The sequence below is a fragment of the Ruegeria sp. AN6 genome, assembly GCF_056540425.1.
In genome coordinates, this window is record NZ_JBQFWR010000002.1 from 1 (window position 1) to 55,954 (window position 55,954).

57 protein-coding genes (1 of these 57 cut by a window edge) are annotated in these 55,954 nt (G+C 57.4%); 35 read left to right on the top strand and 22 right to left on the bottom strand.

Annotated features, from left to right (window positions below; all coding sequences use genetic code 11):
• The first annotated feature begins 231 nt into the window (after window positions 1–231).
• Both ACR0MQ_RS04170 and ACR0MQ_RS04175 read left to right on the top strand, forming a co-directional pair.
• The gene (locus ACR0MQ_RS04170; protein WP_480606185.1) at window positions 232–2,523 is read left to right on the top strand and encodes a xanthine dehydrogenase family protein molybdopterin-binding subunit; all 2,292 of its coding nucleotides are present in this window, start codon (window positions 232–234) and stop codon (window positions 2,521–2,523) included.
• Window positions 2,501–3,577: a DUF2235 domain-containing protein gene (locus tag ACR0MQ_RS04175; protein ID WP_480606188.1), complete on the top strand. Its 1,077-nt coding sequence runs from the start codon at window positions 2,501–2,503 to the stop codon at window positions 3,575–3,577. The genes ACR0MQ_RS04170 and ACR0MQ_RS04175 overlap by 23 nt, the downstream gene beginning before the upstream one ends.
• A gap of 70 nt (window positions 3,578–3,647) precedes the next feature.
• Here the strand turns inward: ACR0MQ_RS04175 and ACR0MQ_RS04180 are convergent, their stop codons facing one another.
• Window positions 3,648–4,037: a MerR family transcriptional regulator gene (locus tag ACR0MQ_RS04180; protein ID WP_480606191.1), complete on the bottom strand. Its 390-nt coding sequence runs from the start codon at window positions 4,035–4,037 to the stop codon at window positions 3,648–3,650.
• An 89-nt stretch (window positions 4,038–4,126) separates the two neighbouring features.
• Here ACR0MQ_RS04180 and ACR0MQ_RS04185 point away from each other — a divergent pair, with 89 nt between their 5' ends.
• Complete coding sequence (locus tag ACR0MQ_RS04185; protein ID WP_480606194.1) at window positions 4,127–4,450, top strand: hypothetical protein; 324 nt, start codon at window positions 4,127–4,129, stop codon at window positions 4,448–4,450.
• Window positions 4,451–4,454: 4 nt separating this feature from the next.
• The gene (locus ACR0MQ_RS04190) at window positions 4,455–4,673 is read left to right on the top strand and encodes a GDCCVxC domain-containing (seleno)protein (protein WP_480606197.1); all 219 of its coding nucleotides are present in this window, start codon (window positions 4,455–4,457) and stop codon (window positions 4,671–4,673) included.
• A 200-nt stretch (window positions 4,674–4,873) separates the two neighbouring features.
• Here ACR0MQ_RS04190 and ACR0MQ_RS04195 read toward each other — a convergent pair whose 3' ends face one another.
• On the bottom strand, window positions 4,874–5,443 hold the full coding sequence (locus tag ACR0MQ_RS04195; RefSeq protein WP_170473401.1) for a GcrA family cell cycle regulator: 570 nt from the start codon (window positions 5,441–5,443) through the stop codon (window positions 4,874–4,876).
• Window positions 5,444–5,568: 125 nt separating this feature from the next.
• Between ACR0MQ_RS04195 and ACR0MQ_RS04200 the strand changes: the two genes are divergently transcribed.
• A complete protein-coding gene (locus tag ACR0MQ_RS04200) occupies window positions 5,569–6,372 on the top strand; it encodes an ABC transporter permease (protein WP_170473156.1) in 804 nt (267 codons plus the stop codon).
• Here ACR0MQ_RS04200 and ACR0MQ_RS04205 read toward each other — a convergent pair.
• Entirely contained in the window at window positions 6,354–7,244 is an 891-nt protein-coding gene (locus tag ACR0MQ_RS04205) for a DMT family transporter (protein ID WP_480606200.1), read from the bottom strand. The two genes, ACR0MQ_RS04200 and ACR0MQ_RS04205, sit on opposite strands and share 19 nt — an antisense overlap.
• Window positions 7,245–7,539: 295 nt before the next feature.
• Here ACR0MQ_RS04205 and ACR0MQ_RS04210 point away from each other — a divergent pair, with 295 nt between their 5' ends.
• The 3 genes from ACR0MQ_RS04210 to ACR0MQ_RS04220 are packed head-to-tail and all read left to right on the top strand — an operon-like array spanning window position 7,540 to window position 10,082.
• Window positions 7,540–8,727 carry an aspartate aminotransferase family protein gene (locus ACR0MQ_RS04210; protein WP_170772690.1) on the top strand — a complete coding sequence of 396 codons (1,188 nt, stop codon included), beginning with the start codon at window positions 7,540–7,542 and terminating at the stop codon, window positions 8,725–8,727.
• Window positions 8,728–8,754: 27 nt separating this feature from the next.
• Window positions 8,755–9,681, top strand: a complete 927-nt coding sequence (gene argF / locus ACR0MQ_RS04215) for an ornithine carbamoyltransferase (RefSeq protein ID WP_010441714.1) — start codon at window positions 8,755–8,757, stop codon at window positions 9,679–9,681.
• A 56-nt stretch (window positions 9,682–9,737) separates the two neighbouring features.
• A complete protein-coding gene (locus ACR0MQ_RS04220) occupies window positions 9,738–10,082 on the top strand; it encodes a tautomerase family protein (protein WP_170772686.1) in 345 nt (114 codons plus the stop codon).
• Between the two features lie 27 nt (window positions 10,083–10,109).
• On the opposite strand, the gene ACR0MQ_RS04225 is transcribed toward ACR0MQ_RS04220, so the two are convergent.
• Window positions 10,110–10,685 (bottom strand): ferric reductase-like transmembrane domain-containing protein, encoded by a 576-nt coding sequence (locus ACR0MQ_RS04225; protein ID WP_480606203.1) that lies wholly within the window; start codon window positions 10,683–10,685, stop codon window positions 10,110–10,112.
• Between the two features lie 27 nt (window positions 10,686–10,712).
• Window positions 10,713–11,201 carry a peptidase associated/transthyretin-like domain-containing protein gene (locus ACR0MQ_RS04230; RefSeq protein WP_170772681.1) on the bottom strand — a complete coding sequence of 163 codons (489 nt, stop codon included), beginning with the start codon at window positions 11,199–11,201 and terminating at the stop codon, window positions 10,713–10,715.
• A 276-nt stretch (window positions 11,202–11,477) separates the two neighbouring features.
• Between ACR0MQ_RS04230 and ACR0MQ_RS04235 the strand changes: the two genes are divergently transcribed.
• Both ACR0MQ_RS04235 and ACR0MQ_RS04240 read left to right on the top strand, forming a co-directional pair.
• The gene (locus tag ACR0MQ_RS04235) at window positions 11,478–12,443 is read left to right on the top strand and encodes a pirin family protein (RefSeq protein WP_170772679.1); all 966 of its coding nucleotides are present in this window, start codon (window positions 11,478–11,480) and stop codon (window positions 12,441–12,443) included.
• Window positions 12,444–12,507: 64 nt separating this feature from the next.
• A complete protein-coding gene (locus tag ACR0MQ_RS04240) occupies window positions 12,508–13,515 on the top strand; it encodes a 2-dehydropantoate 2-reductase (RefSeq protein WP_170772677.1) in 1,008 nt (335 codons plus the stop codon).
• On the opposite strand, the gene ACR0MQ_RS04245 is transcribed toward ACR0MQ_RS04240, so the two are convergent.
• From ACR0MQ_RS04245 to hrpB, 3 genes are all read right to left on the bottom strand, one after another.
• On the bottom strand, window positions 13,484–14,962 hold the full coding sequence (locus tag ACR0MQ_RS04245; protein WP_170473126.1) for an inorganic phosphate transporter: 1,479 nt from the start codon (window positions 14,960–14,962) through the stop codon (window positions 13,484–13,486). The genes ACR0MQ_RS04240 and ACR0MQ_RS04245 overlap by 32 nt on opposite strands.
• Window positions 14,963–15,051: 89 nt before the next feature.
• Window positions 15,052–15,510, bottom strand: coding sequence for an NUDIX hydrolase (locus ACR0MQ_RS04250; protein ID WP_170541471.1), 459 nt, complete (start codon window positions 15,508–15,510; stop codon window positions 15,052–15,054).
• 203 nt (window positions 15,511–15,713) lie between these two features.
• Window positions 15,714–18,152 carry an ATP-dependent helicase HrpB gene (gene hrpB / locus ACR0MQ_RS04255; protein WP_480606208.1) on the bottom strand — a complete coding sequence of 813 codons (2,439 nt, stop codon included), beginning with the start codon at window positions 18,150–18,152 and terminating at the stop codon, window positions 15,714–15,716.
• Window positions 18,153–18,272: 120 nt separating this feature from the next.
• Here hrpB and meaB point away from each other — a divergent pair, with 120 nt between their 5' ends.
• The 5 genes from meaB to ACR0MQ_RS04280 all read left to right on the top strand — a co-directional run bounded on the left by meaB (window position 18,273) and on the right by ACR0MQ_RS04280 (window position 22,265).
• The gene (gene meaB, locus ACR0MQ_RS04260) at window positions 18,273–19,250 is read left to right on the top strand and encodes a methylmalonyl Co-A mutase-associated GTPase MeaB (protein ID WP_170772670.1); all 978 of its coding nucleotides are present in this window, start codon (window positions 18,273–18,275) and stop codon (window positions 19,248–19,250) included.
• 170 nt (window positions 19,251–19,420) lie between these two features.
• A complete protein-coding gene (locus tag ACR0MQ_RS04265) occupies window positions 19,421–20,614 on the top strand; it encodes a Hint domain-containing protein (RefSeq protein ID WP_480606211.1) in 1,194 nt (397 codons plus the stop codon).
• Between the two features lie 119 nt (window positions 20,615–20,733).
• Window positions 20,734–21,021 carry a 50S ribosomal protein L28 gene (gene rpmB / locus ACR0MQ_RS04270; protein ID WP_008756960.1) on the top strand — a complete coding sequence of 96 codons (288 nt, stop codon included), beginning with the start codon at window positions 20,734–20,736 and terminating at the stop codon, window positions 21,019–21,021.
• Window positions 21,022–21,428: 407 nt separating this feature from the next.
• Window positions 21,429–21,779 (top strand): hypothetical protein, encoded by a 351-nt coding sequence (locus ACR0MQ_RS04275; protein ID WP_010441725.1) that lies wholly within the window; start codon window positions 21,429–21,431, stop codon window positions 21,777–21,779.
• A 45-nt stretch (window positions 21,780–21,824) separates the two neighbouring features.
• Window positions 21,825–22,265: a copper chaperone PCu(A)C gene (locus ACR0MQ_RS04280; protein ID WP_010441726.1), complete on the top strand. Its 441-nt coding sequence runs from the start codon at window positions 21,825–21,827 to the stop codon at window positions 22,263–22,265.
• 104 nt (window positions 22,266–22,369) lie between these two features.
• On the opposite strand, the gene ACR0MQ_RS04285 is transcribed toward ACR0MQ_RS04280, so the two are convergent.
• Window positions 22,370–22,978 carry an HdeD family acid-resistance protein gene (locus tag ACR0MQ_RS04285; RefSeq protein WP_050806461.1) on the bottom strand — a complete coding sequence of 203 codons (609 nt, stop codon included), beginning with the start codon at window positions 22,976–22,978 and terminating at the stop codon, window positions 22,370–22,372.
• Between the two features lie 61 nt (window positions 22,979–23,039).
• Window positions 23,040–23,744 carry an NAD-dependent deacylase gene (locus ACR0MQ_RS04290; RefSeq protein ID WP_480606215.1) on the bottom strand — a complete coding sequence of 235 codons (705 nt, stop codon included), beginning with the start codon at window positions 23,742–23,744 and terminating at the stop codon, window positions 23,040–23,042.
• Between the two features lie 28 nt (window positions 23,745–23,772).
• Between ACR0MQ_RS04290 and ACR0MQ_RS04295 the strand changes: the two genes are divergently transcribed.
• Entirely contained in the window at window positions 23,773–24,222 is a 450-nt protein-coding gene (locus tag ACR0MQ_RS04295) for a low molecular weight protein-tyrosine-phosphatase (RefSeq protein WP_029621970.1), read from the top strand.
• Window positions 24,223–24,559: 337 nt separating this feature from the next.
• On the opposite strand, the gene ACR0MQ_RS04300 is transcribed toward ACR0MQ_RS04295, so the two are convergent.
• The 4 genes from ACR0MQ_RS04300 to ACR0MQ_RS04315 are packed head-to-tail and all read right to left on the bottom strand — an operon-like array spanning window position 24,560 to window position 27,346.
• On the bottom strand, window positions 24,560–24,940 hold the full coding sequence (locus ACR0MQ_RS04300) for a carboxymuconolactone decarboxylase family protein (RefSeq protein WP_010441730.1): 381 nt from the start codon (window positions 24,938–24,940) through the stop codon (window positions 24,560–24,562).
• Window positions 24,927–25,358 (bottom strand): aldehyde dehydrogenase family protein, encoded by a 432-nt coding sequence (locus tag ACR0MQ_RS04305; RefSeq protein WP_170772653.1) that lies wholly within the window; start codon window positions 25,356–25,358, stop codon window positions 24,927–24,929. Before ACR0MQ_RS04305 ends, ACR0MQ_RS04300 begins: the two co-directional genes overlap by 14 nt.
• Window positions 25,359–25,364: 6 nt before the next feature.
• On the bottom strand, window positions 25,365–26,462 hold the full coding sequence (locus ACR0MQ_RS04310) for an aromatic ring-hydroxylating oxygenase subunit alpha (protein WP_170772651.1): 1,098 nt from the start codon (window positions 26,460–26,462) through the stop codon (window positions 25,365–25,367).
• Entirely contained in the window at window positions 26,459–27,346 is an 888-nt protein-coding gene (locus ACR0MQ_RS04315) for a MurR/RpiR family transcriptional regulator (RefSeq protein ID WP_010441733.1), read from the bottom strand. The genes ACR0MQ_RS04310 and ACR0MQ_RS04315 overlap by 4 nt, the downstream gene beginning before the upstream one ends.
• 66 nt (window positions 27,347–27,412) lie before the next feature.
• On the opposite strand from ACR0MQ_RS04315, the gene ACR0MQ_RS04320 reads away from it, so the two are divergent.
• From ACR0MQ_RS04320 to ACR0MQ_RS04335, 4 genes are read left to right on the top strand one after another with little or no spacing between them, the layout of a single operon-like run.
• Entirely contained in the window at window positions 27,413–29,857 is a 2,445-nt protein-coding gene (locus ACR0MQ_RS04320; RefSeq protein WP_480606218.1) for an FAD-dependent oxidoreductase, read from the top strand.
• Window positions 29,854–30,456, top strand: coding sequence for a dimethylsulfonioproprionate lyase family protein (locus ACR0MQ_RS04325; protein ID WP_480606220.1), 603 nt, complete (start codon window positions 29,854–29,856; stop codon window positions 30,454–30,456). Before ACR0MQ_RS04320 ends, ACR0MQ_RS04325 begins: the two co-directional genes overlap by 4 nt.
• A complete protein-coding gene (locus ACR0MQ_RS04330) occupies window positions 30,453–31,556 on the top strand; it encodes an enolase C-terminal domain-like protein (RefSeq protein ID WP_170772646.1) in 1,104 nt (367 codons plus the stop codon). The genes ACR0MQ_RS04325 and ACR0MQ_RS04330 overlap by 4 nt, the downstream gene beginning before the upstream one ends.
• Before the next feature lie 3 nt (window positions 31,557–31,559).
• Complete coding sequence (locus tag ACR0MQ_RS04335) at window positions 31,560–32,834, top strand: aminotransferase class III-fold pyridoxal phosphate-dependent enzyme (RefSeq protein ID WP_170772644.1); 1,275 nt, start codon at window positions 31,560–31,562, stop codon at window positions 32,832–32,834.
• On the opposite strand, the gene ACR0MQ_RS04340 is transcribed toward ACR0MQ_RS04335, so the two are convergent.
• The gene (locus tag ACR0MQ_RS04340) at window positions 32,835–33,776 is read right to left on the bottom strand and encodes a LysR family transcriptional regulator (RefSeq protein WP_170772641.1); all 942 of its coding nucleotides are present in this window, start codon (window positions 33,774–33,776) and stop codon (window positions 32,835–32,837) included. It lies immediately after the preceding gene.
• A gap of 66 nt (window positions 33,777–33,842) precedes the next feature.
• Window positions 33,843–34,151 (bottom strand): hypothetical protein, encoded by a 309-nt coding sequence (locus ACR0MQ_RS04345; protein ID WP_170473067.1) that lies wholly within the window; start codon window positions 34,149–34,151, stop codon window positions 33,843–33,845.
• A gap of 244 nt (window positions 34,152–34,395) precedes the next feature.
• Here ACR0MQ_RS04345 and ACR0MQ_RS04350 point away from each other — a divergent pair, with 244 nt between their 5' ends.
• Both ACR0MQ_RS04350 and lepA read left to right on the top strand, forming a co-directional pair.
• On the top strand, window positions 34,396–34,950 hold the full coding sequence (locus ACR0MQ_RS04350) for an RNA ligase family protein (protein WP_480606226.1): 555 nt from the start codon (window positions 34,396–34,398) through the stop codon (window positions 34,948–34,950).
• Window positions 34,951–35,037: 87 nt separating this feature from the next.
• A complete protein-coding gene (lepA, locus tag ACR0MQ_RS04355; RefSeq protein WP_170424201.1) occupies window positions 35,038–36,837 on the top strand; it encodes a translation elongation factor 4 in 1,800 nt (599 codons plus the stop codon).
• A gap of 57 nt (window positions 36,838–36,894) precedes the next feature.
• On the opposite strand, the gene ACR0MQ_RS04360 is transcribed toward lepA, so the two are convergent.
• Together ACR0MQ_RS04360 and ACR0MQ_RS04365 are read right to left on the bottom strand one after the other, a co-directional pair.
• Window positions 36,895–37,425 carry a hypothetical protein gene (locus ACR0MQ_RS04360; RefSeq protein WP_480606230.1) on the bottom strand — a complete coding sequence of 177 codons (531 nt, stop codon included), beginning with the start codon at window positions 37,423–37,425 and terminating at the stop codon, window positions 36,895–36,897.
• A 9-nt stretch (window positions 37,426–37,434) separates the two neighbouring features.
• On the bottom strand, window positions 37,435–37,770 hold the full coding sequence (locus ACR0MQ_RS04365) for a hypothetical protein (protein WP_480606233.1): 336 nt from the start codon (window positions 37,768–37,770) through the stop codon (window positions 37,435–37,437).
• A gap of 433 nt (window positions 37,771–38,203) precedes the next feature.
• Here ACR0MQ_RS04365 and ACR0MQ_RS04370 point away from each other — a divergent pair, with 433 nt between their 5' ends.
• The 7 genes from ACR0MQ_RS04370 to ACR0MQ_RS04400 all read left to right on the top strand — a co-directional run bounded on the left by ACR0MQ_RS04370 (window position 38,204) and on the right by ACR0MQ_RS04400 (window position 44,825).
• Window positions 38,204–38,524 (top strand): hypothetical protein, encoded by a 321-nt coding sequence (locus ACR0MQ_RS04370; protein ID WP_058277004.1) that lies wholly within the window; start codon window positions 38,204–38,206, stop codon window positions 38,522–38,524.
• A gap of 130 nt (window positions 38,525–38,654) precedes the next feature.
• A complete protein-coding gene (locus tag ACR0MQ_RS04375) occupies window positions 38,655–39,104 on the top strand; it encodes a hypothetical protein (RefSeq protein ID WP_170772633.1) in 450 nt (149 codons plus the stop codon).
• A 1,264-nt stretch (window positions 39,105–40,368) separates the two neighbouring features.
• Entirely contained in the window at window positions 40,369–40,875 is a 507-nt protein-coding gene (locus ACR0MQ_RS04380; protein WP_170772631.1) for a hypothetical protein, read from the top strand.
• Between the two features lie 212 nt (window positions 40,876–41,087).
• On the top strand, window positions 41,088–41,708 hold the full coding sequence (rpsD, locus tag ACR0MQ_RS04385; protein WP_010441748.1) for a 30S ribosomal protein S4: 621 nt from the start codon (window positions 41,088–41,090) through the stop codon (window positions 41,706–41,708).
• Between the two features lie 296 nt (window positions 41,709–42,004).
• The gene (gene hisC, locus ACR0MQ_RS04390; protein ID WP_170772629.1) at window positions 42,005–43,090 is read left to right on the top strand and encodes a histidinol-phosphate transaminase; all 1,086 of its coding nucleotides are present in this window, start codon (window positions 42,005–42,007) and stop codon (window positions 43,088–43,090) included.
• Complete coding sequence (locus ACR0MQ_RS04395) at window positions 43,087–44,007, top strand: prephenate/arogenate dehydrogenase family protein (RefSeq protein ID WP_170772627.1); 921 nt, start codon at window positions 43,087–43,089, stop codon at window positions 44,005–44,007. The genes hisC and ACR0MQ_RS04395 overlap by 4 nt, the downstream gene beginning before the upstream one ends.
• Complete coding sequence (locus ACR0MQ_RS04400; protein ID WP_170772625.1) at window positions 44,004–44,825, top strand: extensin family protein; 822 nt, start codon at window positions 44,004–44,006, stop codon at window positions 44,823–44,825. The genes ACR0MQ_RS04395 and ACR0MQ_RS04400 overlap by 4 nt, the downstream gene beginning before the upstream one ends.
• Here the strand turns inward: ACR0MQ_RS04400 and ACR0MQ_RS04405 are convergent.
• The gene (locus ACR0MQ_RS04405; RefSeq protein ID WP_170541397.1) at window positions 44,822–45,823 is read right to left on the bottom strand and encodes a DUF2125 domain-containing protein; all 1,002 of its coding nucleotides are present in this window, start codon (window positions 45,821–45,823) and stop codon (window positions 44,822–44,824) included. The genes ACR0MQ_RS04400 and ACR0MQ_RS04405 overlap by 4 nt on opposite strands.
• Before the next feature lie 67 nt (window positions 45,824–45,890).
• Here ACR0MQ_RS04405 and ACR0MQ_RS04410 point away from each other — a divergent pair, with 67 nt between their 5' ends.
• From ACR0MQ_RS04410 to ACR0MQ_RS04420, 3 genes are all read left to right on the top strand, one after another.
• Window positions 45,891–46,421, top strand: a complete 531-nt coding sequence (locus tag ACR0MQ_RS04410) for a gamma-glutamylcyclotransferase (RefSeq protein WP_170772623.1) — start codon at window positions 45,891–45,893, stop codon at window positions 46,419–46,421.
• A gap of 68 nt (window positions 46,422–46,489) precedes the next feature.
• Window positions 46,490–47,668, top strand: a complete 1,179-nt coding sequence (locus ACR0MQ_RS04415; RefSeq protein WP_170473032.1) for a biopolymer transporter ExbB — start codon at window positions 46,490–46,492, stop codon at window positions 47,666–47,668.
• 3 nt (window positions 47,669–47,671) lie between these two features.
• Window positions 47,672–49,351 (top strand): peptidoglycan -binding protein, encoded by a 1,680-nt coding sequence (locus tag ACR0MQ_RS04420; protein ID WP_170473030.1) that lies wholly within the window; start codon window positions 47,672–47,674, stop codon window positions 49,349–49,351.
• 14 nt (window positions 49,352–49,365) lie between these two features.
• On the opposite strand, the gene ACR0MQ_RS04425 is transcribed toward ACR0MQ_RS04420, so the two are convergent.
• The 3 genes from ACR0MQ_RS04425 to gloB form a co-directional block, all read right to left on the bottom strand.
• On the bottom strand, window positions 49,366–49,974 hold the full coding sequence (locus ACR0MQ_RS04425; RefSeq protein ID WP_170772621.1) for a DJ-1/PfpI family protein: 609 nt from the start codon (window positions 49,972–49,974) through the stop codon (window positions 49,366–49,368).
• 89 nt (window positions 49,975–50,063) lie between these two features.
• Window positions 50,064–52,388, bottom strand: a complete 2,325-nt coding sequence (clpA, locus tag ACR0MQ_RS04430) for an ATP-dependent Clp protease ATP-binding subunit ClpA (RefSeq protein WP_170772620.1) — start codon at window positions 52,386–52,388, stop codon at window positions 50,064–50,066.
• 170 nt (window positions 52,389–52,558) lie between these two features.
• Window positions 52,559–53,326 (bottom strand): hydroxyacylglutathione hydrolase, encoded by a 768-nt coding sequence (gene gloB / locus ACR0MQ_RS04435; protein ID WP_170772618.1) that lies wholly within the window; start codon window positions 53,324–53,326, stop codon window positions 52,559–52,561.
• Between the two features lie 61 nt (window positions 53,327–53,387).
• Here gloB and ACR0MQ_RS04440 point away from each other — a divergent pair, with 61 nt between their 5' ends.
• The 3 genes from ACR0MQ_RS04440 to atpA all read left to right on the top strand — a co-directional run.
• Window positions 53,388–54,122, top strand: a complete 735-nt coding sequence (locus ACR0MQ_RS04440; RefSeq protein WP_010441759.1) for a class I SAM-dependent methyltransferase — start codon at window positions 53,388–53,390, stop codon at window positions 54,120–54,122.
• A gap of 302 nt (window positions 54,123–54,424) precedes the next feature.
• On the top strand, window positions 54,425–54,985 hold the full coding sequence (locus tag ACR0MQ_RS04445; protein ID WP_480606245.1) for a F0F1 ATP synthase subunit delta: 561 nt from the start codon (window positions 54,425–54,427) through the stop codon (window positions 54,983–54,985).
• Window positions 54,986–55,954, top strand: the 5' portion of a protein-coding gene (gene atpA, locus ACR0MQ_RS04450) for a F0F1 ATP synthase subunit alpha (protein WP_010441761.1). The gene runs 570 nt beyond the window's last position; 969 of the gene's 1,539 nt are visible here — the first part of the coding sequence; the start codon lies at window positions 54,986–54,988; its stop codon lies beyond the right edge, outside the window.

The following is a 55,954-nucleotide window of genomic DNA, read 5'->3' on the forward strand; positions in this document are numbered from 1 at the left end:
GAATAGATTACTCATGTTATACCCCTGAAACTCAGGGGCTTGAATCATGCAGCCGAGATGACGGCAACCAAATTAATGGGTCCAGAACCTAGGCGTGCCCAAGTTGGGCGCGCAACGCGGTTTCCAGACATGAATGTCGCTTTCAGACCGCGCGCAGGGAAATTTTCAGCCTCTGGACAAGGAGCAGCTTCACGCTAGGGTCGCGCATTCAGGCAGCCAAAGGATCATCCCATGGAAAAATTCGGCAAAAGCCAGCCCGTCAAACGAACCGAAGATCAGCGGTTTCTGACCGGGCAGGGGCGGTACATGGATGATGCGGTGCCCGAGAATGCCCTGTTTGCTGCTTTCTTTCGAAGCTCTGTTGCGCATGCCACGATAACTGCGCTGGACCTTGAAGAGGCGCGTGCGGCTGATGGGGTGCGTCTGGTCATGGCACTCGAGGATCTGACCGATGCCGGGATCGATACAGTGATGAATGCCACCACGGTTGCCAACCGCGACGGCACTCAAGGCGCAGCGTCCGAACGGAACATGTTGGCCAAGGATCGCGTGCGTTTCGTCGGGGAACCCGTTGCGGTCGTCATTGCCGACTCATTGTTGCAGGCGCGCGATGCAGTCGAATTGATCTGGATGGAAACCGAAGACCTGCCGGTCAAGACGGATGTCGCTGCGGGTGGGGAACCTTTGCATCCACAAGCCCCCGACAACCGCGCCTTTGACTGGGGCTTGGGTGATGAGAAGGCGACCAATGCGGCCTTTCAGTCTGCAGCGCGCACCGTCGCGCTGAACGTGCATGACAACCGGGTCATCGTGAGCTCGATCGAACCGCGTGGCTGTCAGGCTGATTGGTCGGGTAGCCGTTTGCATTTCTCCTATGGCGGTCAGGGCGTCTGGGGGATGAAAGCGCAACTGGCACATAAGTTGAAACTGGATCCCGAGGCGATCCGCGTCACCACACCCGATGTCGGCGGCGGGTTCGGTATGAAGGCGATGCCTTATCCCGAATATTTCACCATTGCTGTAGCTGCTATGAAACTGGGCCAGCCCGTTCACTGGATGTCGGACCGGTCCGAAGCGATGTTGTCGGATCAACATGGCCGTGACCTGACCTCGCTGGCGGAACTCGCATTTGATGCGGATCACAAAATCACCGCTTACCGGGTCCACAGCAAGATCAACCTTGGTGCCTATAACAGCCACTTCGCGCAGGCCATCCAAACCCAATTGTTCAGCCGCGTTCTGATGGGCGTCTACGATGTGCAAACCACCTATTTGCGGGTCGAGGGCTTCTACACCAATACCACTCAGGTTGATGCCTACCGCGGCGCAGGTCGACCCGAGGCGATCTATGTGCTGGAACGCGCCATGGACCGTGCTGCGCGTGAGTTGGGCGTCGACCCGTGGGAACTGCGGCGCAAGAATTTCATCCGACCCGAAGCTTTCCCCTACAAGACCGCAACCGGTGAAACCTATGATGTGGGTGAGTTCGACATGGTCCTCAGCCGCGCCGCCGAGCAGACCACCGGCTTTGAGGCCCGCAAGGCGGCGGATGCCGAAAACGGCCTGATCCGGGGGCAGGGGCTTTGTTACTATATCGAAAGTATTTTGGGGGATCCTTCCGAGGGGGCAAAGGTCGAGTTTTGCGAGGATGGAACGGTGAACCTCTATGTCGGCACGCAGTCCAACGGGCAGGGGCATGAAACAGTCTATGCCCAGTTCCTGTCAGATCAGACGGGCATTCCGGCGCACCTGATCAATGTTGTGCAAGGCGACACGGACAGGCTTGCGCAAGGTGGCGGGACTGGCGGGTCACGCTCGGTCACGACCCAAAGCAACGCGACACTGGTGACGGTTGATACGATGATTGCCGCATTCACGCCCTATCTTGCGGATAAGATGGGGGTCGAGGAAAGCGATGTGACCTTCGACCATGAAACCTTCCGCGCGCCGGGGTCCAACCTGACCCCCACGCTGACCGAGGCGGCTGAGATGGCGCGCGCAGACGGGCGCACCGATCTGTTGCAACACGAGGCGCGCGCCAAGTTAGAGGCGCGCAGCTATCCCAACGGCGCACATGTTGCTGAAGTTGTTATTGATTCTTTCACTGGTGAAACATGGGTCGATCGCTACACGGTCGTGGATGATTTCGGTAACCTTATCAATCCGATGCTCGCCGAAGGGCAAGTGCATGGAGGAGTGGTGCAGGGCATCGGTCAGGCGCTGAATGAACATGTTGTGCATGATGCCGAGGGGCAACTGCTCACGGCATCGTTCATGGACTACGCCTTGCCCCGTGCGGCGGGGATACCCATGATAGAGTTTACCTCGGTGCCAATTCCATCAACCGCCAACCCTATGGGGATGAAAGGCTGTGGCGAGGCCGGCACCGTGGGCGCATTGGCCGCTGTGGCAAACGCGGTTCAGGATGCGCTCTGGGATCACGGGGTGCGGCAGGCGGATATGCCTTTCACACCTCATAAAGTATGGGAATTGCTGACGCATGGTTCTGTCGCGGCTGAGTAGAAAGGTACTGGGATGGCTCGGACGGCCCTTACGGTCCGAGCACTCCGCCGAATCGCGCCACCGCGAACCGATCAGCCACGTGATAATCCTCGACGGCACTATGTCGACGCTCGAACAGGGCCGGGAAACCCACGCGGGCCAGACCTTGCGCCTGTGCTGCGAGATGGGCAGCAAGGTTTCTGTCTTTTACGAGGCGGGCGTGCAGTGGGACAGCTGGAAATCCTCGCTGGACGTGATGATGGGGCGGGGTATCAACCGGCAGATCCGCCGGGCTTATGGTTATCTCGCATCCCGTTACAAACCGGGCGACCGTATCTATTTCATCGGCTATTCGCGCGGAGCCTACGGGGTGCGCAGCCTTGCGGGTGTGATCGACGCGATCGGTCTGCTCAAGGCCGAACACGCCACTGTTCGCAATATCAAGCAGGCCTATCGCCACTATGAATGCACCGCCAACGGCAAAGCGGCAGCTGAGTTCCGGCAGGCGTTCTGTCATGAGGATGTCGCCATCGAGATGGTTGGCGTCTGGGACACGGTCAAGGCGCTGGGCTTGCGCCTGCCGCTGCTCTGGCGCTGGGCCGAGGAACGCCACGCTTTCCACAGCCACCAGCTAGGCCCCGCGACCCGCCACGGCTATCATGCCATGGCCCTCGACGAGACGCGCGAAGTGTTTGAACCGGTGCTGTGGAAATGTACCCCCGACTTCAATGGCCATGTCGAACAGGTCTGGTTCCGCGGCACCCACGGCGATGTCGGCGGCCAGCTGAACGGGTTCGAAGAGGCCCGCCCCCTCAGCAACATTTCCCTCATCTGGATGCTGGACAAGGCCGAGCTGCACGGGCTGCCACTGCCCGAAGGCTGGCGCGACCGCTATCCGACCGACACCCATGCACCCTCGGTCGGCACATGGCGCGGCTGGGGAAAGATTTTCCTGCTGCGTAAGCATCGGAAGGTTGGGCGGGACCGATCAGAGAAGCTGCACGTCTCGGTCGCGCCGGATGAGCTGCCCCGTTGGGTGCCGATGCCGGATTTGCCATCGCATCCGGCGCAGTAAAAGGTTGATCATGTGCCAGCGGTTCCAAGATCACCGACACCTCAATGTCAGGCTCGAGCCCATAGTTCCACTAGATGGCCCGCAGTTTTGAGAGCATTGGGCACGAGACATTCCCGCTGTCGCAGTTGGCTGTAAGTTCGACCAACGCCGCTTCTAAGCACCTAAGTTCGGCTACTTTTGCTCGCACATTGAAGACATGGAGTTCGGCCATTTGCTTGACAGATTGGCAATCCTCAACGTCGCCTTCGGACAGGTTGAGTAGCGCTTTTGCGTCCGTGAGCGGAAAGCCCAAGTCGCGGCATTTCTTCAGGAAACGAAGCCTTCCAATATCCTGCGTGGAGTATAAGCGGTGATTATTTGATGCCCGGTCCGGCTTCGGCACGATCCCTTCTCGTTCGTAGTAGCGGATCGTTTCAATACCGACACCGCTTTGCCGGGATGCTTCCCCAATCGCAAACATGTGAGATTTCCTGCCTTGATCCTGTAGCGACTACAGAAGTTATACGAGAGGATGTCACTTCGACAACTCCAACTAATCAAGGGAACGAGATGCAGAAGTACCTAAGCCTCAGCTATCTGGGATCGCTTTCGGCACTTGGTGTCGCAACTTGCTGTGTATTGCCCATGACTATGATGTTGCTCGGGTTGGGCGGCAGTTGGTTGGCAATCTTCGGAAAGATAGCGGCAGCGAGCTATTATGTGTTGGCAATTTCGACGACACTCGTCGCGATATCGTGGCTGGTATCTTACCGGAGAGGTTCCTTGCAGCAGTTGAAATGGTGGCTTCTGGGAACAACTGTGATTACCTGCGTAGCCTGGATTGTCGTGTTCAGCGAGGCCCGGATCAACGATTACCTTATTATGCAGATGTGAGACTATGACAGAGCAAACTGTAGTGCTTGAAAGTACCCTGACTTGCCCGAAGTGCGGCCACAGCGAAACCGAACAAATGCCAACCGATGCTTGCCAATGGTTCTACGAGTGCAAGTCATGCAAAACAGTTTTGAAGCCGATGGAAGGCGATTGTTGTGTATACTGCTCCTATGCCACGGTTCCTTGCCCACCAATCCAAGTAGGTGACAGTTGTTGCGGATGAAATGAACGTCGGCTTTGTCTGCACAGCCGACACTCCGGTCGAAAACACCCTCGCAGCTTTCAGCGAGGGTGTTTTCTTTGTAAAAGCTCGTTACGTCTTGCGTCGTTCTCGACTATGCAACGCTTCCGATAAGAGGCGTGGCGAAGCGCCTGCGCCATTTTCACGTTCTATAGAAATGATTTAGGTTCTTGTGTTCGTAATTACCGCCGACGATCTCTGCGCGAACTCATCGGCTGGAACGCCACGCCCACATGCGCCTCGCAATAAGGCTTGCCCGCCTCAACCGGAAGGCCGCAGAACCAGAAATCTTCGGTCGCGGGGTCGCCGACGGGCCATTTGCAGGTTTTCTCGGTCAGCTCCATCAAGGTCAGCTTCTTGGCTTTCTTCTCAACCTCGTTGACCTTCGCCAGCGCCTCGGGGCTGATCTCGTTCGCTGAGGGCTGCGGTGGCAACGGCTGGCCGGCCGGAATGATTTGGCGGCGAGCAGGGATAGCGGGTTTCGCTTCCGGAGCAGGCGCCGGGCGGGCCGGTTCTGTTTTGGGTGCCGGTTTTGGCTTGGCCTCGGCCTTGGGCGCGGGCGCCGGTTTTTCCTTGGGCTCGGTCTTTGCCGGGCTGGCGCCGGTTGCACGGTTTGACAGACCCAGACGGTGAACCTTACCGATCACCGCGTTGCGGGTCACGCCGCCCAGTTCCTTGGCGATCTGGCTGGCCGACTGGCCATCGCCCCACATCTTTTTCAGCAGCTCTACACGCTCGTCAGTCCAGGACATCATTTGCCTTTCAAAAGCGGAAAGCGGCCCCGGATTCGGGCCGCCTTGGGAATTCGTCTCAGCCCCCTATTCTAAACACTGCGGCCCGAGTTACAAGCGGTCTTCGAATCAGGTATGGGGCAGACATGCAGAATCTCATGGATCAGGACGCGCGCCGCTTTGGCGCGGTGAATTGGATGGGCCTCTATACGCTGGCGCAGCGCGAAACCCTGCGGTTTTTGGCGGTGTGGACGCAGACCTTACTAGCCCCGCTGGTGACTGCCGGTTTATTCCTGCTGATCTTCAACATTGCCATCGGCCCCAGCCGGTCGGACGTGATGGGGGTGCCGTTCCTGACCTTTCTGGCACCCGGCATCATGATGATGACGGTGATCCAGAACGCCTTTGCCAATACTTCGTCCTCGATGGTGATCGCCAAGGTGCAGGGCAATATCGTGGATACGCTGATGCCACCGCTGTCGCCGCTGGAAATCCTGCTGGGTTATCTGGCTGGCGGCATCGTTCGCGGTATCCTGATCGCCCTTGTCGTTGCAACTGCGCTGGCGCTTGTTTTGGGTATCGTGCCGAAAAACCCGTTGATCGCACTGACCTTCGTGGTTCTGGGCGGGGCTTTCATGGGCGCTCTGGGCCTTTTTGCCGGCATATTTGCCAATAAGTTCGACCAGATGGCTGCGATTACTAACTTTATCGTCACGCCACTGGCCTTCCTGTCGGGCACTTTCTATTCGGTCGAGGCCTTGCCGCCGGTGCTGAACCGGCTCAGCCATGTGAACCCGGTCTTCTACCTGATCGACGGGTTGCGATATGGCATGATTGGTGTCTCTGACAGTTCGCCTTGGCTGGGGATGTTGATTTGCACGAGCGCGACCGTGCTGGTTGGCGCGCTGACCTGGCAAATGTTGCGTACCGGCTATCGGCTCAAGGCCTGACGCTGTCGCGCCTCACGCCAGACCAGGATTAGGCCACCAGTTAGGATGATGGCCGATCCGATCATGCTGACGCTGTCCGGGACAACCTGAAACACAGCGAAATCATAAAGCGCGGCGAATATCAGCGTGGCATAGCTGATCGGCGCCACAAAGGACGCATCCGCCCGCGCCATTCCGTTGACGAAACAGGCCTGAGCGCCGGCCATCAACACGCCGATCGCCACCAAGGCCGCCCATTGCTGCGGGGTCGGCATTTGGAACACAAAGCTGACCGCGACCGTTGCAATGGTCAGCCCCAACGCATTGTTGACCAGCAAGATCTGAATTGGAATTTCGCGGCCAGAGAGTTTCTTGATGAAAATCAGCTCCATCCCAATCACTGCTGCCGCGGTTAGGGCTAGCAAGGCGGCGGGTTGAAAACTCGCGGGTGTTGGGCGCAACAGTACCAGTGCACCGATAAGCGCTACAATGGCTGCCATCCAGCGCCACGGACCGACGCCTTCTTTCAGCAGCGGGATCGCCAGCACCATCGCAAAGACCGGGTTCAGGAAGGATATTGCCGTCGCATCCGCAATCGGGATGAACGCAACCGAGGCGAACATCAACGTAATCCCAAGCCAGCCAAAACTTGTCCGCCCGACATGCAGGCCCCAATGGACACGCCCGAGGCGCGGGCGCAGGATTCCAACGGTCGTGACGATCACCAGAAAGGCAAACAAGAACCGCCCGTGGCTGATCTGCATTGGATTCAGCGCAGGCCCAAGAACATCTGTGCCCAGCGCCTTGGCTAGTAATGTGGTGCCTGCCAGAATGGCGCTGGCCACAAGAATCAACAGGGCCGCAAGGGCAGGGTTCTGGCGTATCGGAGTCATGGCCCACCCGTGCGTTAGCGCAGGGCAAATGGCAAGCAGCAAATCCCGGTCTCAGAATGATTTTTTGCCTCATTCGCAAAAACAGGGTTTTCAGACTAAACGCACGCCGCTATACGACCCGGCATGATCAAAATCGCACATATCCTGCGACTCCGAAGCCGACGCTTTACCGCGTAACCGGCCCGTTTGATCTGTTTGCGCTGTCTAAATCCGCGCAATCCCCACCAAATCAGTTGACGACCATGGCCCCAGTGTATCACTCACAGGGCTTAAGCTATTCGAAAAGGATGATCCGATGATCCCGTCCGTTCTGCCGACCTACAATCGTGCGTCCCTGACATTTGTGAAGGGCGAAGGCGCCTGGCTGACCGAGGCGGATGGCCGACGTTTTCTGGACCTTGGCGCGGGCATCGCGGTGAACGCGCTGGGCCATGCGCATCCGGCGCTGGTGGCCGCGCTGACCGAGCAGGCGCATGCGTTGTGGCATGTCTCGAACCTCTACAACATCCCGCAGCAGCAGGCGTTGGCAGACAAGCTGGTCGAACATACCTTTGCCGACACGGTATTCTTCACCAATTCGGGCACGGAATCCTGCGAACTGGCTGTGAAAATGGCCCGCAAGTATTTCTATGACAAAGGTCAGGCCGAAAAGGTCGAGATCATCACCTTCGATGGCTCATTCCACGGCCGTTCCTCAGCAGGCATCGCCGCCGCAGGGTCTGAGAAGATGACCAAAGGCTTTGGCCCGCTGCTGCCCGGCTTCGTGCACCTGACATTCGGAGATCTCGATGGCGTCACCAATGCGATCAACGAAAATACTGCCGCGATCCTGATCGAGCCGGTTCAGGGCGAAGGCGGCATTCGCCCAGTCCCCGACGAAGAACTCAAAGCCCTGCGCCATATTTGCGACGAAAACGGACTGCTGCTGATCCTCGACGAGGTGCAGTGTGGCGTGGGCCGCACCGGCAAGCTTTTCGCCCATGAATGGGCCGGTATCACACCGGATATCATGATGGTCGCCAAGGGTATCGGCGGCGGCTTTCCTCTGGGTGCTGTTCTGGCCACTGAAGAGGCCGCCAGCGGCATGACCGCAGGCACCCACGGATCGACCTATGGGGGCAATCCCCTCGGTTGCGCCGTCGGCTGCGCAGTAATCGATCAGGTCGCGACACCCGCTTTCCTCGAAGGTGTCAACCGCAAGGCAGGCCTGTTGCGCCAGAAACTCGAAGGCCTGATCGCCGATCACCCCGATGTGTTCGAAGAGGTGCGCGGTTCCGGTCTGATGCTCGGTTTGAAATGTAAGCCGACCAATATCGATGTTGTCAACGCAGGCTATGACAACGAAGTCATCACCGTTCCTGCTGCCGACAATGTGATCCGCTTGCTGCCTCCGCTAACCCTGACTGAGGATGATATCGCCCAGGCCATGATCCGCCTCGACAAGGCTGCGGTGCAAGTTGAAAACGCAATGGCTTCGGCCTGAATGTGCCTGATTGAAAAGTGAAATAAAATGAACCACTTCCTTGATATCCACAAAACCGACGCAACCGCCTTGCGGGGCATGATCGATCAGGCTGGTGCCATGAAACAGGCCCGCCTTGGCCGTCCCAAAGCCGCGCCGGATGATGAGCAGCCGCTGAAGGATCGCATGGTGGCTCTGATCTTCGAAAAACCCTCAACCCGCACCCGCGTATCCTTTGATGTGGGCGTGCGCCAGATGGGCGGGCAGACCATGGTGCTGTCGGGCAAGGACATGCAACTGGGTCACGGGGAGACCATTGCCGATACCGCCCGCGTACTGTCACGCTATGTTGACATGATCATGATCCGGACCTTCGATGAAACCATCCTGACCGAGATGGCGGAATATTCGGACGTGCCCGTCATCAACGGCCTGACCGATCGCACCCATCCCTGCCAGATCATGGCTGACGTACTGACGTTCGAGGAACATCGCGGTCCGATCAAAGGCAAAAAGGTCGTCTGGACCGGTGATGGCAACAATGTCTGCGCCTCTTTCCTGCATGCTGCCGGTCAATTCGGGTTCGATTTCACCTTCACCGGCCCGGCCCAGCTAGACCCGGAAGAAGAGTTCATGGGGCTCGCCCGCCAGCAGGGCTCGAAGGTCGTGATCGAACGGGACCCGCACAAAGCGGTTGAGGGCGCCGATCTGGTGGTCGCCGATACCTGGGTGTCGATGCACGACAGCCAGTCCGCCAAGGAGCGCCGCCACAACATGTTACGCCCCTATCAGGTCAACGCCGAGCTGATGGCGCATGCCAAACCCGACGCGCTGTTTATGCACTGTCTACCCGCCCACCGCGAGGAGGAGGCCACCTCAGAAGTCATGGATGGCCCGAACTCGGTGATCTTCGATGAGGCCGAGAACCGTCTGCATGCGCAAAAGGCGGTCATGCGCTGGTGCCTGGGCGTCTGAGATTCACAGAAAGTACCGAGAGAGCCACATGGCTCTCTCAAATCTCGGAGCTTCCCATGCCGCACGTCACCCTTGAATTCTCTGCTGGTCTTGAGCAGTCTCATGATTTTCAAGCCGTCTGCGAGCAGCTTTACTCGGTTCTCGCCGGGCATGAAGAGTTTGACCCGCCAACGCTCAAAATCCGCGCCACCCCGGTTCCGTTTTCTCATATTGGGACCGAACCGCAGACCTTCATCCATGCCATGCTTTTGCTGATGCAGGGCCGGGATGAGGCGACGCGAGCCGAGTTGAATGCTATCATCATGAATGTTCTGGCCGAGGCTGCGCCCACGGTCGGCAGCATCACCGTGCAAGATGTCGAAATGAACCGCACCACATATGCCAAGCGCCTATCAGTCTGATGCAACCCCGGCACGCGCATGCGGCGTCTAGGCGCGCTGTTTCACATCCCAAACCCGCAATCTGACAAGCGTTGCGAGGCTCGCCAGAACCACCAGAACGCACAATGCGAATTTGGTCATGGCCTCCATCGTGCCCTCAATCAGCAGTGCGTGAATGACGCTACCCAGAATGGTCACTATGGCCAACCCTGCATGGCCCAGGCGCCAGACCCGAAACCGCAAGCTTAGGCGTTGCCGAAAAATCCCCATTGCCGCGGCCGCAAAACCCGCCCACATGGCGATGACTCCCCATGACGAAAAAGGTGTTGCAGACACAAAAAGCAATGCGTCCACGACGTCAGGCGGGCTTGTGATCCACAAGCCGATCACATGGATCACAATGCTTACGACAAGGGCCAAGCCACACCGCCTGTGCCAATGGCGACTGTTAACCGGAGAAAGCCCGGGCAACCAACGCCCGGCCAACAAGGGTTGCAGCAGAAGAAGGCACATCCCGATGATGCCCGCAAAACCGGCGAGGATGTAAATCGGCTCACGCCACGCCAGATACGGGCTGAAAGCCGCTGCTATGACCGGTATAAGAAGTGTGGCAACCAATGCCACCCAGATCGCAGCTTGCCTTAACACCCGTCAGACAGGCTGCAACACGAAATGCGCGGCAAGGGTCTTGTCCTTCGCGCTCGACATCACTGGGCGCAGGAATACCGTCTCAAATTCACCGCTGTCATAGGCCAAATGCCCGTGTGGTTGACCAAATGCGGGCACAATCTGAGGCATTTCCAACCGGAACACTCCTTTCGCATCGGTGAGTGTCGCCCCATGGCTGCGCTGATCGCGTTCATGCCCTTCGGTTGTATGGGCCCAGATCTGGATGCGTTGACCGGGCAGGGGGGCTCCGTCACCCGCACGTCGTACGGTGCCGGTCATCCAAAACCCGCCACCGCCGATTCGCTCCACGATCGGCGCGCCGGGTCGATAATTGTTCGACCCGCCCCGCATCGACGGTGTCGGCGCAAGACCAGAGGCGTGCGCAGGTGTGATCACGCCGGTCAAACCGGCTACAATTGTGCCAACCCCTGTCGCAATTAACTTACGGCGATTGATTTCGAGTCGAGTCATTGCATCCACTCCTGTCGGCTGAACCTCATCTTTGACCGGCTTCCCTGATCCGGCGACACCCGATTTCTAAGGATAGCACGATTGTTTATGATTCCGAGAGTCGGCGAAGGTGAGCTTCAGGTGCTCCGTTCCACGCCTTAGCGAGTATCCGCAAGTCGTTCCAAGGACTTCACGATCATTGTGCGAAAATGCACTTTTCTTGCGATATATTTCCAATACATTCAGCATTGGCAAACATGAACGCGTCTTATGGAACCGAATAAACGGAGATCTGGAATGAGTTGGAACCCCACCCATAACCCCGAATGCGCCTCCGAAAAAGATGCTCTCGAAACCTTGATCATCCCACGTGCCCGAGATCTCGGCGGGTTCGAGGTGCGCCGCGCGCTGCCCTCGGTCAAGCGTCAGCTCGTTGGCCCATTCATCTTCTTTGACCAGATGGGTCCTGCCGAATTCATCACCGAGGGTGGCATTGATGTTCGCCCGCATCCTCATATCGGGCTGGGCACCGTAACCTATCTGTATCAGGGAGAGTTCGAACATCGCGACAGCCTCGGCACCCATCAGATGATTCACCCCGGTGAGGTCAACTGGATGGTCGCGGGCCGTGGTGTAACTCATTCCGAACGCACGAGCGCAGAAACGCGCGGCAATCGTCACAACCTGTTCGGCATCCAGACCTGGCTCGCGCTGCCAGAAGCCCATGAGGACATGGCCCCTGACTTCGAGCATCACAAGCAGGGCGCGCTGCCCTATATCGAAGACAAGGGTGTCAGCGCTCGCCTGATCCTTGGCGCCGCCTATGGTGAAACCAGCCCGGTGACCATGTTGTCCGAGACCTTCTATGTCGACGTGCAACTGGACCCCGGCGCATCTTTCCCATTGCCCGACGATCACGAGGATCGGGGTGTTTATGTCACGCAAGGCTCGGTCGAGGTAGCCGGTGATACCTTTGACGAAGGGCGTATGATGGTGTTTAGGCCCGGTGACAAGCTCTCGGTCAGGGCGGGGCCTTTGGGTGCGCGATTGATGCTGCTGGGCGGCGCAACCCTGAGCGAGGATCGCTACATCTGGTGGAATTTCGTCTCGTCCTCAAAGGAAAAGATCGAAACCGCAACGCGCGAATGGAACACCGCCGACTGGGCCAACGGTGCGTTCCATCTTCCGCCCGGAGACGATCAGGAGTTCATTACCATCCCAGACGAGCTTGAACGTACCCGGCCACGGTTGGCGCGTGTATGACTTGACGTCACTCTGGCGCCACTGAACCATCCCGGTGATCATTGGGCCACAGCGGAGGAGTTCAATGAGAATCGTCATCGCGGGCGCAGGCAGCATAGGCTGTTATTGCGGTGCATTGTTGGCAGATGCGGGCCACGCAGTCACGCTGCTGGGCCGTGCCCGCGTGCTGCAGCCGATCCGCGATCAGGGACTGACTGTCACCGATTTCGCAGATCTGGACTGCCATGTGCCCACCGCGAAATTGATGCTCAGCGAAGATCCCGCCTGTCTAGTGGGCGCTGAATTGGTCATCGTCACGGTTAAATCCGGCGCAACAGCCGAGATGGCAGCGTTGATTGCGGCGCACGCGCCGGCGAATGCCCCGGTTCTGTCCTGGCAAAACGGGCTGGAAAACGCCCGCGGACTACGTGCGGTCCTTGACGGCCGCGACGTGCGGGCCGGAATGGTGCCCTTTAATGTGGTGCCAACCAATACCGCGTCCTATCATCGCGCCACCTCCGGCGATATCGTCATCGAACAAGGTAAGGGTGATCTCGCGCTGCATCTCAGTACCCCGAATTTGCCCGTCACCGAAAGCGACCGGATCGAGGCGGTACAATGGGGCAAACTGGTGATCAATCTCAACAATGCACTGAACGCCTTATCAGGTCTGACCCTGCAAAACCAACTGCTTGATCGAAGCTGGCGTTGCTTGATGGCCGATCAAATGGCCGAGGCTTTGCGCGTTTTGAAAGCCGCGGGAAGCGAAGTCGCCTCAACCACGCCGCTGCCAGCATGGACGACCCCACATCTACTGCGGTTGCCAACACCAATCTTTTCGCGGATTGCAGCAAAGATGCTTACCATCGACCCCAACGCGCGTACCTCGATGGCCTACGATCTGATGGAGGGTCGCCCGACCGAAATCGACAGTCTGCAAGGCGAAATCATCAAGCTCGGGCAAATTCACGCGATTCCAACCCCGATCAACAGCCACATCTGCGGCCTTATTCATCAAGCACCGCGCGGGCCACTTGCGGTCGATCAGGTAATACACCCGATCAACCAAATGCGGTCAGTAGCCAGAAGATAACTGCCGACAGGGCTGCGGCTGCAGGAACCGTAATTACCCACGCAGCTACGATCGTCATAAAATGGGATCGCCGTACCAACTTACGCCGCCGACGTTCTTCCCGTGCAAGACGCAGTTCAGCGGGTCGTTGCAGGTTCGAATATTTCCAGCGCCGTTCTGCATGCCATTCCCGATAGAACCCCACGCCAAACACGGCCCCAACTGCGATATGGGTTGAGCTGACGGGTAAGCCCAGCCAACTGGCTACGATAACTGTAATCGCTGCTGAAAGCGCAACACAGAACGCGCGCATCGGGTTCAATTTGGTGATCTGGCTGCCTACCATGCGGATCAGCTTGGGCCCAAACAGGAACAAACCGAAAGAGATGCCAAAGGCTCCGATTACCATGACCCATGTCGGGATTGACACTTTCGATGCAAAATCTCCGAATTCGGCGGCATGGACGATCGCGGCCAGCGGGCCCACCGCATTGGCCACATCGTTTGCGCCATGGGCGAAGCTCAAAAACCCTGCGGAAATCACCAATGGCAAACCAAACAGCGTTTTCAACGACCGGGTTCTGTTCTCAAGGCCTTCGGATTTCCGTCGCACCCAAGGCACGGTCGCGGTCCAGATCAATCCGCCCGAGACCAGCCCGATCAGCAGGGCGAATTCAATATCGATTTTGACGATGCGTTTCAGGCCCTTGACCGAAAGGTAGGTGGCAAAAGCCCCGGCCATCAAGGCGACCAGAATGGGAACCCAGCGACGTGCGGCTGCGATTTTATCGTCCTGGTATTGAATCTTGTGTTTGATCAGCGCCAGAAATCCCGCAGCGATCACGCCACCCAACACGGGTGAGATAACCCAGCTCGCGGCAATTGCGCTCATCGTCCCCCAGCTTACCGCACCAAGCCCGGCAGCAGCGATGCCGGCGCCCATAACGCCCCCTACGACCGAATGCGTGGTTGAAACAGGCGCGCCCACCCAGGTGGCTAGGTTTACCCACAACGCGGAAGATATCAGTGCAGCCATCATCGCCCAAATGAAGACATCACTGTTTTGCACCGACATTGGATCGATGATCCCTTTGGAGATGGTCGAAACCACGTCTCCACCCGCGAGCAGTGCGCCAGCACTTTCGGCAATTGCGGCGATCAGAATCGCGCCCCCCATTGTCAGTGCATTTGCACCAACCGCCGGTCCCATGTTGTTGGCGACGTCGTTGGCCCCGATGTTGATCGCCATATAGGCCCCGAAGGCTGCAGCGGCGACAACGATTAATCCGCCATCGGCGCGACCAAACATAACTGCGGCGGCCAAACCTGCCAGAGCGATAAAGACGAGCGCGATACCGGGCGCCAGCAGCGGGCGCGCCACATGTGCATTGGCATACTCAAGACGAGATATGCGGTGGAGGTCGCTGTCGAGCGCGTGCCAGCGAGCTTTGGGTGGTAGATCAGACATCGGTTTTCACAGGCCGTTCGATTTGACGCCCGCCGCTACCCTGTTCCGTCGAAAGCGGCAACCTTTGTCATGAGAAATATACGTAATTGTTACATTTGCAGCAGCAGATCACGCAATTCAGGCTCCTGCACCCGTCCAGCCGCCACTTTGGGTGAAACCCAGCAGCGTTCGCGTTGATTGGCCTCAGGATAGTCGTCGGCCAGATTCGTCACCTGAACACGATACACGCTGGTGACCACATGCTGCGCCGTGCCGTCGTTCAATGTCTTGTCATAAGAGTATTGGCCGATCGGTTCCTTCGGTACATCCGTCGCCTGAACGCCAGCTTCCTCCCATGCTTCCTGCAACGCAGTCTCGGGGCCGTTAAGGCCATCAATGGGCCAGCCTTTTGGAATAATCCAACGTCCGGTTCCGCGGCTGGTGATCAGTAATACATCATCGCCGGTCTCTGTGCCCCGCGTGCATAGCGCCGCAACCTGCACCCGGTTTGGGCGCTGGAATAACGGTCGCGCGACCTCTTCCCAGATGTTGCGTATCCATTTCGTCATGCTCGGCCTTATTGGACGTTTAAATGGGCGTCTCTCAATGTTGTCAGAAAAGATTACATAATTATGTACCGCAGATTAAACAATACGTCCCTACCTTGTTGAGCAATTTTGGCCGAATTGCAGTTCATTATGTGTGTTTTTGCCGTTTTATGGGGCGAATTCAGGATAGATTTTTGAATTTCACATGAATTTCGAGTTCGACCTCAGGTCTTTCGGCGTTTCGCACGCAGGGTCGGGTCGGCCCGTGTTGGATCTTCAGGCCAGGGATGTTTGGGATATTGCGCCCGCATATCCTTGCGCACGTCCGCATAAGACCCAGCCCAAAACCCCGGTAGATCGCGGGTGATTTGGATCGGTCTCTGCGCCGGTGACAGTAGTGTGATCTTTAAGGGCTCACCACCGATCACCGGGTGTTGGGTCACGCCGAACACCTCTTGCAATCGCACCGAAATCTCGGGCACCGCACCGCCATAGTCGATTGGCAGCTTGCGTCCCAGCGGAGTTACAAACGACCCTGGCGCGCGGCGGTCCAGCTCTTGCGTCTGTGCCCAATCCAGCCGGGCGCGCAGTGCTGGTAACAGGTCAAAACGCTTCCAGTCTTCGGCGCTGCGTACGCCCGAGAGCGTAGGCAGCAGCCAGTCCTCCAGCGCGTCCAAAAGACCCCCTTCCGAACAATCGGGTAGGTCAACACCTTCAGCTCGAACCAACTCGACCCGCGCTGCCAACCTTGCCGAGGCCCCCTGAAGCCGTATTCCCAGATCACGCACCCCGACCAGCATTGCCTGAGCCACAGCGTCCTCGGGTACGTCTTTCCAAATTCGGTCATCCAGGGTGATCGCCCCGAAGCGTTCCTGCCGTCGGGCCACGACACGGCGTTCGCGCTTGGACCATTCGCAACTATCGAGCCATTCAATCTGATCGCCGAATAAATCGCGGATTTCGCCCTCGGAAATCTGCGCGGCCATGCGTACGCGGGCCTCGCGCGGGTTGCCGTCTGTGTCGGTGACCACCAGATAAGGAGCTGTTGCCAAGGTGTCGTCAGCCTCCAGCACCACGCCCTTACCGCCCGAGAGTACATAGCGGGGGGTATCACCCCTGCGGCGCTGCGCGATGCGGTCCGGATAGGCCAAGGCTGCCGTCGCCGCAGGGCTCAGATCGCCAGAGCCCTCCGCTTGCGCACGCAATCGTTTTCCCTCGGTATTGATCCGGTCCAGCGCGCCCTCGTTAACTTGCCAGACGCGATTGTGCCGAAACTTGCGGATATCCCGCAACGCCTCGAGCCGCAACGACAGATCTACAGGCGCGCCACGCAGTGGATCTCGATCTGCCATCAGCGCCGCCAAGGGGGCGGCCTCGCGGCCCGCACGCACCAACATATGCGCGAGACGTGGATGCAGCGGCAACGCAGCCAACGCGCGCCCGTGTTCCGTAATCCGGCCCTTGCTGTCCAAGGCGCCGAGCATGGTTAGCAAGGATCGTGCCTCGGTCAATGCGCCCTCAGGTGGCGAAGTCAGGAACGCAAGATCACCCGGCTCCGCGCCCCAGAGCGCGAGTTCCAGCGCCATTCCGGTCAAGTCGGCAGCTTCGATTTCAGCGGGTGGGTATGCGAGCAGCGCGCCTTCTTCGCCCTTGGACCACAGCCGATAGCACACGCCTTCGGCTACCCGGCCTGCACGGCCCGCACGTTGAGTGGCCTCGGCCCGTGTTACCCGTTCGGTCACCAGCCGCGACATGCCAGAACCCGGATCGAACCGTGCGCGGCGCGCTTGGCCCATATCCACCACCACGCGGATATCGCGTATGGTCAACGAGGTCTCAGCAATCGATGTCGCCAGCACGACCTTGCGGCCTGTCGTCACTGGCGCAATTGCTGCGCGTTGGGCGGCAAATGGCAGGGCACCAAAAAGAGGGTGCACCGTGCAGTCGTTGGGCAGGCGGAGCGTCAAAGCAGCCTCGGCGCGCCTGATTTCCCCTTCGCCGGGCAGGAAAACCAGCATTCCACCTGTAGTTTTCCGTTCGGCCTGCACAACCAGATCAACAAGCGCATCCAAGCGTCGAGCCTGCGCACCCAGAGGTCGGTCAAGCCAACGGGTTTCAACCGGATAGCTGCGCCCCTCGGAAGTGATGAGCGGCGCATCCATCAGCCGCCCCACCGGTTCGGCATCCAGTGTCGCAGACATTGCAAGCAGGATAAGATCGTCCCGAAGCGCTCCTGCCACCTCAAGGCATAAGGCCAGCCCCAGATCGGCGTTCAGCGAGCGCTCGTGGAATTCATCGAAAATTACTGCCCCAACGCCTGGTAAATCCGGTTCGGATTGCAGCATGCGGGTCAAAATGCCCTCGGTCACCACTTCGATCTGTGTGGAATTTGAAACTTTCGTATCACCGCGTACGCGGTAGCCGACTGTCTGACCCACAGGTTCACCCAGAGTCTCAGCCATGCGCTCTGCAGCGGTCCGCGCGGCCAGTCGACGCGGCTCAAGCATCACGATTCGACCATCGCCAAGGCCTGCATGCAGCATCTCAAGCGGCACGCGGGTCGTTTTACCCGCACCCGGAGGCGCCTGCAGTACCGCGCGCCCATGCATTTGCAAGGCGTTCAGAAGGTCAGGGATGGCGTCATCAATGGGCAACCGGGTCATATCGCCTTATCGCCAAAGCGTCGGCCAAGGTCCAGCATCGCCCATCTCGGCCCCGGTTGGGGCTGGACAAACCGGGTCATCCCCTCTCATCTATGGCAAATTCCAGCCGGGGACTGACCGATGAACATTGCCGAGCTTGGCGACAGGATCTTGAACGGGGAGCGCAGGGCACTGGCCCGTGCGATCACGCTGGTCGAAAGCGGGCGTGAAGATCATCGGGCGCAGGCAACCGCACTGCTGGATCAATTGAGCGACGCCAGACGTCAGGCGCTGCGGATCGGCCTGTCGGGCACGCCGGGTGTCGGCAAATCGACCTTTATCGAAAGCTTCGGCATGATGCTGACGGGGCAGGGGCTGCGCGTTGCGGTTCTGGCTGTTGACCCCAGTTCGGCCCGTTCGGGCGGCTCGATTCTAGGCGACAAGACCCGCATGGAGCGGCTGAGCCGCGAGAAAAACGCCTTTATCCGCCCATCACCCAGCCAGAGCCATCTTGGTGGTGTGGCGCGCCGCACGCGCGAAGCGATCGCACTCTGCGAGGCGGCGGGTTTCGATGTCGTGCTGATTGAAACCGTGGGTGTGGGTCAATCGGAAACCGTGGTGGCCGAGATGTCTGACCTGTTCCTGCTGCTGCTGGCCCCGGCGGGCGGTGATGAGTTGCAGGGCGTCAAGCGCGGCATCATGGAAATGGCCGACATGATTCTGATCAACAAGGCTGATGGCGACCTGAAAGCGACTGCCACCCGCACCTGCGCCGATTATGCGGGCGCGCTGCGTCTGCTGCGCAAACGCCCGCAAGACCCCGAAGGGTTCCCCAAGGCCATGACCGTTTCAGCAGTTGAAGAGCACGGGTTGGAACAGGCCTGGGACGAGATGCAGACCCTGACCACTTGGCGGCGCGACGCCGGGCATTGGGCGTCGAACCGAGCTACACAGGCGCAATACTGGTTCAAACAAGAGGTACGCCACGCCTTGCTAGCGCGTCTCGAAACGCCACAGATGCGCGACCGGATGAGCGAACTGGGCACGCAGGTCAGCGCAGGCCGCCTGAGCCCGTCGGCGGCGGCCGAACAAATCCTCGCCGGACTGTCCAACACGTAACACTCTGGCGGATTGATGTGCGCGCGGCTGGTGCGCTGACCGCTAATAGTGTATTATCGTTGCATATATTGCTGTGTTTGAGTGTGAGTTGCTGCGTTTGAACCGGGTTGAGAAAGGGCTTGATCAGCTCGGATCGTGCCTGGATGCTCCGAGGAACGGGACACGTCAGAATGCCCAATATCAATGGCACCAACGGCGATGACGATATCGATGTCACAAATGACAACGGTACGTTGAATGGCACGCCGCAGGGGACACCGATTGATAATATCCGGGGCCGTGGCGGCAATGACGATATCACCATCACCGATAGTACCATTGCCAACAATGTCCTGGGCAACGCAGGTATCGACACGATCACAGTCACCAACAGCACGGTTGGCGGGCGCATCGCCAGCGGGTCCGATGCGGACACGGTTGATGTCAGCGGGTCAACCGTGGGCAATATCCGGCTCGGCGGCGGCAATGACACGCTGAATCTCATCAGCACCACGGTGACAGGCGACATTCGCGGCGGCAGCGGAACCGACACGCTGAACCTGCCTGAGGGCACTGTTATCACGGACGATACATTCGGGGTGATTACGGTCGTAGACGGGGTTGGATATTCAATCTCAAGCGGCACATTCACTCTGCCATCCGGAATAACTGTCACCTATTCGGCGTTCGAGAACGGGTCAGGCATGCCCTGTTTCACGCGCGATACATTGATCACGACGCAGCACGGCCAAACACCGATCCAGTCGCTGCGCACCGGTGACCTGATCCCCACGCTGGGGCAGGGCCTGCACCCGATCCGCTGGATCGGACGGCGCGAATTTGACCGCCCCCAGCTTGAGGCCAACCCCAGACTCTGGCCCGTGCGCATCCTTGCAGGCTCATTGGGCGAGGGGTTGCCGTATCGTGATCTGCTGGTCTCGCGCCAGCACCGGATGCTGGTGCACTCAAAGATCGCCCAACGCATGTTTGGCACGACCGAGGTTCTGATTCCGGCAATCAAACTCACTGCGATGCCGGATATCTACGTTGATGAAAGTGTGGAATGCGTTGAGTATTTTCACCTGCTGTTTGATCGCCATCAAGTGATTTTTGCTGAAAACACCCCGACCGAAAGCCTTTATACCGGCCGCGAAGCGTTAAAATCTCTTAGTGTTGCGGCGAAACGTGAAGTATTCGAAATCTTCCCGGAGTTGGCCGAACTAGATTATCGCACCGATCCGGCCCGCCTGATCCCGCGTGGGCGATTGCAGACACAGTTGATCTCGCGCCATCTGAAGAACAACAAACCTCTATTGCAGCGGTCGGAAGCTGGCGCCACAATGGAAAACGACTTCGGTATAAAGATTTCGCCGCACCCGTCTTGACCCTTCGCGTGATTCCCACTACACGCATCCAACCAGTTTTCGGGCGCGACTTCGGGTTGCGCCCCTTGTGATTTGGCCGAGGGTCTTGTACCCGGCCTCCAGAAACAAAGGAAGAAACCATGTCGCGCCGTTGCGAACTGACCGGAAAAGGCCCGATGACTGGCAATAATGTCAGCCACGCCAAAAACAGAACTCGTCGTCGTTTTCTGCCCAACCTGAACGACGTTACCCTGCAGTCGGAAACCCTGGGCCGCGGCGTAAAGCTGCGCATCTCGGCGGCAGCCCTGCGCTCGGTAGACCACCGCGGTGGTCTGGATGCATTTCTGGCGAAAGCCAAGGATGACGAACTGTCGGCGAACGCCTTGAAAGTGAAGAAAGAAATCGCCAAAGCGCAAGCTTCGGCGTAAGTCTTGCCGACACAAAAGTATTCAGCCCTGCATCCTTGGATGCGGGGCTTTTTTGTCGGTGATGATTGCAATGATCCTGTCCATTGTTTTTAAAAAGCTAACAAAGCGAGCCTTTCCGTGACTTTGTTCACAGAAGTCTTGATGAAATCAATATATGTATATGCATATTGTTGATTTTGGGGGGTCATCATGCTGTTTCGAGTAACAAATTTATTGTCTTTCGTGCCAGCTTCACTTGCGGCGGCAGTGGTTCGATGCACGCGGATGCAACGCCGGGTGAATCGACTACATACGAGTATGAACGCCGACCCGGCAAAACCACCCAAATCCTGAACCGGGCCATTCTGTCTCAGCCTGGCCTTCTCGCTTGTAGCGGATAGAAACTCAGGCGTATATCTCGGGCTAGGATGAAAGACTTTTTCCGCCAGATACTGCCTTATGCGCTGTCCCTGCTCGTACTTGTCACGGGGCAGGGCCTTGCTGCATCGCGCGGCATTGATCGTGCGGTGGGGCAGATGGTTCTGTGCACCGGAACCGGGCCTGTGGTTGTGTATATGGATGACGAGGGTCAACCGACACGTGCGCCGCATTACTGTCCGGACTATGCGCTTAGCCTGCTGGGCGCTGTGCACGATGCGCGCGCTGCCCTGCCTTTGGCTCCGTCCAGGGCGTTGCCCGCTCCACCACTACGCTCGGCGGATTTGATTTCGGCCCCCTTGCCACGGCATCCTGCCCGCGCTCCTCCGATCTCTGTCTGAATTAGACATCTAACAAAATCAGAAATTTACGTAAGGAGAGTCGCAATGACCCTCAAATCCACTTTGCTCGCAACTTTGGCTGCGCTTTCATTCACCTCAGGCGCCATGGCTGCCGATGCTATCGTTGTTGACGATGCCTACGCGCGGTCCTCAGGTAAATCCGCCAAGGCCGGTGCCGCCTTCATGGTAATCGAAAACCACAGCGATACCGATGACCGCCTGATCGGCGTCAAATCAGATGTGGCAGGGCGTGTAGAGCTTCACACCCACAAGGTTGATGAAAACGGCGTTGCCCAGATGATCCATGTCGAGGAAGGATTTTCCATACCGGCAGGTGAAGCCCACCTGCTGAAACGTGGCGGTGACCATGTCATGTTCATGGGACTCAATGCGCCATTTGAACAGGGATCTTCTGTGCCGGTGACGCTGATTTTTGAACAGGCCGGAGAGGTTGTTGTAGAAATCCCGGTAGATTTGGAGCGGTAGGATCAGGGCGGGCACGGCTCACGCGACCACTCGCATTCGAACTAATCCGCCGTTTCATCAGCCATCATCAAGGCATTAGGCCGGACAATGCCCGGCCTATATTGCTAGCGGTTGACAGTTTTCATTCCCAACCGATCACCTGCATTTTTGAACCGTGCGGCCAGAAAGAACATCACGATGGCTGAGGTCAACGCAAAGAAAGCAATTGCCCAACCCAAAGCCACCATTCCGCTGCCGGGCCAGAATATAAGCACCAGCCCGATGATGAGGGCAAAGATACCTGAATTTCGCACCGTTGCACGCTCGGGATCCTGTGGGTGCATCTGAGGCAGGGCCATGAAGGAGCCTATGGCCACGAATAACGCCATCGCCCCCATCAGCGTAAATGCCAGCCACGCCACTCCCTGTGGCCAGATCAATAGTATCAATCCGATCAGAGCAGCACCGATGCCAAAGCCTCCAACCAGCCCACGTCGCCCAAACCCAAGCCAAGTGAGCGCACCATCCAGAATAAGCAGCGCCCCCACCAGCCGCAGCAATACTGAGATACTGCTGGTGGGCCAGAACAGCGCCGCAATCCCGATCAGACCGGCCAGAATTCCGCGCAGCAAGAAGGTCCACCACAGGTTGGCAAGATTCTCGCTTAAGGTGTCACGCGCGTTGATGCTGCTATCGTCAAGGATTTCTCCGTCTTTGGGTGGTAGATCTGTCATGAACTCACTCAGCATTATTGTTTTCAGCACCATAGACGCGAAAGCGCTGCTCTGTCTGCCCCTATCGCGTGCGGCCCCGTACCAACATTTCATTGACCCAACGCGGGATCACCTCGGTAGCAGGCCCGAGGTGAGTCTCATCAAAGACGGACGCCCCAGAGGAAGGTTCAAGGTTCAATTCTATCGTTCGCGCACCTCCGGCCCGTGCCTCTTGCGCAAAACCTGCCGCCGGATAAACCTGACCTGAAGTGCCGATTGAGGCGAACAGTGCGGCTTCAGCCAGGTGATCGTAAATTTCATCCATAAAATAGGGCATCTCACCAAACCACACCACATCGGGTCGGGCCGTCGGTTGAAAGCAGGCTGGGCAAGGCTCGTGTACCTCCATCTCGGGTGGCGAGGTCCAGCGGTGCCCGCAAACTCCACATAGGGCACCGGCCAGCGTGCCATGCATATGGAGCACCCGTGCAGCCCCGCCTGCCTCATGCAGGCTGTCGACATTCTGCGTGACGATGACCACTCCGCCGGGCCATCGCTTCTGCAGCCGGGCAAGCGCCCGATGTGCGGCATTGGGCTGTGCCTTGGCGGCCTGCACCCGGCGGGCATTGTAAAACCCATGCACCAGTGCCGGATTGCGGACGAATCCTTCGGGCGTTGCGACATCCTCGATCCGGTGCTGCGCCCACAGGCCGCCTTCGTCGCGGAACGTGCCCAGCCCGCTTTCGGCGGAAATTCCGGCTCCAGTCAGAATGACGATCTTTTCCATGGCCGCCGCACGCGCTACACCCATTCCCATGACACACCGTATCCTTTTCGTCTGCCTGGGCAATATCTGCCGCTCTCCGGCAGCCGAGGGCGTTTTTCGCGCCCGCGCGCGCCATCACCAAACCGACAGCGCCGGAACATCGGGTTGGCATATCGGTGATCCGCCCTATGGCCCAATGCAAAAAGCCGCCCGCGCCCGCGATATTAACCTCAGCGACCTGCGCGCCCGCCAGTTCGTGGCCGAGGATTTCCACCGCTTCGATCTGATCATCGGTATGGATGCGGACAATATCGCCAATATCGAAGACCTGCGCCCCGATGGCAGCGATACTCCTGTCCGCCTGCTAACCGATTTCGCGCCACATTCCGGTGCCGATCACGTGCCCGATCCGTATTATACCCGCGATTTCGATGGAGCGCTGGACCTGATCGAAATTGCTGTTGAGGGCTTGCAGGCGTACCTGAGCGCTGAGCTATAGAAGCTGGAGTACGCCCTGCATTCAGGGCACTGAACGCACCGATGCCTGCGCAGAGCTCATCTAGATCGATGCTGTACTGCGCACCAATGTCCGAACCGAGGTGAGCAACAAATATGGAGGGGCATGTACCCCTCCTTTTGAATCTTGGTTCTATTCGTCCGGGTGAAAGTGTACGTCCATTAGACCTTCCCCTTGAATCAACAGAATTGTTGGTTCGTCGGATATCAATCCCGGAGCAAAGAGGGGCCACACACCGGTATAGAATAGGACCACTATGTTTGAGTGATGCGGCGTTGTGGTGCGAGACCGCCAGTGTAAGGTTGAGCGCTCGCGCCTTCTAACTCTCTTCCAGCACCTTCTTGGCCACACGGAAGCACTCCAACGCCTGCGGCACGCCGCAATAAATTCCAATCACGTGAACGATTGCTCGGATTTCTTCTTTGGTGACGCCATTATTGATGGCCCCGCGGCAGTGGGTCTCCCATTCAGTCATTTTGCCTAGTGCGCCAATCATCGAGAGGTTCATCATCGACCGGGTCTTTGCGTCGATCACGTCATCCCCCCAGCCAAAGCCCCAACACCACGCGGTCATGGCCTCCTGAAACGGGCGAGTGAAATCATCTGCTGTAGCCAAGTTCTTTTCGACATATTCAGCCCCCAGCGTAGTTTTGCGCTGTTCGAGCCCTTTCAGAAACAGATCTTCGTCAAATACGCTCATGGTCTAGTCCTTCAGTTTGATGGCGACGTTTTTGGTTTGTACATAGTTCCACAAGGCTTCGCGCATCTGGGGGGCGGCGTCGTGGCGCAGTCGAGGTTGCAGGTGAAAACACCGCCGACCAACTATAAGATGTGCCATTGGCAATAATTTGGGTCAGCATATAGCCGCCCATGGCCTGTACCATGTGACCATGTTCGATTGGGCGCAGATCGGACAAGGCACCTGATAGATGCGCGCGTTTTGCAGCCATATCGGCGCTGACAACCTCACCCGCATCCGTAAGTGCACACTCGGCCAGCTTTTCGTCGGTGCCAGGGTTCAACGCATGGAACTGGCTGGCTCTGCCGTTGACTAACGCGCCATCAATGTAGCTTAGCCGATAGGCCTTCATCACAGATTGATCAATATGTTGGTGCATTGTGCATTAATGTTCTTGACCATCTACGGCCTCGCGCATCCAGCGCTGCAATGCAGCGATGGAATGCTCTGAACTGACCCCGCAGTTGGGGTCCAGCACAAGGGGACCGGGGCGATAACCACGAGATTTCAACCCACGCTGCACGCTTTCCACGAGGTGGATGTCCTCTTTTACTGTTGTTTCGCGATCTTGAGCTGCAAGGCCCCGGATTACCTCACTTTCAGCACCTTCCGGCGTAAACCAGCCGCGCCAGACGGTGCAGTTTTCATGGCCGTGGGCACGCCAGTGGTAGGTGTTCAGAACATTGCCCGGATAGCATTGGAATGAGAACATGGGCCATAGGAACCAGCTCTGGTAATCCCCTGCATGGGGCACCGACATGTCCACGGGATAGGTCATCTTTTCCATTGGCTGACATTCGGTCGTATGGCGCAGAACATATCCGCCGTCCGCATCCGGTTGGATGTCATAGGTTTCCGGCTTGATTACACCCTCGGCGAAAGTCGCGTGGTTAATGGGACAGTGGTAGCACTCTGAGTAATTCTCGACCGAGACCTTCCAGTTGCAGTTCTCAGGCACCTCGACCCATTCCAGAGGGGCAAGCCTGACGACATTGGGAACGAATTCGGCGATCTCTTCACGGACACCGGGGAACCAATCGTCCATCGGCGCCGCATCGTCATCGAGGTTGACGAAAAGAAAGCCATGGAAATCTTCGGTCCGGACTTCGGTCAGGCAGATCTCAGAGCGGTCAAAGCCCGGAACGGATTTGATGTTCGGACCCGCGCGCAAATGTCCAGTCAGTTCGTAGGTCCAGGCATGATAGGGGCAGACCACCACACGAGTGTTACCAGTCCCGGTGACCATTTCGTGGGCGCGGTGTTGGCAGACGTTATAGAAGGTGCGGATCACTTGGTCCCGGCCACGGATCGAGAATAGGCTTTGGCCCGCAATTTCAAAAGTGAAATAGTCACCGACATTGGGAAGCTGGCTGACATGGCCCGCGAATTGCCATGTCCGGGCAAGCAGGCCGGACATTTCTTGCGCATAAATATCGGGATCGGTGTAATAACGCGCGGCCAAAGACCTGATGGGTTCGGTCATGTCTTCTCCTCGTGATACAGTCCCAGCTGGTGGCGACGGTTGTGGAATTTCTCGACCCGTTCGACGATCTCGTCGCTGGCAACGGCGATGACGAATGACAAAAGTGTCTCGAGCAGCGCGATGATGCTGACCGAGGACGGGAAGAATTGCGGTGTATCGACCGATACCACGAAGTCATGATCGGCCAGACGCAGGATCGGGCTGGCGGGACTGTCGGACAGAGCGACGATGACCATGCCCTGTTCGCGCGCTATCTCGACGGCTTTGACCACTTCGGACCGGTAGGGTTTGCAGGTGATCGCGATCAGCACGTCACTTTCATCTGCCCACGCCAGATCATCGACAGGGGTCGAGCCCGGACGCGGGATGGCGTGAAACTCCTTCATACCGGTCGAGGCCAGATAGGTGAAATTGCGCGCGATCGAGTTGTTGACGCCCACGCCAAGGGTAAACACATTGCGCGAGGCCCAGATCGCCTCGGCCGCCGTCTTCAGGTCGTCGGTCAAGATACCCGCAAAGGTCTCTTCGACGTTGCGCAGCACGTCCTGCACTATGTCGGCATACAGCCCGCCCAGATCGTCCGATTTGCGAATGTCCTGAAGCCAGCGCGCGCGGTCCGGGAAGTCGGCGGCGCCGCGTCGGATGGCATCGCGGAAGGGCGCGCGGAAATCTTCGTAGCCTTCGAACCCGACCTGACGGGCCATGCGCACGACGGTGTTGGGTTTGACATTCGCAGCCTCTGCGATTTCGCGCACCGTCGATACCCCCACATCACGGGGGTTTTCCAAGACATAGGTTGCCGCCTTGCGTGCCTCGGGCGTCAGCTCGGAAAGCTCATCGGCCAGACGCTCGAGAATCGTATTTGATACATTTGTCCCATTCATGATTGACGATGGTATTTTTGTTTGCTTAGCCTGTCGAGAGGAAAACGACTCGAAAAGGATGTTGTCGTGGCAAGTGAGTTTCCATCCCACGCACGCGTGGTCATCGTCGGCGGAGGCATCATGGGCGTCGGGCTGGCCTATCATCTTGGGCATGAAGGCTGGGGTGAGGAAACGGTGTTGCTTGAAAAGGCCGAGCTGACCTCGGGCAGCACATGGCACGCCGCCGGACAGATCACACATTCGACCTCGTCCTTTGGGTTGGGGAAGTGCGTGGACTATAATATCGGCCTCTATTCCGGTGGATTGGAAGCGGAAACAGGCCAGCCGGTGACATGGCACGGCTGCGGGTCGTTTCGCCTAGCCTATACGGAAGACGAAATGGACTGGTTGCGCCATACGCTATCGGTGGGTCGTTCGCTGGGTTTCAACATCGAACTGGTTGGGCCGGAAAAGGTGGCCGAGTTGCACCCGTTCTATAACCTCAGTGGTGTTCTGGGCGCACTTCACACGCCGGATGACGGTCACGTGGACCCGACGAATGTCACGATGGCGATGGCCGCCGGGGCCCGTCAAATGGGCGTGTGTATCATCCGCCAATGCCGCGCCACCAACATCACGCAAGCTGACAATGGCGAATGGGTCGTTGAGACAGAGAAAGGCACAATCACCTGCGAGCATGTCGTCAACGCCGGCGGCACCTATGCGCGGCAGATGGGCGAATGGTCGGGGCTGCAATTGCCCATGACCTCGATGACGCACCATTACTTCGTGACCGACGAGGTGCCCGAATTCCAGGGTCTCGACGTAGAACTGCCCGTCATTCGCGACGACAAGAAAGTTTCGGGCTATATCCGGATGGAGCAAAAGAAGGGCCTGATCGGGATTTACGAGAAAGAAAACCCGAACTCGGTCTGGCACGATGAATGCCCATGGCATTACGAGAATTGGCTGTTTGACGCGGATTATGACCGTGTCATGCCGTATTTGGAAGAAAGCCTGAACCGGATGCCGATCTTTGCCGATCTGGGCATTCAACGCGTGGTGCACGGCGCGATCAGCCATCCCCCAGACGGCAACCCGCTGATCGGCCCGGCACCCGGTGTGCGCAATTACTGGTGCTGCTGCGGCACTCAGATCGGCATTGGATGGGGGCCCGGCCTGACCCGCGAGCTGGCGCGCTGGATGGTGCATGGGGCGGCCGACATTTCGATGCGCGAATTCGACCCGCGCCGGTTTGGCAGTTATGCCACGAAGGACTGGCAGGTAGTGAAGGCCGAAGAGGATTACTGCCTGCGCCACGAAATCCCCTTCCCACATTTCAACCGTCTGGCTGGACGCCCGATCAAGCCGTCCCCCGTGCACGATCTTCTGAAAAGCAAAGGTGCCGTGCATGAAGAGGTCTATGGCTTTGAACGTCCACGCTTTTTCGCCAAGGGGATCGAACAGTGCGACCACTATTCCTTCAACCGTTCCCCCGTCGACGATATGGTCGCGGCCGAGGTGAATGCGGTGCGCACCGGCGTCGGCATCATGGATGTTACCGCCTTCGCAAAGGTGCTGGTCGAAGGGCCGGATGCATACGCATTGCTGGACCGGCTGACCGCCAACCGAATGCCGCAGAAGATCAGCTCGATCACCCTGACCTACATGCTGAACCGCGCTGGCCGGATCGAGCTGGAAACGACGATTGTGCGGATGGCTGAAGACAGCTTCTATCTGGTCTGCGCCGCTTTCTTCGAACAACGCCTGCTGGACCACTTGAACCATCAACGTGCAGAGGAAGATGTGACGATAACGGCCCTGTCGTCTGAGTGGAGTGCACTGTCCCTGAACGGTCCCAAGTCGCGTGACGTGTTGGCCGCTTGCACCGATGCCGACTTGTCCAACGCCGGGTTCCGCTGGCTGTCTGCGCAAGAAATCACGGTTGCAGGTCACAATGTCTGGGTATTCCGTATGTCTTACGCGGGCGAGCTCGGTTGGGAATTCCACATGCCCAATGACGCCAGCCTTGATGTCTACACTACGCTGTGGGCTGCGGGTGAGATACACGGCATTGCCGATTACGGCAGCTTCGCGATGAATGCGATGCGTATGGAGAAGGGCTTCAAGGGCGCCGGCGAATTGACCAACGAGGTCACACTGGCCGAGGCCGACGTGCTGCGCTTTGCCCAGACGGACAAGGAATTTCTGGGCCGGGACAAGACGCTGAACACAGACTTGCCGTGGGTCTGCGCCTATCTGGAAATCGAGCCCGACGGTAAAGCGGACGGCCACGGCGGAGAGGCGGTGATTTTGAACGGGCAGGTGGTCGGATCCACAGCGTCCGTGGCCTTTGGCCCAACAGTAGGGAAGATTTTGGCCTTTGCCTATGTCAAACCTCACGCCGCCAATCCCGGCACGGCGCTTGAAGTGGTGATCCACGGCATCCGCCGCGCAGCCCGTGTGCTGGGCGATCCCGCCTACGATCCCAAATCCGAAAAGCCCAGAACCGACGCAAGGGAGATCGCGTGACACAAGCACAGTTCTGGAAACACGCAGCAGCCGAGCTTGTCCGCTGCTTTCGTACCCACCCCTCTCTTGCGGAGTTCAGTTCATTTCCGACTGATCTTGTGCCACAAAAGGTCACAGCGCGGGCCTTGCCTCCGCTTGATTTGCTGGCAACTGACCAAGCGTTGCGGTCTGGGACAGTCTCGACCTTGTGTGACGCTGTGCTTGCGCTTGCCTGCGATGCGCACTGGCTCGAGCATTATCGAGATAGCGGGATAGGCGATCATTTCATGGATCGGTTTGGCTGCTTCTGTCTGGTCGGCGATCAGGGCGGCTTTGCATCAGACCAACTCCGTGTCTGGCTGGTTTATATGCCGCCACATCTGCACTATCCGTGGCATCATCACCCCGCGGAAGAGCTTTATATAGTGCTTGCCGGGCAGGCAGAGTTCCTACGTGCCGGACAAGCTAAGCGCTGGCTGAGCTCTGGCGACACTGCGTTCCACGCCTCTAACCAGCCTCACGCGATGACGACGGGCGCAGACTCGGTTCTATGTCTGGTATTCTGGCGCAATCAGTTCGAGTCCGGGCCGCAACTGACTGATGGAAATGACATATCATGAAAATCTCTCGCATTTCGTTGTGGTCTGTCGATCTGACCAGCCATGAGACCTACTACATGGCCGAGGGCAAGACCTGCGACACGGTCAAAAGCCATGTCCTGTGTCTGGAGACCGATAACGGAAAGAAAGGCTGGGGCGAGGTCTGCCCCATCCCGCATTACCTGCCCGCCTTCGCCAATGGTGTCCCCGGTGCGATCGAGGAAATGGCACCCGAAATCCTCGGAGTCGAACCGTTCGGCATTGATGCCCCAATGCGCAAACTGGATGCGTTCCTGCAAGGACATTTCTATGCGAAATCTATCGTCGACATGGCGTTGTGGGATCTGTTCGGCAGAGCGAGCGGGCAGCCCCTTTACGCGCTGCTTGGTGGCCGCACCCAAGCTGACATGCCGCTCTATCACTCGATCACCTGCATCGCGCCCGACGACATGGCGCGGATTGCCCGCGAAGCTTATGCGACGGGTATCCGACAGTTTCAGGTCAAGCTTGGGGCCGACGCCGACTGGCAAGCAGATGCCGAACGGTTGGCCAAGGTACGCGAGGCCGTGGGCGACGGCCCACTGGTCTATGGTGACTGGAACTGCGGGGCGACAAAACTTCAGGCCACGCGGACGGGACGCGCGGTGGCACATCTGGATGTTATGCTGGAGCAGCCCTGCAAAACGCTGGAAGATTGTGCAGCTGTCAGACAGGCAACTGGCCTGCCTATGAAAATCGACGAAAATGCCTATGATCTGGCGTCGCTCATGCACGCGCACAAACTTGGTGTGCTGGACGCAGTCGCCTTGAAACTGTCGAAACTCGGAGGGCTTTCCGCGATGCGCCGCGCCCGTGATCTGACTGTGCATCTGGGGGCTGAGATCTGCGCGGAATGCACTTGGGGATCAGACATCGTCACCGCCGCATCGCTGCATTTCGCCGCCTCGACACCGCGAGATGCCCTACTGAACACCTGCGATCTGTCGTCCTATGTAGGGCCACGCATTGCGCCGGATTGTCCGTCCCGCAAGGATGGTCGTATCGCACCACCAGAAGGCCCCGGGCTTGGGGTGAGGCCCGATCCGGACATCCTTGGAACCCCAATTCTTGAACTGGACTAACCTATGCAGAAACTGACCTCTCAAGCCGATTGGATCGCCCGTGCCCGCACCGTGTTGCCTGCCGGAGGCTTCGGCAATTTCGATCCCGGCATAGTCATCGCGCGCGGTGAAGGCAGCCGTGTCTGGGACGAGGATGGGAACGAATATGTCGACTATCTGATCGGCTCCGGCCCGATGCTTCTGGGGCATGGCCATCCCGAAGTCATAGAGGCCGTTCTTGAGCAGCTCCCCAAGGGCATGACCTTCTTTGCTAACAATGCCAAGGGCATCGAACTGGCCGAGGCGATTGTTGAGGCGGTACCGTGCTGCGAACAGGTCCGGTTTGTGGCCTCAGGTGGCGAGGCCGACATGTACGCCATCCGTCTTGCCCGCGCCTATACCGGCCGCGACAAGGTCCTGAAGTTCGAAGGCGGATACCACGGGATGAGCGCCGAAGCACAGATGAGCCTTGCGCCCGAAGTCCGCATCAACTTCCCCCAAGCTATTCCCGACAGCGCGGGCATCCCGCAAGGGGTCGCTGATCAGATGCTGATCGCCCCGTTTAACGATCTGACCGCGGTCGAGGCGCTGCTGGCCGAAAACAAGGACGTTGCCGCGATAATCGTAGAGCCCCTGCAGCGGATAATTCCCGCCTTGCCCGGCTATTTGCAAGGGCTGCGCGACCTGTGTGACAAATACAGTGTCCTCTTGATCTTTGACGAAATCGTCACGGGATTCCGGTTGGCCTATGGCGGCGCACAGGAACGCTATGGAGTGACTCCAGACATCTGCACCTTGGGCAAGATCATCGGCGGCGGTTTTCCTCTGGCTGCCATTGGGGCCAATACCGAGATCATGCAGCATTTCGACAAATCTATTGTCGGCGCGAACAAATGGCTAATGCAGCTTGGCACACTGTCAGGCAATCCGATCGCTGCCGCAGCCGGCCTTAAGACGATGGACATCCTACGCCGCGAGGGCAGCTATGACCGCCTGCGCGCCATCGGAAAAGAGCTGCAAGACATGCAAAGTGAGGAGTTGAGCAAGGCTGATATTCCGCATCAAATCTGTGGTGATGAGACCTTGTTCGACATCTTTTTTACAGCCAGTGTTTGCAGAGACTATCGGACCGCCAAGCATGACGACCCAAAGCGTAACGAAGCCTATAATGCGACGCTACAACACCACGGCATCTTCAAGTCGCCCGGCAAACTCTATCCTTCACTGGCGATTTCCGAGATGGACCTTGAGCTGACAAAAAATGCAGTTCAGGCAGCGGTGCGATCCATTCATGCTTGATTAACTTATCACCTTCAGCTGCCCGTCCAGCCACGGTAACTGCGCCAAAGCAGGGTCAACAATCTGGCTCTGCATTAGTCGCTTAATCATATCCGCCACTTCCTGCGGCACCTGATCCGACCAGTCGGAGCGAGTAATCAGTGAGATTCTGCGCGCGAACTCGCCAAACGGGGCAGGGTGCGCCTCCAGCCCGTCATGGAACCGCGCGGCGCGCATATAGCCCAGCGGTGTGGTGATTGCCCAGCCCAAGCCCCGCGCTACCATCGCCATTAATGCCAGATGCGAGCCGATTTCGAACCGTTCTTCAAACTCCATTTGCTGCCGGGCCAGATGACCTTCGATCTGGCGGCTGATCAACTGTTCACGGGCGTAGCGCAGGAAGGGCAGATCTTGCATCGGCTGCTCTGCGCCCTTGGGCGCGACCAAAATGAAGGGGTCTTGGACCAGAGGGTATTCGATGACACCTTCCAATACTTCACCAGAATGGGCCGAGACAGCCATGTGTAACCGCTGTGCCTCCAGTGCTTCGAACAGATCGAGGCTCGACAGCGTGATCAGCTTGAATTTCGACCGAGTCAGACTATCGGCTAGCAGGGTGGCCAGCCTGGGCGTCAGATCATTGTCGAAATCGTCGATCAATCCGATGGACAGAGTGGTCAGATGCCCCAGATCCATGACCGCCAGTTCGCTCTGCGCCACTTGCAGCTCACCCAGCACCGCTTGAGTGCGCGCCAGGAAACTGCGCCCGGCCTGCGTCAGCCGCATCGGTCGCCGCCCGTGATCGACCAGATCGGTGCCCAAGGCCTTTTCCAGATTGCGCAATTGCTGAGACACCGACGGCTGGCTGAGCCCCGTGATCTCGGCCGCCTGCGCCACCGATCCGGTCCGTGCCAGCGCCTCGAACACCTCAAGGCCCCGCAGGGTCAGCCCTTTCATCACCATCGCACATACCTTTCGCTGCGCCTTTTTTGAGGCGCAGCGTGCATCAGGTCAAGGATTGCCTCTGGCTCAGCTGCAGATCGCCTGCGCCATCTGGCCAAAGTTCTGATACCGATCCCACAGCGCATCATCGCGCGCGGTCTGCGACATCTTCAACTCCTGCGCCTGATGGGGGTCTTCGAACCACTTTGCCACGGTCTTCTGATCGCCACGCGTCAACGCCTGATCCGCCACGCGCTGAATGCAAGTGCATCGCGCCCGCGTCGCCGCCTCACGGTCTGATGCCAAACACGCCCGCTTGATCTGCGCCGCGTCCACTGTGTGGGCCACCGCCGTCACCGATGCCGCACAAAATGCGATTAGGAGGAACTGTTTCATACTCGAGCCTCGTTTTTGCCTGCCCGGACGGGTCTTATGCCCCTCTCGGTCTGCGGCGGAGTATGAATCAAAGTGGATTCGGGATCAATCGGGTGGTTCGAAAAAGTGATTGCACGCGGCTGGGATGTCGCGTTTTCTGGCCCGACTTTGTTTAGAACTCTTTCGTGAGACCAATATGCTTAAGAAATACGGACGCACGTTTCACTTGCCGGAATCCCCCGGGGCTACCAGCGATGATAAGATAATGTCCAGCATTGATGAATTGGCTTCGGCTGATGAGGTGGTCTTCACCGAAAAGATGGATGGTGAGAATACAACAATCCATAGTCAAGGCTGTCATCCTCGTAGCATCGACGCTAGATATCATCCGTCGCGCGATTGGATGAAGGCATTCGCAGCAGGCATTGCGCCTCAACTTGCCGAGGATGAGCGCATTGTCGGCGAGTATCTGTTTGCGCGTCATTCAATCGCATATTCAGAGTTGCCAACTTATTTTCTGGGGTTTGGCTGGATAATTGCAGGCGTTGTTCAGTCTTGGGACACGACGTTGTCACGCTTTGAAGAACTTGGGATCGTCGCTGTTCCCGAATTTTATCGCGGACGGTTCTCTGCTAAGGTTGTGGCGGATGTGATCGCAGACTTGAATCTGGATACTCAGGAGGGTTTTGTCGTCCGTACAACAGCTGCGTTTAACGAAGAAGACATGCCCACTCATCTCGCGAAATACGTGCGCGAGGGCCATGTGCAAAGTGAGACGCATTGGATGAACGCGGAGTTGGTTAAAAACAGGTTGCTCTGAACGGTCATAGGCCTCGCAATCAAAGGGTTTCGCCGGGCTCTCGTCCCACCTTGACCGCGGCCCATTTCCGACGCATATCCCCAACCCATGACAGACCTCGCTCATATCCGCAATTTCTCCATCGTCGCGCATATCGACCATGGCAAATCCACCCTCGCTGACCGGCTCATCCAAGAGACCGGAACGGTCAAGGATCGCGACATGAAGGAACAGCTGCTCGACAGCATGGATATCGAGCGCGAGCGTGGCATCACCATCAAGGCCAACACGGTTCGCATCGACTATACCGCCGACAATGGCGAGCAATACGTGCTAAACCTGATCGACACTCCCGGCCACGTGGACTTTGCCTATGAGGTCAGCCGCTCCATGCGCGCGGTCGAAGGCTCTCTGCTGGTTGTGGACTCCACCCAAGGGGTCGAGGCGCAGACGCTGGCGAATGTGTACCAAGCCATCGACGCCGATCATGAGATCGTTCCGGTGCTGAACAAGATCGATCTGCCCGCCTCCGACTGTGACCGCGTAGCCGAACAGATCGAGGATGTGATCGGCATCGACGCGACCGACGCCATTCAGGTCAGCGCCAAGACAGGGCAGGGCATCCACGAGACGCTTGAGGCCATCGTGCAGCAACTGCCCGCACCGCAGGGCAATCTGGATGCGCCGCTCAAGGCGATGCTGGTGGATTCGTGGTACGACGCCTATCTGGGCGTCATCGTTCTGGTCCGCATCATGGACGGCACGCTTAAAAAGGGCATGCGGGTCAAGTTCATGTCGAACAACACTCTGCACCATGTCGACCGCGTCGGTGTCTTCCGCCCAGAGATGGAGATGGTCGACAGCCTCGGCCCCGGTGAGATCGGCTTTCTCACCGCATCGATCAAACAGGTCCGCGACACCCGCGTTGGTGATACCATCACCAATGACCGCAACGGCACCGAAGAGGCGCTGACAGGATTCAAACCCGCGCAGCCGGTGGTGTTCTGTGGCCTCTTCCCCGTCGACAGTTCCGAATTCGAAGACCTGCGCGATGCGATCGACAAACTGGCGCTGAACGACGCCAGCTTTAGCTTTGAAATGGAAACCTCGGCAGCGCTGGGCTTTGGCTTCCGTTGCGGCTTCCTGGGCCTTCTGCACCTTGAGGTCATCCGCGACCGCATCGAACGCGAATATGATATCGAGCTCATCACCACCGCGCCCTCGGTGATCTATCACGTCTACATGAAAGACGGCGAGATGATCGAGCTGCACAACCCCGCCGACATGCCCGACCCCTCCAAGGTCGACCATATCGAAGAGCCGCGCATCAAGGCGACCATTCTGGTGCCGGATGAATACCTCGGCGATGTGCTGAAACTCTGCCAGGACCGCCGCGGCATCCAACTGGACCTGACCTATGCCGGCACCCGCGCCATGGTCGTCTATGACCTGCCGCTGAACGAGGTCGTCTTTGACTTCTACGACCGCCTGAAATCGGTGACCAAGGGCTATGCCTCGTTCGACTACCAGATGACCGGCTATACCGAAGACAATCTGGTCAAGATGTCGGTGCTGGTGAATGACGAACCGGTCGATGCGCTGTCGACCATGGTTCACCGCGACCGGGCCGAGATGCGGGGCCGGGCGATGTGCGAAAAGCTCAAGGACCTGATCCCGCGCCACATGTTCAAAATCCCGATCCAGGCCGCCATCGGAGGCAAGGTCATCGCCCGCGAGACCCTCTCGGCCCTGCGCAAGGACGTGACCGCGAAGTGTTACGGAGGCGACGCCACGCGGAAACGCAAACTGCTGGACAAGCAGAAGGCGGGTAAAAAGAAGATGCGCCAGTTCGGGAAGGTGGATATCCCGCAGGAGGCGTTTATTTCAGCGTTGAAGATGGACAGTTAAGGCGCGCAACTTCAACAGGTTTAAGGTTGTTGTCGCTTAGCTTTACAGCTTGAGCACTCAAGAACCATTGAGCCATTCTGAAGGTACTGCCACGGCGTAGCTGGAAGCCGTTACGCCATTTTGCTCCAACATTCTCGATGCCGAGGCTGAGTCCGTCATCACGAATATTGGCACTCCAATTTCTGCATTTGCTATACAGGCTTCCCTGAAACTTGGCCAATTCGTGCCAGATTCGGTTGAGTTCATATCAGCAGGCAATGGGACGAATGCGTCTGTCCCAAGCGAATCTACGTTGTGCACGGTGAGTTCTAAGCCAGCGGGAAAAATATCAGTTTGCTCACTCAAACCACATACTTCGTCAAGAGAGTACGCCCGTTTGGCAACGGTTGCGCTCCTTAGCGCCTTTGTTGCGGAGAGTCTGACAACCTCTAGCGGATTAGATTTATCCACTGCAGAATAAACTACAGGCCTAGAAACTTCTGCTTGGCTCGCATCATTTTTCTTAGAGTCAAACAGTAGATGTATGGCAGAAAAGACCAAGATTCCGCCAATGATACCAAATATGTGATATTTAAGGTTTCCAACCATCTTCTGACCTCACAACTGGGCGAAAGAGAGTATCGTTAGAAATAACCCCGGAATGCCTAATGAACTAATAATACATAATAACACGTTTGTATGTTTTTCGTAAGAACCTGCGATTCCGCTTAGAACCCAAATAGCTATGATAACCAACGAAAAGAACGAGAAGTTGATTCCAGTGAAATCTAACGTTGTCTTTAAGTTCGCGCCTGCGGAGTTGAGCAATGGGGAAGCTAATGCAACTGCAGATGCAATATAAGCAACAAAAATCGTAACGCCGGTGCCAAGCACATTTTCCGGGCAGCCATCTTTCTCACAATAGGTTCTAGTTATTTTTATATTCTTAAACATTTGATCAATTATTCGGTGAAAGCTAAGTGTGCGTGATGCTCATGTCAACGGAGCAGACTTAGCAGGACCTACGTACGCAATCAGTATGCGTAGCCTGCCTATTTTTTCCCAACAACAACTTAGGTGTCTTCGTTTGACCAACCGACCCGCCCGGCGGCACCGCCGGGCCGCGCCGACCCGCCCCCGTCAAACCAAAGGTTTGCCTCCGGCAAAACGGGCGGCGCGTTTGCGCCTCCCCTCGGGCCGGCGCTGCCCTCAGTTCTGTTGATCGAACGGCTTTAAAAGCCCGCTCTACGGATGGATTGGTGGGTTGAAAACCCACCCTACGTAGGATGGGTTTTTAACCCATCACCCACACTGTGACCCACCTCACAGCCCCAACCCCTCCCTCCTGCTAAACTTGACCCAACGGAACCCTCGGCAGGAGGCGCAGATGTCCACATCCATGATCCCCATTATCGCCCTCGGGTCGGCGGGTCTCTATTCCGTGGCCATGATCGCGATGAAGTTCTGGTGGAAGCTCCCCGGCGTGGGTCTTGGCCTGCTAATCGTCGCGACCCTGTTGGCCGGGGCAACGCTCGAACTTGCCGCGCTGCGCGAGGAACGTCTGGGCATCATCTATACCGGCATTCTGGGGGCCGAGGTTGTTTTGATCGCCATCGCCTCGTTCTTTCTGTTCGGCGAGAACTTCTCGTATCGCGAGGCGGCAGGTATCGGTCTGGTCATCCTCGGCACCGCGCTGGCCTGGGCCTGACGCAAACATTACCGCTTTATGAAGTTTCCCTTAGGTAAGTTGTAACCGGCACACCTCCGCCCAATCTGTATGCCACAGCAAAGATGTTCGTTTTTGAACTCTAAAGAGTCGCATTCAGGAGGAGATCCCCATGACCAGATATTTGACTGCCGGAGCAGCCGCTCTGGCCACCAGCCTCGCCCTCGGAACCGCTGCACTGGCCGACACCACGCCGGACCTGCGCGGCACGTGGTTGGGGTCTTATACGACCGTGCAGCCCAGCCATTATTACAAGGGCGATCAGCCCCGCTTTAATCAGGCCGAATGGATGCTCGACGTCCAGATGCAGGAAGACAATGTCTTCTGGGGCCCCAGCAAATGGCGCCGCGAGGGCGACACTGAATGGAACGAATACGAAGCCACCGGGACCATCAGCCTCGATGGGTCCGGCTCGATCGGCATCGTTGAAACTTCACCACTGGTGATTGGCGCGAATGCGTTGATCGATGCGCGGTACGAGGACGGCAAGATCTTTGCCGATTTCCGTAGCCTGCGGAACGGAACGACCTACAGCACCGTTCTGGAACGTCAGGTGAACTGAAGCGTTTCCGGCTCGATTGGATGTTAAAGGGGGTTAACGCCGCTGAGATTTGTGACTGCGGCATGGATAATAGGTTTCCCGTTCAGGTCGGAGCGCTTCTCATCAACAATCGTCTCCACAGGGAGGAGACGGGCCGGGCGGCAATCTCGCCGCCCGCGACAGGGTTCAGACCCCCGCGTTCGAGAATGCGGCGTTCCTCGGCACGGGTCATCTGGATCTCGCGGACCTTCAGCGCGGCGTCGCGCGCGGTGAGGTACCTGCCGTCCGGCCTTGAGAGTACCGCTTGATAGGAAGTGAAATTACCCACTGCAGGGTATCTGGGTAGCTGTCCCACTCCACTGGATCGTTTCGTGGATAGGGCTCATTGCCAGCCCATCGGATTCTCAAGGCTGCTGCCATGTACAGGTTGGTTGAGTTCTGATCCCGCAACATCTGGATTGCCTGATCAGCCAGATCTTTGGACGGGCAATAAGTGGACCAGGCACTCAGTTCGGTATCATCGTATAGCACAAAGAGGATATTCGGGGCACCTTCCGCGGAAGCCTTTGGCGCGACCCGAGCCCAATCGGATTCAGAATCCCTGACATTCAGTTCGATTGTGCCATTGAACCCGGGTTAGCCCAAGGGCCTCTTCATTTCTGGCACGTCCTGCGCCAGCAACGGTTAGTGCTCCGACGACTAAAATGCGACTGATCATCAACAGAAATTCCCTTGAAATGGATTATTCGTGAAGCCAAGAGTTCTTTCTGAAAAATATGGTATCAAATTGAACGTTTAAACCAACCTGTGCGTGTATACCGGTGAAAACCTTTGACCTTATAGCCAACGATGTACCTCAGCTGGTCGTCGCTGGGCAAAATGCATGCTTTCGTCAAAGGAATGTTCCAGTAAGACCTGTCGCTCTTGCTTTCCGAAATTAGATCTCGTCTACGCTACTTCTACGCACTATGGGCGATTTCACAGCAATGACCATTCATTGATAGTGCTTTCGCAGAGGTCTTAAGATCGGATACTCTTGCCAATTACTTCAACGCACTCATCGGGAATTTCTATCACAAGATCGGCCGACTGCGGCACTCGAGTTATTTGATATTTGCAGGGCTGCATTCATGTAGCCTGGCGGCGAAACGGGTTAAGTCTCAAAGTGACTTTGTTCTTTGGCAACATTTTTGTGAATGCTGCATTTCGGTCTCTTTTCCGCCCATTTTTTCACTGATACACATGCAACATAAAAAGTTAGGCGAGTAAATGTACGGGCGGGTATATGGGAACCGGGTTTAACGGTCAGGTAGCGATATCTTGGTCGCAGACAGAGATTGACGGGCTTGAGGCGGCGCCTCTTGCCCATATGGTTGTCGGTGCAGCTTGGTCTTGGCGGGGCCGCAGGATCGAATTGTCGGCAGATGCTGATGTTTATGTTCAGAACGATGCATACTCAAATGTTGTATCAGCGCTGGCGGCACGAGCGGATGTTGCTTTTGACCCGCTTGCTGTAGCTCAGGGCTCGCTCGTCGAGCTGACAAATGGAGCGCAGAAATTCACTGCCGAGCTTGTGCAAATTGTCGGTGGTTCTTCTCTGATGTTGATTTTCAAGGACGGATGCCCCGAAGCGGATCAAGAGTTTTGGGTCAGTGAGGCGGCTGAGAATGTGGAGCCCGCCGATATTGGATTTATCGATGACAGTAAGGTGATTGCCTTCCCCGGTTCTGGGGCTGGGGTGATCGCAATTCCCGCAGATATGCCAAAAATCGTGGGTGTTGCCGCTGAATAGCAGGCCGCACCGCTGAAAATTGTATGAATAATACGGAAAACGGCCCGACTGTTCGGTTCGGCATGTTGACTCTGGTAAAACTGCAGATATAAGCGCGGCTTCATTGGTGTTGGTGGCCCCCGCAAGGGGATACCTGTCATGGGGGAAACCTCAAGAGGACAACGCCCTTCATAGTGGCCAATGTGGCCTCGACCAAACGAAGGAGATCAGCCGTGACCAAACGCACGTCTGCCAAGTACAAAATCGACCGCCGGATGGGCGAAAACATCTGGGGTCGTCCGAAATCCCCAGTCAACCGTCGTGAATACGGCCCCGGCCAGCACGGTCAGCGCCGCAAGGGCAAACTGTCGGACTTTGGTCTGCAGCTGCGTGCCAAGCAGAAGCTGAAAGGCTATTATGGCGACCTGACCGAGAAGCAGTTCCGCCGCATCTACGCCGAAGCTGTTCGTGTGAACGGTGACACCGGTGAAAACCTGATCGGTCTGCTGGAACGTCGTCTGGACGCTGTTGTCTACCGTGCCAAGTTTGTTGCAACCGTGTTTGCCGCGCGTCAATTCGTGAACCACGGCCACGTCAAAGTGAACGGCAAGCGGGTCAACATCCCCAGCTACCGTGTCAAGGAAGGTGACGTGATCGAAGTGCGCGACAAGTCCAAGCAACTGGCTGTTGTTCTGGAAGCGGCTGCTCTGGCAGAGCGTGATGTCCCAGACTACATCGATGCGGATCACTCGAAAATGACTGCAACGTTTGTGCGCGCACCTGGCCTGAGTGATGTGCCTTACCCGGTTATGATGGAACCGAACCTGGTCGTCGAATTCTACGCGAAGAACTAATCTTCGCCGATCTGCTGAGTTTAAGGGCCGCGCTTTAAGCGCGGTCTTTTTTGATTTTGGGGGCTCTGCCCCCGTCGCTTTGCGACTCCCCCGAGATACTTTGAGCCAGATGAAGAGGCGGATCCGAGGAGGAACCCATCGGTGAGCGTTGCGATAGCGCAAGGGCTGAGCCGAGGATATCCGGGCATTTCATTCTGCTGAACCGGCGATGACCTGCTTCGAGGTGCTCTGAAGGAATTGCCGCTTTTCTCAATGCGATGAGAAGGGTAAGAGGGGCCACGTTATTGGAGCCCCTCATGAACCAGATCACCCCACAACCCGGCATTATGGACATCGCACTGTATCAGGGCGGGCAGTCACATGTTGAGGGCGTGGCTGAAGTCATCAAGCTGAGTTCCAATGAAAACCCTTTCGGACCAAGCCCCAAGGCAATCGAGGCCGTGCGCGATAGCGCAGCTTCGCTGCATCGTTATCCCAGCACCGATCACGCCAGCCTGCGCAACTCGATTGCTGAAAAGCATGGGTTGAACCCGGACCGTATTATTTGCGGCGTCGGTAGTGACGAGGTGCTGCAATTCGTGGCGCAGGCCTATGCCGGGCCGGGCGATGAGGTGATTTATACCGAGCATGGGTTTTCCATGTACCCAATCATCGCGCGCATGGCTGGGGCGACCCCGGTCATGGTTTCCGAGCGGGATCGTCGAGTGGACGTGGATAACATCCTCGCTGCGGTCACAGGCCGGACGCGGATTGTCTTTGTAACCAACCCAGGGAACCCGACTTCAACAATGGTTTCTGACGCAGAGTTGGAACGGTTGGCGCAGGGGTTGCCCACCGATTGCCTAATGGTGCTGGATGGCGCCTATGCAGAATTTGTCGACGGCTTCGATGGTGGGGCCTGGCTGGTTGACAAGTTTAGCAACGTCATCATGACCCGAACATTCTCCAAGGTGTACGGTCTTGGGGGCATGCGCGTTGGCTGGGGCTATGCAGCGAAAGAGATAATCGACGTGCTGAACCGCGTCCGGCAGCCCTTCAATCTGTCTTTGACCGCGCTGGCAGCCGCAGAAGCCGCTGTAGGTGACGAAGAATATTTGCGGTTCTGCCAGTCGGAGAATGCGCGCCTTCGCATTTGGTTGTCCGAAGAACTGGCCAAGGCTGGAGTGGCTTCAGATGCCTCCTGCACCAATTTCGTACTCGCCCGCTTTGCTGATCGGAACGAGGCTGAAGCTTGTGACGATTTCCTGAAAACTCAGGGTTTGATCGTTCGGCGGGTTGCGGGCTACAACCTGCCAAACGCTCTGCGGATTACCGTAGGTGACGAAAACGCCTGCCGCCGCGTGGTTGCAGCCATTACCGCGTTCAAAGGGGGCGCTGCATGACCCAGATATACGACCGTGTGGCGCTGATTGGGCTGGGCCTGATCGCTTCCTCCATGTTCTGGGCGATCAAACGCGCCGGGCTTGCAGGCGAAGTGACGGGTTATGCCCGATCTGAGGCGACACGTGAGACTGCGCGTCGTATCGGGCTTTGCGACCGGGTATGCGATACCGCGCAAGAGGCAGTCGAAGATGCTGACCTGGTGGTCCTTTGTGTTCCTGTTGGGGCGATGGGAGCCGTGGCAGGAGATATCGCACCAGTTCTGAAGCCGGGTGCAACAGTTTCGGATGTCGGGTCGGTCAAGCGTCATGTGATCAAGGCTGTCTCGCCGCACATCCCCGATGGAGTCCATTTTATTCCTGCCCACCCTCTAGCCGGAACCGAACATTCCGGCCCCGAAGCTGGTTTCGCCGAGCTGTTTGACAACCGCTGGTGTCTGCTGGTGCCAGTGGAAGGTTCGGATATAGGCGCAATCGCGCAACTGCGCGCTTTCTGGGAAGGCATGGGTTCGAATGTCGATGAGATGGACGCTGATCACCATGATTTGGTTCTTGCCGTTACCTCGCATGCTCCGCACCTGATCGCCTACACGATGGTAGGTGTCGCAGATGATCTTCGGCGGGTTACAGACACCGAAGTCATCAAATACTCGGCCGCCGGTTTCCGCGACTTTACGCGAATCGCAGCCTCGGATCCGACCATGTGGCGTGATGTTTTTCTGACCAACAAGGACGCGACGCTGGAGATTCTGGGGCGTTTCACCGAAGAACTCTTTGCACTTCAACGGGCTATCCGCACAGGTGACGGAGAGCAATTGTTCGACTACTTTACGCGCACTCGGGCGATCCGCCGAGGCATTATCGATGCTGGGCAGGACACGGATGCACCAGATTTTGGGCGGGGAAAGACATCGACATGAGAGGCTTGAGCAGCGGCTTATTGATAAGTTTCGTCGTATTGACGGCAACGACTTCACATTCCGCTGCGCCTGAAGCCTCTCTTGTGCCGCTGACACGCCCAGGGAACTCCGAGGTGGTTAAAACCGTTGTCACTTCCAACATCCGCCCCATCCTAAGGCCTGCTTCACCTCAGGTAACAGCCGCGGCGGCCCGACCCGTTGATCTCCCATTTTTGGGGCCAGAGAATTCGATCCGGCCATTTGTTCGACCAGAACAATTGGAACAGCAAGTTCTCTTCAAGAAACGCAAGCTGCGCAAAACCTCGGTGTGCGGTGACATCGACATACAGGGCAAGGCGGTCGGGCGCGTTAATGGCAAGATCAAAGCCTGTGGGATCAAAGACGCGGTTCAGATCACGTCGGTTTCAGGGGTCAAATTAAGCCGCCCTTCAACGATGGATTGCGGAACAGCGCAGGCACTGAACAAATGGGTCGACAAAGCCGTTATACCCACGTTCAAACGACGTGGTCCGGTGGTCGAACTGCAGGTCGCCGCGCACTACGCTTGTCGAACGCGGAACAACCGCAAAGGGGCGCGAATATCCGAACACGGCAAGGGGCGCGCCATCGACATATCGGGATTCAAGATGGCGGATGGTGAGGTGGTGACAGTGCTGGATGGCTGGCGCAAGAATCCGTCCAAGAGGCAACTAACCAAGGTCTGGCGCGGCGCTTGTGGGCCGTTTGGCACGGTACTTGGGCCAAACTCGGATCGCTATCATCGGGATCATTTCCACCTTGATACCGCGCGGTATCGAAGCGGTACTTATTGCCGTTAACGGAGAACCAGCCGGGGTGCAGGGCCCAGTGGCAAAGGCCCCAAGGCGACAAATCCGTCACGGAAATTCAGTTGTAAATCCAGCGCATTCGGATTGCCGCCCAAACCGGCCATGAACCCCAAAGCGCGGGTCACCGCATCAACTGCCTGATCAGGAAGTGCGCCTGCAGCATTTGCCATCGCGATCATATCGCGCCAGTTTTCCGCCTTCATCGCGATTTCACCGGTTGGGATGCCTTGTTCGTCTACATCCAATTCTCCGGTGGCGAACAGGCGCAACTCTCCCCATTTCACCTCTGCCAAACGCAAGTCGATCTCGACGGGTTGAGGGCGACGCTGCTCAAGCGCCGAGCGATCCCAAGGTTTGTCGAAAGTGACAAACATATCCAGCTCAAGTGTTTCGAACGATTGCGGTAGGGTCGAGGCTGAACGCATCAGACGCCTCAGATCATCACCGGGTGTAAATCCGTCGACATTTGCCGTAATCCCATAGCTTTCGGGTGCTCCGGATTGTTCCATCACAAGACCCAGCGTTTGACCACCAGCCTGCGGATCACCTTCGGTGGTCAGCAACCAGCGTTCAGAAGTCAGCGCCATTTTCTCGAGTACCAGTGCGACGCCAGGTTGGAGGTGCAGTTCGGCTTGTAGCTCCTCAGCCTGAACGGTTGTGGTCTGGTCGAAATAGGACAGGCGCTGTGGTGTGCTGGCAAAGCGCAGCATCTGACGACCAGGCCAGATTGCTGGGCTTTGGAACTCGATCCAATCCGCGCTCCATGCCGTTCCGTTAACAGGATCGGCCAAAGCTGGGTTATCTAGGCGCGTGATGTGTTGAAACGGATAGCCGGCTGTTGTCACGTCTGAGAAGTCAGCCTGCCAGCCCAGTTCCTGCTGCCTGTCAAACCAACCGGTCAGTGCGTTGCGCAGCCCGTAACCGGCCACAAACCAATACGCGCTCCACGCAAGGGCGATAAATACAAAAACGCGTATCAGACGACGCATGATGAATGGCCCTTTTTCCTGCCTCGGATTTGATGTTTATAGGGCCAAACAGGCAAGGACCAGTGCAATGACGATGTGGGTATTCGGATATGGATCGCTGCTGTGGAACCCGGGTTTCTCGGTAGCCCGCAGTGAACGTGCCACTTTGCATGGATATGCGCGGTCGTTTTGTATGCGTTCGATCCACCATCGCGGCACCGAAGAGGACCCCGGCCTGGTTCTGGCGCTAGACGAGCAGCCCGACGCGCTCTGCACTGGATTGGCTCTGGCCGTCGAAGCAGGACATGAAGATCGCACCTTGGCGGAGCTGCGCGAGCGCGAGCTGATCTCGTCAGCATATCTTGAACGAATGCTTGATGTGCATCTGGACTGCGGGACGATCGTGAACGCAGTGACTTACGTAATCGACGCGCATCATGTTCAGTATTGCGGTGGCCTGCCATTGGAAGAGCAGGCCCAGATCATCGCCCATGCGGTTGGCGGGCGCGGACCGAATACCGAGTATCTCTATAATACCGCGTCGCACCTGACCGATATAGGGCTGCACGACCCGGACCTTGAGTGGTTGTCGCAACGGGTGCGGACAATCAGTGCATAAACTCTTGGCGTCGCGGGACGAACTTCGTTAGGTTCAGCCCAGAGCAGACAATACCAGGAGCCACGCGCATGGCGCAGGCACATCAGGGCGTGAGACCGCATTTCTCACAACCGATCCGTCAAATCTTGATGATGCTGATTGCAATCGGGCTGTCGGGGCTAGGCGTGTTCATGGCGCTGCCCTATGTGTTGCCCGTCGTTCAAGCCAATTTGTATCTTAACGGATTCATCCTGCTCGTCTTTGTCATCGGTGTTGCCGCCTGTTTTCTGCAAGTTACGCAGTTGATCGGCTCGGTTCGCTGGATCGAAGCTTTCATCGGTGGGGTCGAGCGGGACGATGTGCGCCCGCCGCAATTGTTGGCTCCACTGGCGTCGCTTCTACGTGAACGGGGTGCGCGGTCTCAGATAAGTTCCAGCTCAACCCGGTCAATCCTCGATTCCGTCGCCGAACGGGTGGAGGAGGAGCGTGAGATCACGCGTTATATCACCAACGTGCTGATCTACCTTGGTCTTTTGGGTACTTTCTTTGGACTGGCTACAACGGTTCCGGCCATCGTCGACACAATCCGCAGCCTGAACCCTCAGGAAGGCGAGGAGGGCTTGGCCGTCTTCAATCGTCTGATGACGGGACTGGAATCACAGCTGCAGGGAATGGGTGTTGCCTTTGGCTCGTCTCTACTGGGCTTGGCTGGATCACTGATCGTCGGCTTGCTGGAATTATTTGCAGGTCATGGCCAGAACCGCTTTTACCGTGAGTTGGAGGAATGGCTGTCATCAATTACCCGCGTCGGATTTGCGGCGGGTGATGAAGGGGGCGCCGAACTGGCCGTACTGACACCGGTTCTTGATGCGATGTCCGAGCAGATGGATGCCCTGCAGGATATGTTCTCGGCGCAAGAAGTTGACCGGATCAATGTCTCAACCAAACTGGGTCAATTGGTTGATGTGATCGGGGAAATGAACCAACGGCAAGCCCAGACCGAAGGCGTTACGGCGGCATTGGAACGTGTGGCGCTGGGGCAAGATGCACTGCTGGATCATATGCGCGAACACGGCGCGGGTGAGGGGATCGATGCCGAAAGCCGGATGCGCCTGCGATCGATGGATGTACAGCTACTGCGTATTCTCGAAGAGATTTCCGCCGGTCGTCAGGACAGCATGAACGAGCTGCGCAAGGACTTCGAGCTACTGGTCAAAGCACTCACTCTTCCACGCGGCGCGGTGCGTAGCTCTCCGGAAGGAGAGTAACGGATGGCGCTGTCTCGCCGCACAGGTCAACGGTTCTCGGGCTCGGTCTGGCCCGGTTTCGTGGACGCAATGACCGGCTTGCTGATGGTTTTGACCTTTGTGTTGACCATCTTCATGGTAGTCCAGTTTGTGTTGCGCGAGACCATTTCAGGCCAAGAGGATGAACTGACCGCGCTGTCCGACGAAATCGCAGCACTGGCTGGGGCGTTGGGGCTGGAAGAGCGGGAAAACAGCCGCCTTCAAGCTCGGTTGGGGACGCTGAACACGACCCTGAACCGGGTCGAAGATGATTTGGCGCAAGCACAAGGACGCATCACCGACTTCGAGGCGCAGGTCGCCGCATTGCTTGCTGATCAGGAACGGGCACAGGGAGATATTACGGCGCTGGAAACTCAGCGTGATGAACTGCTGACTGAACAAGAGGCCCTCAATCTGGCGCTTGCCCAAAGTCGGCAGGAAATCGACGCGCAAGCCGAAGCCGCGCGTCTGGCCGCTGCACGGCGCGAAGCGCTTGAGGCCTTGATTGCCGACCTTGAAACCAACAAAGATGCTCAAGCCCTTCAAATCACTGAGCTTGAGCAACAACTGACCGAAGAAGAAGCCGCGCGTCTGGCCGAGGCGGCTGCGGCGGAAACCTTGCGCAATCGTTTGCAGGATGCAGATGCCGAGTTGACGGCGATGACACTCGCATTAGAAGCACAACGCAAGGAAGCCGAAGAAACACTGACCTTGCTGGCCGCAGCGCGGGCCGCGCAGGCAGAGTTGGAGCAGAAATTTGGCGAAATCAATGCCGAAGAGTTAAGAGCTCAGCTTCAGGCTGCGCTAGAGGCACAAACGCAAGCTCAGGCTCAGGTCGACGAACAAAAGTCACTCGCAGACGAGCGTGCTGCGCTCTTGGCTTTGGCACAAGATACGCTTGCGTCAGAGAAAGAGATATCGGCAGAGGCGCAGCGGCAGACCGCCCTGTTAAATCAGCAGATGTCGGCATTGCGCAGCCAGCTTGGATCATTGCAGGCGCTTTTGGATGATTATGAAGATCGAAATGCGGCAGCCGAAATTCAGATTCAAACGCTGGGACAGGATTTGAATGCGGCCCTCGCGCGTGCGGCCTCGGAAGAGCGCCGCCGAAGGTTGCTGGAAGAGGCCGAGCGTATCCGTCTTGAGGCCGAAGCCGAGGAACTCGCCGGTCAAAACCAGGAGCTGACAGCACAGGCGGAAGATCTGCAACGTTACCGCTCGGAGTTCTTCGGGCGATTGCGGGATGTGCTGGGCGATCAGGAAGGTGTTCGGATCGAGGGTGACAGATTCGTATTCTCGTCCGAGGTTCTTTTTGCCACAGGCTCGGCAGAGTTGTCCGTCGAAGGCCGCCAAGAGGTCGCCAAGGTCGCCAATATTCTGCGTAGTGTCGCCGCAGAAATCCCTGATGGATTGAATTGGGTAATCCGGGTCGATGGGCATACCGACAATGTACCGCTTGTGAGCACTGGACGGTATCGCGACAATTGGGAACTCAGCCAGGGGCGCGCTTTGTCTGTGGTGCGCTATATGGTTGATGCGCTGGGTATTCCTCCGGATCGGCTTGCAGCAAACGGGTTCGGGGAATTCCAGCCCGTTAACCCAGCGGACACCCCCGAGGCCCGTGCGCAGAATCGTCGGATCGAGTTGAAACTGACCGAGCGGTAAGCAGCAAACGAGTATCAGACCAACCCGTGAATTCGGGCAAAGGGATCGTGGCTCTTGTCCCTGTGCCACGAATACTCGCACCACTTGGCAACTTCTTCCGCTCTGTCTTCTCCGTGCATCAAGGCGATAGCGCCCAGCGTCATGTCCATACCGGCAGAAACTCCGGATGACGTCAGGAAGGGGCCATCTTCGACCCATCGCGCCTGAGGCACCCAGTTGACATTTGGCCCCTGCGTGCGGACCCACGAATACGCAGCCTTATTCGTGGTGGCGCGTCGATTGTCCAAAACACCAGCTTTGGCAAGAAGAGCGCTGCCGGTGCAAACACTCAGGGTAAACTCCACCTTCTCGGCGCTGGTCGAGATCCAGTCCAGCAGGCGGTGATTCCCGACCTCGCGGCGCGTTCCGGCACCACCGGGGACGAAGAGGATATCATAGTGAGTATCGTCGCTGATCGAGTGTTCGGCGATCGCTTTCAGCCTTTGGTTGCTTTGAATTGGCCCTGGGGTTTCAGCGACAAGTTCCAATTGGAAATCGTCCTCCAGAAGACCGAACATCTCCATCGGACCAAAGACATCCAGCAATTCAAACCCGGGAAATATCAACGCACCGATTCTACGCAATTCTGCACCTGTTCTCAGCCGACTTATGCAAATGAAAAACGCCTGCCAAATGAAGTTGGCAGGCGTTCAAGCAGGTTTCAAGATTAAGGTCAGTCTGCTGTCAGCAGCGGGGGTTTGTCACCAGGTATACGTGGCTGATCGGGCCCCAGGATTTCAAGGCTCAATTCGCCTTTTTTGACCGAAACACGGACCACGCCACCTTTGGCCAATTTACCGAACAGCAGCTCCTCGGCCAGAGGCTTCTTAATGTGCTCCTGAATGACACGTCCCAGCGGACGTGCACCCATCTTGTCATCATAGCCCTTGTCGGCCAGCCATTCGGCGGCACGGGGGGTCAGATCGATGGTCACGCCACGATCCATCAATTGAGCTTCAAGCTGCAGGACGAACTTTTCGACGACTTGCAAGATGACCTCTTTCGGCAGCGGCGCAAATGAGATCACGGCGTCTAGGCGGTTGCGGAATTCCGGCGTGAACATGCGTTCGATCGCTGCAGTGTCCTCGCCTTCGCGACGGTCGCGGGCAAAGCCGATGGCGGCCTTGGCTTGTTCCTGAGCCCCTGCATTCGAGGTCATGATCAGCACGACGTTGCGGAAGTTCACCGTACGACCGTTGTGATCGGTCAACTCGCCATGATCCATCACCTGCAACAGAATGTTGAACACGTCCGGATGCGCCTTTTCGATTTCATCAAGCAACAGCACACAATGCGGATGCTGATCGACGCCATCGGTCAACAGACCGCCCTGATCAAACCCGACATAACCCGGAGGGGCACCAATTAGGCGGCTGACCGCGTGCTTCTCCATGTATTCCGACATGTCAAAGCGCAGCAGTTCCACACCCAGCGTATCCGCCAGTTGTTTCGCCACCTCGGTTTTACCCACACCGGTCGGACCGGCAAACAGATAGTTACCGATGGGTTTCTCTGGTTCCCGCAAACCGGCACGGGCCAGTTTGATGGCGCTGGACAGCGCTTCGATGGCTTCATCCTGACCAAACACCACGCGTTTCAGCGAGGTTTCGAGATCTTTCAGAACCTCCGCGTCGTCCTTGGTAACGTTCTTGGGGGGGATACGCGCAATCTTTGCAACCACCGCCTCGATCTCTTTGACGCCGATGGTCTTGCGCCGTTTGCTTTCGGCCAGCAGATGCTGTGCCGCTCCGGCCTCATCGATCACGTCGATGGCCTTGTCGGGCAGTTTGCGGTCATTGATGTAGCGCGCCGACAGTTCGACAGCCGTCTTGATTGCGTCAGCAGTGTATTTGATCGAGTGATGCTCTTCAAAATACGGTTTCAGACCACGTAGAATCTTCACGCTGTCTTCGACCGAAGGCTCGTTTACGTCAATCTTCTGGAAACGGCGGCTAAGCGCACGGTCTTTTTCGAAATGCTGACGGAACTCCTTGTAAGTGGTTGAGCCCATGGTGCGCAGTTTGCCACCCTGCAGCGCCGGCTTCAGCAGGTTCGATGCATCCATGGCCCCACCCGAAGTCGCTCCGGCGCCGATTACGGTGTGAATTTCGTCGATGAAGAGAACCGCATCTGGGTGTTCTTCCAACTCGGTCACAACCGCTTTCAGCCGCTCTTCGAAGTCACCACGATAGCGGGTCCCTGCGAGCAAGGCCCCCATGTCGAGCGAATAGATAGTGGTTTCCGCCAGAACGTCGGGAGCTTCTCCAGCCACGATCTTGTGCGCCAAGCCTTCCGCGATGGCAGTTTTGCCTACACCGGGGTCCCCAACCAACAGGGGATTGTTTTTGCGGCGGCGACACAGCACCTGGATGCAGCGTTCAACCTCGTCCGAGCGTCCGATCAGCGGATCAACATCTCCCGCGCGCGATTTTGCGTTCAAATCGATGCAATACTTGCCAAGCGCGCTTTCCTTTTGATCGGCCTCGCCAGAGGTGGTCTGCGCTTCTTCTTCGGCTTCATCCGCACCTGTCACCGGCCGGTTTTCACCATAGGCCGGGTCCTTCGCGACACCGTGGGCGATAAAGTTCACCGCGTCATAGCGGGTCATGTCCTGTTCTTGCAGGAAATAGGCCGCGTTGCTCTCGCGTTCGGCGAAAATTGCGACCAGAACATTCGCCCCGGTAACTTCGGTGCGGCCAGAGCTTTGAACATGGATCGCTGCACGCTGGATGACACGTTGGAACGCAGCCGTTGGCACGGCCTCGGACCCGTCTATGTCGGTGACGAGATTCGAAAGATCCTCGTCGATGAATTCAACCAGCGTGCTGCGCAACTCATCCAGATCAACGCTGCATGCTTTCATAACGCGTATCGCGTCGGGTTCTTCCAGCAGCGCAAGCAGCAAATGCTCTAGCGTTGCAAATTCGTGTCGCCGTTCATTCGCCGCCGCAAGGGCCGCGTGGATGGCTTGTTCAAGTGTGCTCGAGAATGAAGGCACGCGGGTGCTCCTCTGTATTGGGCCGGAAGGGGGCCTTAGGCCGGATCCCCATCCCAACCATGTCCTCATACTATTAGAGTTTGGTTGATCGTGGCCCGGCTTCAAGGGTTTTCTTTCACTTGACAGTCACATTTGTTGTGACCGTGGCCGTGATAGGGGCTTGAAAGGCACTAAAAGCGGTCTTTTCGGGCACGTATTTCGGCAAAAACTGACGCTGGGTCAGAATTTTTCATACCCAGATGGGCCTGAATCACCGGATCCGCAGCGCGCAGAAACGGATTTGTCGCCTTTTCCTGCCCCAAAACTGAGGGCACCGTGGGTTCTCCGGCAGCGCGGGCGCGGTTGGTATCGGCCACGCGATCCAACAGGGCAGGGTTGTCAGGATCGATTGTCAGGGCGAATTTGGCGTTTGACTGCGTATATTCGTGGCCCGAGCACACGATTGTTTCATCTGGCAGGGCCGCCAGCTTGCTGAGAGAGGCCCACATTTGTGCGGGCGTGCCCTCGAACAACCGACCGCATCCCAAAGCCATCAGGCTGTCCGCCGTAAAGACGGCGCCGGATTCCGGCATGTAGAATGCAATGTGCCCGACGGTATGACCCGGGACATCCAGAACTTCGACCGGTTCGCTGCCTATATAGAATGTGTCACCTTCAACAACTGCCTGGTCGAGTTTTGGCAGCCGGTGGTCATCCGCCATTGCACCGATCACTCGCGCAGGTTGTTTTTCCAGTATGCCACTCAACCCATCGACATGGTCCCAATGGTGGTGAGTCAGCAACACGTGGCTTAATTGCCAGCTTCGCGCCTCAAGTTCCGCCAGAATCGGAGCGGATTCTGGCGCGTCAACCAATGCGGTCTCGCCACTGACGGGATCGTGGGTGAGAAAGGCATAATTATCGCTCAGGCAGGGGACGGTTACGATCTCAAGAGGCATGGCCTTTTGCCCTTTCGTTGCTAGACTGCGCCCAGCTAAGCCGATTGACCGGGTGTCCGCAATGCATCTTGATGTGCAGGATCTGAGGAATTTCTACTATCGCAGCACCCTGGGTCGCGCGGCCCAAGCGGCCATCCGTGGGCGACTGGTGGATCTTTGGCCCGAAGCCAAAGGGCAAACTGTGGTAGGCTTTGGTTTTGCTGTACCTTTGTTGCGGCCCTACCTCAAAGATGCACGTCGTGTGATCGGCTTGATGCCGGGGCCGCAGGGCGTAATGCCATGGCCAGCGGGAATGCCCAATGTCTCGGTTCTGACCGAAGAGACGATGTGGCCAATCGAAACTGGTCACGTTGATAAACTGGTGGTGATGCATGGTTTGGAAAATTCTAACCGGCCCAGCCAGTTGCTGGAAGAATGCTGGCGCGTGTTGGGACCCGGTGGGCGGGCACTATTTGTCGTACCGAACCGGGCCGGACTTTGGTCACGTTCAGACCGGACGCCGTTTGGCTTTGGGCAGCCCTATTCGACTACGCAGCTTGAGAACCAACTGCGCGCGCATCATTTTGTACCCGAAAGCCATTGCTCGGCGCTATATCTTCCGCCCTCGTTTCGTCGGTTTTGGCTGAAATCAGGTAGCCTGATCGAAAAAACTGGGCAGCGGATTCCAACCGTCATGGCCGGAGGGGTACTGATGGTTGAGGCGACCAAACTTATCCGGCCACCCAGTGGAAACGTCACCAAAGACGCCGCGAAACGTCCGATCAAAGCGCTGGATGGTTTGTTGAAACCTGCGTGACAATCCGGGGCATTTCGAATGGAAAAAATGCGGGAAAAAGGTCACAGGAATCGCAAAAACCTGCATATTCGTAACATTTTTCAACTGCCGCAATCGGTCCAAAGGGTCGCACTTCGCTTAAGTGTATGAAAAATATGGATTTGTGGATAAATCTGTTACCGCTGTAGCGTATTGCTTGGTTGGAACACCTCTGCTACATCCCCGGTGATTTTGATCCCCGCCCTAAATGGACGGGGTTTCCTCACGCCCCAAGGTAGCGGCCGCTACTCTAAATCGGGGCCTCAAATATCGGAAGGGTGGACGTGTCCGAACCAGCTTCGATTTCCACAGGCATTGCCGAGCGCTATGCCACCGCGATCTTCGAGATCGCGAAAGAGAATAATGACCTCGCAGGTCTGGAAACCGGAATCAACGATCTGGCAGCAGCATTGGGCGACAGCGCCGAATTGCGCGACCTGATTGCATCGCCTCTGGTTTCGCGCGCCGAACAGGAAAGCGCAATCACCGCAGTTGCCGACAAGATGGGCCTGCATGCCATCCTGCGCAATACGCTGGGTCTGATGGCGCAGAAACGCCGCCTGTTTGTTGTACCGCAACTGGTACAGGTTCTGCGCGACATGCTGGCGGATGAGCGCGGCGAAGTGACTGCTGATGTCGCATCGGCCAAGGCACTGACCAAGACTCAAATGGATAAACTGTCCAAGACGCTGTCCGAGCGTGTGGGCAAGACCGTAACAATCAATGCGACCGTGGATGAAAACCTCATCGGCGGTCTTGTCGTTAAAGTGGGCTCGAAAATGATCGATAGCTCGATCCGTTCGAAGCTCAACTCCCTACAGAATGCAATGAAAGAGGTCGGATAAATGGGAATCCAAGCTGCAGAGATTTCTGCAATCCTGAAGGACCAGATCAAGAATTTTGGTCAGGAAGCCGAAGTGGCCGAGATCGGCCGCGTGCTGAGCGTCGGTGACGGGATTGCCCGTGTATACGGCCTGGACAATGTGCAAGCCGGTGAGATGGTAGAATTCCCCGGTGGCATCATGGGCATGGCTCTGAACCTGGAAAGCGACAACGTTGGTGTCGTTATCTTCGGTTCTGACCGTGACATCAAAGAAGGTGACACTGTTAAGCGCACCAACTCGATCGTGGACGTTCCGATCGGTGATGAACTGCTGGGCCGCGTTGTGGACGGTCTGGGCAACCCGCTGGACGGCAAAGGCCCGATCAATGCCTCCAAGCGTGGCGTTGCAGACGTTAAAGCCCCCGGCATCATCCCGCGTAAATCGGTGCACGAGCCGATGGCAACCGGCCTGAAATCGGTTGACGCGATGATCCCGATCGGCCGTGGTCAGCGGGAGCTGATCATTGGTGACCGTCAGACCGGTAAAACTGCTGTGGCTCTGGACACCATTCTGAACCAGAAAGTCTATAACGACGCAGCAGGCGACGACGAGTCGAAGAAACTGTACTGCGTCTACGTTGCGGTTGGTCAGAAGCGTTCGACCGTTGCGCAGCTGGTGAAGAAACTGGAAGAGTCCGGCGCGATTGAATACTCGATCGTTGTGGCCGCAACCGCGTCCGATCCGGCACCGATGCAGTTCCTCGCGCCTTACGCCGCGACTGCGATGGCTGAATACTTCCGTGACAACGGCCGCCACGCGCTGATCATCTATGATGATCTGTCGAAACAGGCTGTGTCTTATCGTCAGATGTCGCTGCTGCTGCGTCGTCCGCCCGGTCGTGAAGCCTATCCTGGCGACGTTTTCTATCTCCACTCGCGTCTGCTGGAGCGTTCGGCGAAGCTGAACGAAGACTTCGGTGCAGGCTCGCTG

Coding starts and splice junctions, on each gene's coding strand:
- ACR0MQ_RS04295 (WP_029621970.1), top strand. CDS start 23,773: ATGACACACCGTATCCTTTTCGTCTGCCTGGGCAATATCTGCCGCTCT.
- ACR0MQ_RS04170 (WP_480606185.1), top strand. CDS start 232: ATGGAAAAATTCGGCAAAAGCCAGCCCGTCAAACGAACCGAAGATCAG.
- meaB (WP_170772670.1), top strand. CDS start 18,273: ATGAACATTGCCGAGCTTGGCGACAGGATCTTGAACGGGGAGCGCAGG.
- ACR0MQ_RS04180 (WP_480606191.1), bottom strand. CDS start 4,037: ATGTTTGCGATTGGGGAAGCATCCCGGCAAAGCGGTGTCGGTATTGAA.
- ACR0MQ_RS04290 (WP_480606215.1), bottom strand. CDS start 23,744: ATGGAAAAGATCGTCATTCTGACTGGAGCCGGAATTTCCGCCGAAAGC.
- ACR0MQ_RS04185 (WP_480606194.1), top strand. CDS start 4,127: ATGCAGAAGTACCTAAGCCTCAGCTATCTGGGATCGCTTTCGGCACTT.
- ACR0MQ_RS04395 (WP_170772627.1), top strand. CDS start 43,087: ATGACCCAGATATACGACCGTGTGGCGCTGATTGGGCTGGGCCTGATC.
- ACR0MQ_RS04235 (WP_170772679.1), top strand. CDS start 11,478: ATGAGTTGGAACCCCACCCATAACCCCGAATGCGCCTCCGAAAAAGAT.
- ACR0MQ_RS04360 (WP_480606230.1), bottom strand. CDS start 37,425: ATGGTTGGAAACCTTAAATATCACATATTTGGTATCATTGGCGGAATC.
- ACR0MQ_RS04275 (WP_010441725.1), top strand. CDS start 21,429: ATGAAAGACTTTTTCCGCCAGATACTGCCTTATGCGCTGTCCCTGCTC.
- hrpB (WP_480606208.1), bottom strand. CDS start 18,152: ATGACCCGGTTGCCCATTGATGACGCCATCCCTGACCTTCTGAACGCC.
- hisC (WP_170772629.1), top strand. CDS start 42,005: ATGAACCAGATCACCCCACAACCCGGCATTATGGACATCGCACTGTAT.
- ACR0MQ_RS04300 (WP_010441730.1), bottom strand. CDS start 24,940: ATGAGCGTATTTGACGAAGATCTGTTTCTGAAAGGGCTCGAACAGCGC.
- ACR0MQ_RS04210 (WP_170772690.1), top strand. CDS start 7,540: ATGATCCCGTCCGTTCTGCCGACCTACAATCGTGCGTCCCTGACATTT.
- ACR0MQ_RS04285 (WP_050806461.1), bottom strand. CDS start 22,978: ATGACAGATCTACCACCCAAAGACGGAGAAATCCTTGACGATAGCAGC.
- ACR0MQ_RS04370 (WP_058277004.1), top strand. CDS start 38,204: ATGTCCACATCCATGATCCCCATTATCGCCCTCGGGTCGGCGGGTCTC.
- ACR0MQ_RS04315 (WP_010441733.1), bottom strand. CDS start 27,346: ATGAATGGGACAAATGTATCAAATACGATTCTCGAGCGTCTGGCCGAT.
- ACR0MQ_RS04410 (WP_170772623.1), top strand. CDS start 45,891: ATGACGATGTGGGTATTCGGATATGGATCGCTGCTGTGGAACCCGGGT.
- ACR0MQ_RS04310 (WP_170772651.1), bottom strand. CDS start 26,462: ATGACCGAACCCATCAGGTCTTTGGCCGCGCGTTATTACACCGATCCC.
- ACR0MQ_RS04175 (WP_480606188.1), top strand. CDS start 2,501: ATGGTTCTGTCGCGGCTGAGTAGAAAGGTACTGGGATGGCTCGGACGG.
- ACR0MQ_RS04405 (WP_170541397.1), bottom strand. CDS start 45,823: ATGCGTCGTCTGATACGCGTTTTTGTATTTATCGCCCTTGCGTGGAGC.
- ACR0MQ_RS04440 (WP_010441759.1), top strand. CDS start 53,388: ATGCATCTTGATGTGCAGGATCTGAGGAATTTCTACTATCGCAGCACC.
- ACR0MQ_RS04245 (WP_170473126.1), bottom strand. CDS start 14,962: ATGTCTGATCTACCACCCAAAGCTCGCTGGCACGCGCTCGACAGCGAC.
- ACR0MQ_RS04305 (WP_170772653.1), bottom strand. CDS start 25,358: ATGCACCAACATATTGATCAATCTGTGATGAAGGCCTATCGGCTAAGC.
- ACR0MQ_RS04280 (WP_010441726.1), top strand. CDS start 21,825: ATGACCCTCAAATCCACTTTGCTCGCAACTTTGGCTGCGCTTTCATTC.
- ACR0MQ_RS04375 (WP_170772633.1), top strand. CDS start 38,655: ATGACCAGATATTTGACTGCCGGAGCAGCCGCTCTGGCCACCAGCCTC.
- ACR0MQ_RS04380 (WP_170772631.1), top strand. CDS start 40,369: ATGGGAACCGGGTTTAACGGTCAGGTAGCGATATCTTGGTCGCAGACA.
- ACR0MQ_RS04240 (WP_170772677.1), top strand. CDS start 12,508: ATGAGAATCGTCATCGCGGGCGCAGGCAGCATAGGCTGTTATTGCGGT.
- ACR0MQ_RS04230 (WP_170772681.1), bottom strand. CDS start 11,201: ATGACTCGACTCGAAATCAATCGCCGTAAGTTAATTGCGACAGGGGTT.
- ACR0MQ_RS04340 (WP_170772641.1), bottom strand. CDS start 33,776: ATGGTGATGAAAGGGCTGACCCTGCGGGGCCTTGAGGTGTTCGAGGCG.
- ACR0MQ_RS04400 (WP_170772625.1), top strand. CDS start 44,004: ATGAGAGGCTTGAGCAGCGGCTTATTGATAAGTTTCGTCGTATTGACG.
- ACR0MQ_RS04250 (WP_170541471.1), bottom strand. CDS start 15,510: ATGACGAAATGGATACGCAACATCTGGGAAGAGGTCGCGCGACCGTTA.
- lepA (WP_170424201.1), top strand. CDS start 35,038: ATGACAGACCTCGCTCATATCCGCAATTTCTCCATCGTCGCGCATATC.
- ACR0MQ_RS04365 (WP_480606233.1), bottom strand. CDS start 37,770: ATGTTTAAGAATATAAAAATAACTAGAACCTATTGTGAGAAAGATGGC.
- ACR0MQ_RS04350 (WP_480606226.1), top strand. CDS start 34,396: ATGTCCAGCATTGATGAATTGGCTTCGGCTGATGAGGTGGTCTTCACC.
- gloB (WP_170772618.1), bottom strand. CDS start 53,326: ATGCCTCTTGAGATCGTAACCGTCCCCTGCCTGAGCGATAATTATGCC.
- ACR0MQ_RS04345 (WP_170473067.1), bottom strand. CDS start 34,151: ATGAAACAGTTCCTCCTAATCGCATTTTGTGCGGCATCGGTGACGGCG.
- ACR0MQ_RS04200 (WP_170473156.1), top strand. CDS start 5,569: ATGCAGAATCTCATGGATCAGGACGCGCGCCGCTTTGGCGCGGTGAAT.
- ACR0MQ_RS04265 (WP_480606211.1), top strand. CDS start 19,421: ATGCCCAATATCAATGGCACCAACGGCGATGACGATATCGATGTCACA.
- ACR0MQ_RS04205 (WP_480606200.1), bottom strand. CDS start 7,244: ATGACTCCGATACGCCAGAACCCTGCCCTTGCGGCCCTGTTGATTCTT.
- ACR0MQ_RS04335 (WP_170772644.1), top strand. CDS start 31,560: ATGCAGAAACTGACCTCTCAAGCCGATTGGATCGCCCGTGCCCGCACC.
- ACR0MQ_RS04220 (WP_170772686.1), top strand. CDS start 9,738: ATGCCGCACGTCACCCTTGAATTCTCTGCTGGTCTTGAGCAGTCTCAT.
- ACR0MQ_RS04190 (WP_480606197.1), top strand. CDS start 4,455: ATGACAGAGCAAACTGTAGTGCTTGAAAGTACCCTGACTTGCCCGAAG.
- ACR0MQ_RS04330 (WP_170772646.1), top strand. CDS start 30,453: ATGAAAATCTCTCGCATTTCGTTGTGGTCTGTCGATCTGACCAGCCAT.
- ACR0MQ_RS04195 (WP_170473401.1), bottom strand. CDS start 5,443: ATGTCCTGGACTGACGAGCGTGTAGAGCTGCTGAAAAAGATGTGGGGC.
- rpmB (WP_008756960.1), top strand. CDS start 20,734: ATGTCGCGCCGTTGCGAACTGACCGGAAAAGGCCCGATGACTGGCAAT.
- argF (WP_010441714.1), top strand. CDS start 8,755: ATGAACCACTTCCTTGATATCCACAAAACCGACGCAACCGCCTTGCGG.
- ACR0MQ_RS04415 (WP_170473032.1), top strand. CDS start 46,490: ATGGCGCAGGCACATCAGGGCGTGAGACCGCATTTCTCACAACCGATC.
- ACR0MQ_RS04420 (WP_170473030.1), top strand. CDS start 47,672: ATGGCGCTGTCTCGCCGCACAGGTCAACGGTTCTCGGGCTCGGTCTGG.